Consider the following 52946-nt stretch of genomic DNA (forward strand, 5'->3'; position numbering starts at 1 on the left):
TTCAATTGAAAGGAGTAACAACGGATGGAATTCTTCGAACGATTTGCCATACCACATCCAAGTCCTGCCATCTATGCAGCGATGGTCGCAATTGGACTTACCGTAATCGGAATCATTGCCGGTTTAACCTATTTTAAAAAATGGGGTTACCTCTGGCGTGAATGGTTAACAACGGTTGACCATAAACGAATCGGAATTATGTATTTAATCTCCGCCCTAATCATGTTATTCCGTGGTGGAGTAGATGCGATTATGATGCGTGCACAACTTGCTGCACCAGAAAATCAATTATTAGACGCACAGCACTACAATGAAATTTTTACAACGCATGGTGTCATAATGATCATGTTCATGGCGATGCCGTTCATCATTGGTTTTATGAACTACGTTGTTCCTCTGCAAATTGGAGCACGTGACGTAGCATTTCCACGCCTAAATGCGATTAGTTTCTGGCTCTTCTTTATGGGGGCAATGTTATTTAATATATCCTTTGTAATAGGTGGTTCACCTGATGCGGGTTGGACATCATATTTCCCACTGGCGGGTAATGAGTTCAGTAAATCAGTTGGAACGAACTATTATATGATTGCATTACAGATCTCAGGTCTTGGTACGTTGATGACCGGGGTTAATATGATTACGACCATTATGAAAATGAGAGCACCTGGCATGACGCTCATGAAAATGCCGATGTTCACATGGTCTACATTAATCGCAAACCTTATTATCGTAACAGTATTCCCAGTACTAACAGTTGCACTAGCAATGGGAACAATGGACCGATTATTCGGTACACACTTCTTTGCAAGTACCAATGGTGGAATGGATATGCTTTGGGCAAACTTATTCTGGGTTTGGGGACATCCGGAAGTTTATATCTTAATCCTTCCAGCTTTCGGTATTTATAGTGAAATTATTTCAACCTTTGCAGGAAGAAACTTATATGGGTACAAATCAATGGTTGGATCCATGGTTATTATTTCAGTTCTTTCATGTCTCGTTTGGGCTCACCACTTCTTTACGATGGGGCAGGGCGCTGCAGCAAACAGCTTCTTCTCAATCACAACAATGGCTATTGCTGTGCCAACGGGTGTGAAAATCTTTAACTGGTTACTCACACTATGGAAAGGGAAAATCCGAATGACAGTTCCAATGCTGTATTCAATTGGATTTATTCCATTATTCACAATCGGTGGGGTAACTGGGGTCATGCTTGCAATGTCTGCAGCGGATTATCAGTATCACAATACGATGTTCCTTGTAGCTCACTTCCATAATACAATTATTCCTGGTGTTGTATATGCGATGCTTGCTGCACTCACTTATTACTGGCCAAAAATGTTTGGCTTTATGTTAAATGAACGAATCGGAAAATGGACATTCTGGGCACTATCTATTGGATTCGTCTTAGCATTCTTCCCAATGTATATTACGGGATTAGACGGTCAAGCACGCCGTATGTACACATACTCAGAAAGCACAGGCTTTGGTTTGCTAAATATGGTTTCATTTATTGGTGCAGGCATTATGGCAATTGGTTTTGCGCTAATTGTGTACAATGTATACTACAGCATCCGCTACGCTTCCAGAGATATCAGCAGCGATCCATGGGATGCACGTACATTAGAATGGGCAACACATACACCAGTTCCAGAGTATAACTTCGCGCTTACACCAAGTGTGAATTCAAGTGAGCCTTTCTGGGATGATAAAAAGAATAAGCATAAGTTATTCCCAGGTAAAATTGAAAAGATTCACATGCCAAATAAGAGTGGTCTTCCATTTGTTATGAGTAGTATTTTCTTTGTTTGGGGCTTTGCCTTTGTATTTGCAATTTGGCCACTATTGATTGTTTCTACAATTGGTATCTTTGTTTGTATGGCATACCGCTCATTTGAAAAAGACCCTGGACATTACATTCCAGTTGAAAAGATAAAAGAAACAGAAGAAAAACTAGGAGGTGCTAAGCTATGAAGTTAGATCACTCGCAACCTCTAGAATATAGTTCGCACCAAAACCAGTTAAATATTTTCGGTTTCTGGATTTTCCTTGGTGCTGAAATTATGCTTTTCGCAACCTTATTTACTTCGTACTTCACGTTAGAGAATCGTGTTGGAAGCGGTCCGTCAGGTGCAGAAATTTTTGAAATTACACCTGTCTTAATAGAAACACTGTTACTCCTAACGAGTAGTTTTACAATTGGTCTTGGAATTCACGCTATGCGTCTTGGTAGACAAAAGGCTATGGTAGGATTTTTTGCAGTGACACTCCTCCTTGGTTTAGCATTCTTAGGAGTAGAAATTTATGAGTTTGTTCATTATGTCCATGTTGGAGCAGGTTTACAAACAAGTGCTTTCACAGCTATCTTGTTAACAACCTTAGGAACACACGGAATTCACGTAACATTTGGATTGATATGGGGATTAATGATCATTCTTCAAATTAGAAAAAGAGGGTTAACTGCAGAAACTGCTGGAAAGTCATTCATCTTTTCATTGTATTGGCACTTCTTAGATGTAGTCTGGATCTTCATCTTCAGCTTCATCTATTTGAAAGGAATGATGTAATATGAGAGAACTATTTCCAGCCAAACAGGTGATGGGGTTTATCTTTTCACTCGCATTAACGGCTATTGCCCTTGGGGTTTATTTCTTTGATGTATCATTCGCAACAGGTTTAACAATCTTGATTATAACTGCATTTGTTCAAGCTCTGCTCCAGTTGGTTGTATTTATGCATGCTGGTGAGACAAAGGACAAATGGGCTATATACGGAAATGTCTACTTTATGATTTTTATCGGGTTAATTACGATTTTTGGTACTCTGTTCCTGATGATTTGGGATATGTAATATGAATGGGTAAAGGGTGTCCTGCGGGGCACTCTTTTTTATATGGAGAATAGTCGAATATGGAAGTCCTGTCTTTTTGACAATAAAAAAGCTTAGCCGGTAATCTGGCTAAGCCTATAAAATAGAACGTTTCCTTCATTCTTGTTTTAAGCCTTGTGCTTTTAGTAACATTTCTTCGGATGCAATTAAAAATAGCCCCATCAAAAAGATAAAAATAGCCCCCATTACTGTTCCGATACCGATTGGTGTTAACACACTGGAACCGCTCGCAAAAAATCCAAGACAAAAAATAATGATACCGGCAATAAGCACTGTTCCCCCAAAATACTTAACAGCCTCAAGCATAGTAGATTTCATTTTTCCTCATCCTCCTACTATATATTATTCACCATTGTCACAAAATCGTCAAATATTTTTCACTAAATGTTCATTTTTAAAAATTTAGGCGACTATCTTGTTGTGAAAGTAAGCTCTAGGTGGTGAAGCATGACAAACTTGAATTGAAAAAAGTGGAGCATGTCCCGTAAGGAACGTCTTGCGGTACACGCTAAAGTCAAAAACCCAAGAGCATGTCCCGCAACAAGAACAGACTCAAATTTTTACCACAAAAAGGAAGGATTATGTTACATTTTGAATATATAAAGGAAGAAAAAAGGGGTGGTACGTATTACGCTTCAGTTTGATTTTGACATAAACCTCGTTTCTGTACTCACGTTGCTAGTCGGATGGGGATTGATTGTGCTTTTTGCTTACCGGATATATCGAAAACAGGTTGTGAAGCCTAAGCTTTGGAAAATCATACTTGTTTTAGTAATTGGACTTTTTGCATTTATGTTTAATATGAAATTATTTGATTCGCTTTTTAAATTTCCCGTTTTACCGTTAGGTGTGTGGATTCTCTATTTTCTTCTTAAATCAAAGGAAGGGCGTTGGGAGCAGTTTCGGAGGTATGCGTGGCTTGGATTTTGCGCAAATTTTCTTTTCTTGGGATTATCTTTTGCATCAATTGGTGCGCAGCAAGTTGTTTATCCTCCTAAAAATCTATCCACCTATTTTTCTGATGTGGATAAGGCAACAATTATCAACGTCCATCCATCGTCAAAAGAAGTTACCTTTTTAAAAGAGACATTCATGAAGGAATTGCCAGAAATGAAAGAAACAGAGTTTTTTAGTGATGTATGGTATGAGGAAACCTATTTGAGTGGAGATCCAAATACAAGAAAAGAACGATTCCCTTATCATTTACTTGGCGTACAAGGTAAATGGGGATCTGGCCTTGTCAGTAGTATCTTCTTAGAAGAGGATGGAAAGGGAGTATTAATTGCCACTCCTACGAAACAATACTATTTTCGCTCGAGTGATGCTTTTTTAGAAGGAGTGGGTGGTAGATGAAACGCAAACTGATAGTGGGCATCGTCCTACTCGTTGCTAGTTCAGCCTTGATCTATTACTTTAATTTGGCTAAACCAAGCCATTTTTTATCTAAAGAGGAACTCCTTGCGAAATTCCCAGATGATCTACAAGTATCTGAAATACTAGATATCATAGAACTTGATGAACGGCATGTATATGTACCAATTAAAACTAATGAGTACAAATACGGGATGAGTCTATGGATATGGAGTAACCATAAGTGGCAGTTGGGATTTGAAAGCACAACTGGCGGTCCGAAGGTAGTGAAGCTAGACAATCATGATCCAAGCAGTTATAGAGTATTGTGGAATATTCATCCTGACGATGAAATTAGTTATGGTGAATTGTTTTTAATAAGAAATAGAAACTTCCGTGTTACAGAAGGCATTCATCATTATTACCCTCGCTTACAGATGAGTACGATACTTGAATTAGCTGAAGCTCCATACGGCATGACAGAGCTTCCGAAAGAATGGCAGGCTGTGATGGAATCACTCATTCAGGTGGAGGAAGCACGACAGCCTGATCCTTTTTGGGGAAGCATGTTTCCTGTGATGCAAGATGTGCAATTCAGTTGGATTCCATATAATAATGAACAGGTAAGGGTACAAGCGCACGCAACCATGGAAGGTGGAGGTTCTTGGGGTGGTGGCATTGAGTTACTTCATGTGGGGGAAGTAATTGAAGAAGAGCTTGAGTACATAGATAGGTAGGAGGTTTGAGATGTTAAAACGACATAAAGTCCTTTTTAATCAATTACAAGAGTATCGAAATTATTTATTAGGCGTTGTAGAAGATGTTACTGAGGAGATGGCTGATGTAGTTCCGGAAGGGTTTAACAATAACATTAGGTGGAATTTAGGCCATATATATTTGGACCAATTTTTATGGATCCAACATCTTACAAAAGAACCCATTTCTGTACAAGAAGGATTTGCAGAATGGTTTGGATATGAAACAAGCCCTAAGGACTGGATGACTAGTCCGCCCACGTTACCGGAATTAAAAGAATTGCTTGCTGAACAAATAACATTTATACAGGAAACCTATGGGGATCGTCTAGAAGAGGAATTTCCTGAAACGGAATCAGGTATGCATACTATTGCACAAGTATTAGTGCGTACGATTTTTCATGAAGGCCTTCATCTCACGTCAATTCAGTTAATCAAACGGTTTTTATAAAGTTGTTACAGAGTAGATGACAAACTCGTTTCTTATAGTATTCCTAGGTGTAAAAACCTCATTCAGGCTCAGATTAAAGTTATATCGAAATAATATCAATAATAGATTAATTTTATATAAAAACGGTATTAGCGAGATTGGTTGGAAAGTTATAGAATAAATTCTAGGGGATATTGTAATGGACTGATTACTAAGTACCCTAGAATTTTTTATATGGAGAAGGTGAACGTTATTTTAACTATTAATCCTGAAAAATTGATCTTGAAACCTTCGTTTGCCACAATTAACTGCGAGCCCAATTGGCAATGGAAACGTAAAGAGCCTATTCCAAACTATGATTTATTGTATGTGTGGAGTGGTGAAGGTAATTTAAACTTAAACGGAAAGGATTACTTGATGAAGCGAGGTAGTTGCTTTCTCTTTCAACCAGGCGATTGGACAACTGCTACCCATAACCCTCAGAACCCTCTTATCTTAACTTACATCCATTTTGACATCGAAAGTGAACCTGAATTACTGCCAAAATCTTATCGGATCATGAAGGATATAATCCCTTTTGAGTCCCTTTTAACAAGATATGTACGGTTATTTCTAATAAAAACATTTGGTGCAGAAACAGAAGCCCAGTTAATCCTAAAACAATTAATGATTCAACTATTACGAGATGAATATGAAGATGACGAACAAGTCGATCAAAATCAAAGTAATTTATTGGCAGCTATTCGAGAAGTGGCAAATTATGTGAAGCAACATCCTGGTAAAGGTCATACGGTTGAAAACTTAGCTGCTCGGGCAAACTTTTCTCCTCGTTATTTTTCGCTAAAGTTTAAAGAAATTATTGGCCAGCCAGTCCGCTCCTATATTGTTGAGGCTCGAATAGAGAGGGCTGAGCATTTACTTCATTATACTGGAATGACGGTAACGGAAGTGGCTCAAGCACTGGGCTATGACAATTTACACTTCTTTAGTCGACAATTTAAAAAATATACAGGGAAAAGCCCTTCTGAAGTTCGCTAACTTAGGTATCCACGAAATTTCCTCATTCTATCTTTGTATCGAAAACACCTAACAATATGTATAGGTGTTTTTTCTTATCAAAAATATGTAAAAAAATGCAAACTTTACATCAAATAATCTAAATATTTAAATAAATAAAGGTGGTACGATTAGTGTAACTTCAACCCAAAGGTGGAGTTAGGTGAAGATGATAATACGTTAGGAACGTTATGTTCTTACTAAATATTCGAAGAGTACAAAATTCATATAAGAAAGAGTGATCAACATGTGTGGAATTACAGGATGGATTGATTGGCAACAGGATTTAAAATCCCAAACATTGATCATCGAAAAGATGGCCCAAACATTATCGAAGCGAGGTCCAGATGCCACTAATGTTTATAATGACCATCATGTTGCATTAGGTCATACCAGGCTAATTGTTGTTGACCCTTCTGGAGGCATCCAGCCAATGACAAGGAAATCAATGAAAGGCCATGCTTATACGATTGTATATAATGGAGAGCTTTATAACACGGAAGAATTACGTAAAGAACTAATTAGTCATGGATATTCCTTTCAATCACATTCCGATACAGAAGTACTATTGACCTCTTATATCCATTGGAAGGAAGAGTGTGTGGAACGATTAAATGGAATTTTCGCCTTTGCAATCTGGGAGCATGACAGGGAAAGGCTCTTTATTGCTAGGGATCGACTTGGGGTAAAACCGTTGTTTTATAAGCATACAAATAGCACGCTTTTATTTGGGTCGGAACTTAAAGCGATATTGGCACATCCCGAGGTAAAGGCAGAAGTAGATCGTGAGGGTTTACAAGAGATTTTCGGTTTAGGGCCATCTCGTACACCTGGCCACGGTATTTATAAAGGAATACGTGAGTTAAGACCAGCTCATATTTTATCGTTTGATCGCAATGGTTTAAAAATGAATCGTTATTGGAATGTGGAGAGCGCAAAGCATTCTGATTCCCTCGATGATACGGTTGAAAAAGTGAGATTCCTTGTCAAAGATGCAGTTGAAAGGCAACTAGTTGCAGATGTTCCTGTCTGTACATTTTTGTCTGGAGGGCTTGATTCTAGTGCGATAAGTGCGATTGCCGCCAACTATTTTCAGGAGCAAGGAAGAGGTGCGCTCCATACGTATTCGATTGACTATGAACGCAATAGCGAGTTTTTTAAATCAAGCTTATTTCAAGTTGATGAAGACAAACCATGGATTGATAAAATGGTTCACTATTTAGGTGTTAATCATCATTCGAAAATTATTACTCAGGAGCAACTTGCCGAGAGACTGACGGATGCCGTTAAGGGTAGAGACTTACCTGGGATGGCTGATATTGACTCATCCCTACTATGGTTTTCTGAGGAAATCAAACAAGATTTTACAGTTGCATTATCAGGGGAATGTGCCGATGAAATCTTCGGTGGCTATCCTTGGTTTTATAAGCAAGAATTACTGCAAGATAATCATTTTCCATGGATGAAATCGGAAGGAGAAAGACACAAGCTTCTATTACCACATTGGCAGAAAAAACTGAACCTAAAAGATTACGTTCAAGAGCGATATGAGGAAACCTTAAGAGAAGTGCCACGGTTAGATGGAGAAAGTCCAATTGAGGGACGACGTAGGGAATTATTCTATCTAAATATGATTTGGTTCATGTCTACTTTGTTAGAACGAAAAGATCGTATGAGTATGGGGGCAAGTCTAGAGGTCCGTGTACCATTTGCCGATCATCGCTTAATAGAATATGTATGGAATATTCCATGGGAGATGAAAATGCTAGAGGGCAGGGAAAAGGGAATTCTACGTAAGGCATTAGAAGGAACACTACCCGATTCCGTTTTGTATAGAAAGAAAAATCCTTATCCGAAAACCCATAACCCAGAGTATATGAGATTAGTAAAAAATATGCTTACTCGCACCATTGAAAACAAAAGTGCCCCTATATTAGAAATTGTTTCGGAGCAGAAGGTACGAGAGATTATCGATTCGGAAGGAGCCTCCTTTAAAATTCCATGGTTTGGTCAACTAATGACAGGGCCACAGCTCATTGCCCATCTGGTGCAAATTAATGTCTGGCTTGACTCCTATAATGTGAACATTGTCGATTAGTAGCGAACTACTCAACTCTATTAATTCCGATAAGTTAAAAAGTAGTGTCATTCAGTGCAAATTTTATAACGATTAGTTTAAATATTTTAGCGAATTTCGCTGTTACTATTAAATTAACAAGAGACAAGAAAAGGAAGAAGGGAGATACAAATGCACCAATTAAAAAGACAAGGTTTATATGATCCCCAGTTTGAACATGACGCTTGTGGTATCGCCTTGCTTGCCAATATTTCAGGAGATAAAACACATACCATCGTTAGTCAAGCACTAACGGCTCTTGAACGGTTAAATCATCGTGGAGGTCAGACTGGTGCCGAGAGGTTAGGAGATGGTTCCGGGATATTGACCGAGCTCCCACATCTATTATTTTTAAATGACTGGAAGGAGAAAGAGAAACAACTTCCAAGTAGCGGAACATATGGAGTAGCGATGATATTTTTACCACAAGAGGTAGAAAAAGTGACAGCTTACAAAACGAGAATAAATGAGATCGTGCAAAATGAAAATTTGGAGTTGTTTGGATGGCGAAATGTACCGACAAACGATGATGAGTTGGGAAAAACAGCTAAACAATCACAACCCTCCGTTCAACAATTGTTTGTTACTCCGACTAATAAGGAACTTGATAACGATCAATTTGAACGACTACTCTATGTTACACGCCGAAAAATAGAAAAAGCATTTGATGATGCTGGAGTGAACAAGGAAGATTGCTATATTGTTAGTTTTTCATCTAGGACTATCGTTTATAAAGGACTTCTCATACCAAGTCAGTTAAGAAGCTATTATGAAGATTTACAACGTAATGATTACCAATCAGCAATGGCTATGGTTCATAACCGTTTCAGTACGAACACGTTTCCAAGCTGGAGAAGAGCGCAGCCAAATCGGACATTAATGCATAATGGTGAAATTAACACTATAACAGGGAATGTAAACTGGATGATTGCACGGGAGCCAGTTCTTCAATCAGACATACTGGAAGATAGTGAAGCACTCCATCCTGTAATTGACTTAGACGGTAGTGACACTGCAATGTTTGATAACGCTCTAGAATATTTGACAATGTCAGGATGGTCGCTTCCAAAAGCAATGATGCTCATGATTCCTGAACCTTGGCAAAATAATAAGCTTTTATCTGAGAAAAAACGAGCATTTTACCAATTTCATAGTAGTTTGATGGAGGCTTGGGATGGACCTGCTGCAATGGGATTTACAAATGGAAAGCAGCTTGGAGCATGCCTCGATCGAAACGGGTTAAGGCCAGCACGTTTGCTTGTTACTGATGCTGATTTCGTTTGTTTATCTTCGGAAGTAGGAGTCGTTGATATTCCTGAAGAAAAAATCATCCGAAAAGACCGTCTAAAACCAGGACAGATGCTACTTATTGATTTTGAGAAGAAAAAGCTTTTACTTGATGAAGAGCTGAAACAACAGTTTATTAACGAGCATCCTTATGAGGACTGGGTTGCTGAGACAATTACTCCGATTGAGAAATTGCCCATACTCGCAAAGATTGAAAGTGAACAAGAAGGAGAAGAGAATCTACTACGTACTCAGAAAGCTTTTGGCTACACCTATGAAGAGTGGGATAAAATGATTAAGCCGATGGCGAAAGAGGGAAATGAACCAATTGGTTCGATGGGATACGATGCTCCGCTTGCTGTTCTTTCTACAAAACCTCAACTCCTATTCAATTATTTCAAACAGCGATTTGCTCAAGTTACAAACCCTCCAATTGATGCGATCCGCGAGAAGTATGTAACATCTATGGAAGTCCTATTAGGAGCAGAGGGTAATCTATTGCAACCGAAGACTGAAGATTACAAAAAAATAAGAGTGGAGTCTCCTATTCTATCTGAAGTAGAAATGAGAAAAATACGCAGTTTGAATAATGAGGATTGGCGAGTATCGACGATTTCAATTCTCTTTCCAACGCAAGGGGTGTCATTGCAGGATCGCCTTCAAGAAATACTAGCCAGTGCTGAAAGAGCGGTGAGGAATGGTAGTAATCTAATCGTTTTAAGTGATCGGGGAATCAACCAGGCATACAGTGCAGTTCCTTCTCTACTTGCGGTATCGGCGCTTCACCATCATTTAATCCGACAGGGACTGAGAAGCAAAGTCAGCATTATCGTAGATTCTGGGGAACCAAGAGAAGTACATCATTTTGCAGTGCTCCTTGGGTATGGTGCGAACGCAATTTATCCGTATCTGGTATACAAATCGCTATTACAACTCTCGGAGAAGAAGGGTACAGAACTAGCGAGTAATTATAGAAAGTCAGTTACAAAAGGAATATTGAAAATCATGTCCAAAATGGGTATTTCGACAGTTCAGAGTTATATAGGTGCTCAGATATTTGAGGCAGTCGGCATTAGTTCCGAAGTCATTGAAACGTATTTTCCGAGGACAGCATCTCGAATCGGTGGTCTGCAGATAGACGATATTGCGAAGGAAACTATATTACGTCATAACCAGGCTTGGATAAATGAGGAGCTAACGTTGGATGAAGGTTCTGACCACCAGTGGCGTGCAAACGGAGAGTCACATTTATTCCGTCCAGAGACTATCCACACCTTACAGCATGCCTGCCGAACTGGCAATTATGAGCTATATAAAAAATACAGTCACATGTTAGATGAAGATAATGAAAAGAGCAATACCCTACGAGGAATGTTCCGATTAAAAAGTAACAGAAAGCCTATTCCAATTGAGGAAGTTGAATCAATAGAGTCGATTTTTAAACGGTTCAAAACAGGGGCAATGTCCTATGGTTCCATTAGTAAAGAGGCTCATGAGGCAATCGCAATTGCGATGAATCGAATTGGAGGAAAAAGTAATTCTGGAGAAGGTGGAGAGGACCCAAAGCGATTCACACCGCTTGCAAATGGAGATTCAAAATTAAGCAGAATAAAACAAGTCGCTTCTGGGCGTTTTGGCGTAACAAGCCACTACCTTGTTAATAGTGATGAAATCCAAATAAAAATGGCTCAAGGAGCAAAGCCAGGTGAGGGAGGTCAGCTTGCTGGTCATAAAGTGACCGTATCAGTAGCGAAAACGAGGGGTTCGACACCAGGTATTGAGCTAATTTCACCTCCTCCACATCATGATATTTACTCAATTGAGGACTTAGAGCAGCTCATTTATGATCTGAAAAATGCGAATCCAAGTGCAGATATCAATGTAAAGCTTGTTTCAGGAACAGGCGTAGGTACAATCGCTGCGGGTGTTGCAAAAGCAAAGGCAGATGTCATTTTAATCAGTGGTTATGATGGGGGAACGGGTGCCGCGGCGAAAACAAGTATTAAACATGCTGGTTTGCCATGGGAGCTGGGTTTGGCAGAAGCGCATCAAACCTTAATGTTAAATGGGTTAAGAAACAGTGTGAGACTTGAGGCAGATGGAAAGCTGATGAATGGCCGAGACGTAGTGATTGCAGCATTATTAGGTGCAGAAGAATATGGGTTTGCAACGCTGCCGCTCGTTTCATTAGGTTGTGTCATGATGAGGGTTTGTCATTTGGATACTTGTCCAGTCGGCATTGCGACTCAGAACCCTGAACTACGTAAAAAAATGACGGGGACAGCAGATCATATTGTTCACCTAATGACATTTATTGCGACCGAAGTTCGTGAATATATGGCTGAATTTGGCTTTAGAACGCTGGACGAAATGGTAGGCCATACAGATGTAATCCAGTTAGCCGATGTGTTGGGTTGGAAAATGAAAAAGCTTGATCTGTCTCCGCTTTTAGTAAGGCATGAAGGAGAACGAGTTTCAACTACAAAACAGGATCATCAACTTCAGCAAACGCTCGATTATCAAGAACTTCTACCGGTAAGTCGTGAAGCATGGGAGAACCAACAAACAATAAGATATCTTTCACAAATAAAAAATACAGATCGATCCGTTGGAACAATAACTGGTAGTGAAATATCGAAACAATTTGGCTCGGTTGGTTTACCAGAGGATACACTCCACTTTCTTTTCAAGGGCTCAGCAGGTCAAAGCTTTGGTGCATTTATTCCAAATGGCCTTACCTTAGAGGTAGAAGGTGAGGGTAATGACTACGTAGGTAAAGGGCTCTCAGGAGGAAAAATCATTGTCCGTCCATCAGGTTTATCACCTCTCGCTGCCGAAGACAATGTAATTATTGGTAATGCCGCATTTTATGGAGCTACAAGCGGGAAGGCGTTTATCCGAGGGAAGGCAGGAGAAAGATTTTGTGTTCGGAACAGCGGAGCTACCGTTGTTGTTGAAGGAGTAGGTGAACACGGCTGTGAATACATGACAGGAGGTAGTGCTGTCATTCTTGGAGAAGTGGGTAAAAACTTTGCAGCAGGTATGTCCGGAGGAATCGCTTATATCTACGAACCAGCTAATAAACAGTTCGAGCATGAATATAATTCAGAGCTAGTTCTACTAGAAGCAATTGATGACCTAGAAGAAAAAAACAATGTATACAAGCTACTAAAAGAACATTATGAGTACACGAATAGTCCAATAGCATACCGCATCATTCAAAATTGGAAAAAAGAAGCGGGTCGGTTTATTAAAGTAATCCCACAAAACTATAAGCGAATTCTAGAATCTGAGAATTTAGTTGTCTAGTAGAGTGTTAAGAGGTAAAAGAAATGAGGTGCATGATTTGGGAAAGGAAACAGGATTTATAGATTACAAGCGACAGCCCGCAACTTACCGTGAGCCGTTGCAACGCCTGAAGGACTGGAAGGAAATATCCACTCTTCCTCCTTCAAGGGATCTAGTAAACCAAGCAGCACGTTGTATGGATTGTGGAGTACCGTTTTGCCAAAACGGAAGCGTGCTGAGTGGGATGACTACCGGTTGTCCTTTATATAATCTAATCCCGGAATGGAATGAACTTGTCTATCGAGGAAATTGGAAAGAGGCCTATTTACGACTAAGTAAGACGAATCCATTTCCGGAATTTACAGGAAGAGCATGTCCGGCACCTTGTGAGGCAGGCTGTGTTGCTTCATTATATGAAAGTTCTGTCACGATAAAAAATATTGAATGGGCAATTATTGATAAAGCCTTCGAGGAAGGATGGGTAACTCCAAAAATACCTAACAATCGAACAGGAAAAAAGGTTGCCATTATTGGATCAGGACCAGCAGGTTTAGCAAGTGCTTCCGAACTGAATCAATATGGACATTCGGTAACCGTGTTTGAACGCTCTGATCGTATCGGAGGACTACTCACGTACGGAATACCAAAAATGAAAATTGAGCAGCATGTAGTCGATCGTCGAATCAATCTCTTAAAAGAATCTGGTATTGAATTTGTGACAAATACAGAGATTGGCAAAGATTATCCTCTCGAAACATTACATTCAGAGTACGACAGTGTCATTATTTGCACAGGCGCAACGAAACCACGAGATTTGGTAGTAGATGGTAGAGAACTAGAAGGTATTCATTATGCAATGGATTATCTGCATAGCAATACGAAAAGCATGCTGGATTCTAACTTCGAAGATGGAAATTTTATCTCTGCAGAAGGAAAAGACGTCATTGTAATTGGAGGAGGGGACACTGCGACTGACTGTGTGTCAACTGCACTCCGCCATAACTGTAAAAGTTTAGTACAGTTTGACATCTATCCTGAACGTTCTGGGTCTCGTCCAGAAGGAAATCCATGGCCCGAATATCCACTTATTCATAAGCTTGATCATGGACATGAAGAGGCAGTGGCAAAGTTTGGAAAAGAGCCTCGTTCATTTGCCACCTCAGCCGTTGAATTTGTTGGAGACGAGTATGGCCAATTAGCGGGCGTGAAGAGTGCAGAGATTAAAACAATTGTTAATGAAAATGGGGAGAAAATAAGAGAAAAAGTCCCAGGAACCGAAAAATTCTGGCCAGCTCAGCTTGTTTTATTAGCTGTAGGTTTTGAAGGAATGGAACGCGAACTGTTGGAACATTCGAATCTTGAAATACCAAAACGAACTGATCAGGTAGAGAACCGATACGGAACAAACAAGGCAGGAACATTCATAGCAGGAGATGCCCGCCGTGGTTCAAGTTTAATCGTATGGGCGATTCAAGAAGGAAAAGAAGTTGCAGCAGCATGTAATGAATATGTGATGAACCATTAATAAGGATGTTCAAGAAGTTCGGAGAGAAGAAATTCATAGGTAGGGAGTGACTAGTACCCACCGTGGACGTTTTCATCCTTCACTCTTGAACTCGCAACTATAGATGTGGAGGAGTAAGAATGACTTTAACGGATTATACCCAACAACTCTTCGCTGAACGAATCGGCGGCCAGACATTTGGACTAAAAGAGGAAATCTTTAAGTTTGAAAAAATAAAAAGGGCAAAAAAGGCCGCTTTAACAGAGAATCCTCATATCGAGTTAATAGATTTGGGTGTAGGTGAACCGGATGAGATGGCTGATCTAAGTGTGGTTGAGAAGTTGTCACAAGAGGCTGCTAGACCTGAAAATCGTTTCTATTCAGATAATGGTATTCCTGAATTTAAGGAAGCAGCAGCACGCTACATGGAGGAAGTGTTTGGTGTACGTGATTTGAATCCAGAGACAGAAATTAATCATGTGATAGGATCCAAATCGGCACTTACAATGTTACCTGCTGCATTTATAAATCCAGGTGACATTACACTAATGCCAACTCCTAGCTACCCCGTACTAGCTACTTACACAAAATACTATGGGGGTGAAGTTGTCCAACTACCTCTACTAGAAGAGAATGGATTTTTACCACAGCTTAATCAGATAGATAGTGAAACATTAAAAAGAGCGAAATTACTTTACTTAAATTATCCGAATAACCCAACTGGTGCTGCCGCAACACGAGAGTTTTTTGAGGAAGTTGTTTCATTCGCGAAACAGAATAATTTAATTGTCGTTCACGACGCAGCCTATGCGGCATTAGTATTTGATGGTGAAAAACCACTGAGTTTTCTATCAATACCGGGAGCCAAGGAGGTCGGTGTTGAGCTACACTCCTTATCAAAGTCCTTTAATATGACAGGGTGGAGAATTGGCTTTATCGCCGGTCATCCGAATCTAGTTAAAGCATTTGCTACTGTGAAGGATAATAGTGACTCAGGGCAATTTATCCCGATTCAAAAAGCAGCAGCATATGCATTAGCACATCCGGAGATTACAGTTAGAACAGCTGAGAAATACTCGCGCCGCCATGAATCACTTGTGAATGTGCTCCGCGACTGTGGTTTTAAAGCAGAAAAACCAAAAGGTTCATTTTTCCTCTATGTGGAAATCCCGGTTGGAGTGGTAGGAGGTCCGACTTTCGCTAGTGCAGAAGAGTTTGGACAGTATTTAATACGAGAACACTTGATTTCAAGTGTACCTTGGGATGACGTTGGTAATTATGTGCGGTTCTCTGTGACATTCCAGGCAGATGATAGAGAAGATGAAAAGAAAGTCATAGAAGAGATAAGAACACGGTTAAGTAGAGTTCAATTTATCTTTTATTAAAGTACAAATTATCCTATAGAGATGGGAAGGTGGGTTTCAATGCTCTTTACCAAAATGCATGGCTTGGGTAACAACTATATCATTTTCAATCTCTTAGAATCCTCCTTGAGGGAACAAGATCTTACGAATCTCGCAATCGCAGTGTCAGACGTAAACTTTGGAATAGGTTCTGATGGTATGATTCTCATCTGCCCTTCAAGTGTTGCAGATTTTCGAATGAGAATATTTAATGAGGATGGTTCAGAAGGAAAAAATTGCGGAAATGGACTACGCTGTGTAGCAAAATATTTAGTAGATCATTTGTATGCTGAATCTAACACATTTTCGATAGAAACACTTGGAGGAATTGTTCATGTGACGGTCTCAACAGGGCATAAAAACGTTGTAGAGTTCATCACTGTTGATATGGGCGAACCCAAATTACTTAAAGGGATGATTCCGATGAAGGGGGAACCTTTTTCATCCACAATCAACGAAACGTTTACAATTGCTGGAACTCCTTATGATTTGACCTGTGTTTCAATGGGGAACCCACACGCAATCTATTTTGTAGAAAATGTACATGAGGTACCCCTTGAAATAATAGGGCCTAGCATTGAGCACTCAGAATTGTTTCCTGAAAGAGTAAATGTAGGGATTGTCACTGTGAAAAATAATGAAGAAATTGATTATCGAGTCTGGGAAAGAGGTTCTGGTATTACAATGGCTTGTGGTACAGGTGCCTGTGCAGCTGTAGTAGCAGCTACTCTAAATGGAAAACTAGCAAAAAACCGCCCTATTACTGTACATCTTCCAGGTGGAGACTTGGAAATCAGATGGGATGAAAACAATCATATCTGGAAAAAAGGGACGGCTGAGTATATCTGCCACGGTGAAATTGATGTAAAAGCATCATTGGCAAGGAACATCATCTAAAACTATTTTGGGAAAAAAAGATTAGACCTCGCACGTCTACAAGCTAATACATCAGATGACCTGATGAATTGAGTCTTAATTAATGGTGCGGTGCTAATTACAAATATAAGGAGGAATTAGTTATGGGAAGAACGATTACAAAGGAAGAAATCTTACGCATCGCAAGTGAGGAGAATGTACGCTTTATTCGCTTACAGTTCACAGATTTATTCGGTATTATCAAGAATGTAGAAATCCCGTTAAGTCAATTGAAAAAAGCCCTAGATAATCAAATGATGTTTGATGGTTCTTCGATTGAAGGATTTGTAAGAATAGAAGAATCTGATATGTACCTATATCCTGACTTAAATACATGGTTAATCTTTCCTTGGAGTGCAGAGGAAAGTAAGATTGCCCGCCTAATCTGTGATGTGTATCTACCAGACGGGACACCGTTCCCTGGTGACCCAAGAGGCGTTTTGAAAAGAGTATTAAGTGAAGCAAACTCACTAGGTTTTACAGCAATGAATGTTGGACCTGAACCAGAGTTTTTCTTATTCAAGACCGATCAAAATGGAGATCCAACTATGGAGCTTAACGATAATGGGGGTTATTTTGACCTTGCCCCTACAGACCTTGGTGAAAACTGTCGACGAGATATAGTCCTTACATTAGAGGATATGGGCTTTGAAATCGAGGCATCTCACCACGAAGTAGCTCCTGGACAACATGAGATTGATTTCAAGTACTCTGATGCCGTTCATGCAGCCGACCAAATTCAAACCTTCAAATTAGTTGTGAAAAATATCGCGAGAAAGCACGGTCTACATGCAACCTTTATGCCTAAACCACTATATGGCGTGAATGGTTCAGGGATGCACTGTCACCAATCACTGTTCCGTGGGAATGAAAATGCCTTCTATGACGAGAGTGATGAATTAGGTTTAAGTGTAACAGCAAAGCAATACTTAGCTGGAATTCTAAAGCATGCACATAGTTTTGCTGCTATCACAAACCCAACCGTGAACTCGTATAAGCGTTTAGTTCCTGGATATGAAGCACCAAGCTATATCGCATGGTCAGCTAAGAATCGTAGTCCACTAGTTCGTGTACCAGCAAGTAGAGGCTTAAGCACACGTATTGAACTAAGAAATCCAGATCCGTCTGCTAACCCTTATCTAGCATTAGCTGTTATGCTTGCTGCAGGGCTAGATGGAATTAGAAATGAACTTACACTAAGTGATCCAGTTAATCTAAATATCTATCATATGGCAGATGAAGAAATGGCAGAGTTAGGAATCCAAAGCCTTCCAGAAAACTTAAAAGAGGCAATTACAGCTTTCGCTAAAAATGAATTACTGGTAAGTTCACTAGGCGAGCACATCAGTACCCACTTTATCGAAGCAAAACGAATCGAATGGGACCAATTCCGTACACAAGTCGATGTATGGGAAAGAGACCAATACTTGACACTATACTAAACCGCATGGATCATAACCTAAATAATGATTGGGTACCCCCGACACAGAATCGTGACGGGGGTTTCAAATGTTTGATTAAGAAAATAAATCCAATATAGCCTATCAAACACATATTTTGTTAATTAGGAAATTGAGGTATAATGTAAAATGATTCAATAGTTGAAAGTGAGTGTTCAAGATGGGACGTAAATGGAACAATATTAAAGAAAAGAAAGCGTCAAAGGATGCAAACACTAGTAGAATCTACGCAAAATTTGGACGTGAAATCTATGTTGCAGCAAGACAGGGCGAACCAGATCCTGAGCTAAATCAACATCTAAAAGTCGTTCTTGAGCGTGCAAAAACATATAATGTACCAAGAGCAATCATTGACCGTGCGATTGAAAAAGCAAAAGGCGGCTCTGAAGAAAACTTTGATGAGCTTCGCTATGAAGGCTTTGGGCCAAACGGATCAATGGTTATTGTTGATGCATTAACGAATAACGTGAACCGTACAGCCTCCGAGGTGCGTGCAGCATTCGGAAAAAATGGAGGAAACATGGGTGTCAGCGGTTCAGTAGCCTATATGTTTGATGCAACTGCGGTATTCGGTGTTGAAGGAAAGTCGGAAGAAGAAGTACTTGAATTGCTGATGGAAGCAGATTTAGACGTTCGAGATATTATTGAAGAAGAAGAATCTGTCATCGTCTACGCTGAGCCAGATCAATTCCATGCTATTCAAGAAGCATTTAAGAACGCAGGAATTACTGAATTTACAGTAGCAGAATTAACAATGCTTGCGCAGAACGATGTAACACTTCCAGAAGATGCACAAGCAAAATTCGAAAAGATGATTGACGCACTAGAAGACCTAGAAGACGTACGCCAAGTCTACCACAACGTTGACTTAGGGGAATAACGAACAAATCGACAGACCTTATCCGATAAGGTCTGCTTTTTTTATGAGTAAGTCCTTATCTATGATAGTTTATCGCGAAAATTCCTCAGGTTCCGAAACTTTCAACTTATTAATGCGTATGAATACTACGAAGTACAAAAGTATAATACATAAAAGGATTCTGTCGTTTTTTCTAGAATTATAGGGTTATAGATAAAAGGGGAGGGATTGGGAATGACAATTGAACAATTTTTAGAGGAACAAAATAAAGCCATTCGCGAATTACATATCAACAGTGCTGAAGCTTCATGGATGGCGGCTACCACTGGAGACGACGTGTGGAATACAAAATCTGCAGAGGCGGATACAGCGTATAATGTTTATTTTTCCAATGGAGAGCGTTTCGAAGAAGTAAAAAAATATCTTAAGCAAACAACGGATCCCGTACAAAAACGTCAGCTTGAACTTTTATATTCGAATATGTTGGAAAATCAACTTCCAGAAGATAAATTGAAGGAAATGGTTCAACTTTCAACAGAATTAGTTGGTGTGTTTAACACATTCCGCGCAACATTAGATGGGAAACAGGTATCGGAAAACGATGTGCGTCAAATCTTAATTAAGAGCAATGACCTTGAACTAAGGGAACAAGCTTGGCATGCAAGTAAGCAAATCGCAGTAGAAATCGAAGAAAAATTACTAACACTTGTGAAAAAACGGAACGAAGCGGCTTCTTCATTAGGGTTTGATAACTTTCACCAAATGAGTTTCGCAACTCAGGAACTAGACCGGGAGGAAATCTTTTCGATTTTTACAAAGTTAAAAGAACTTTCGGATGAGCCTTTCCGTCAGGTAAAACAGGAATTGGATGAGGAGCTTGCGGAACGCTTTGGGATTAAAATAGAGGAACTACGTCCATGGCATTATGCAGATCCATTTTTCCAAGAAGCGCCCCCGTCAAAGGAATTGGACTTAGACCCATTTTATGATGGGAAGAATCTTGAGGAATTGACAACTCAGACATTTACGAAAATGGGTATGGATATTACGGATATGCTTGAAAAGAGCGATTTGTACCCAAGAGAAAAGAAGAACCAGCATGCTTTCTGTACGGATATTGATCGCGACGGTGATGTCCGTGTATTAAGCAATAATGTACCATCTGATTACTGGTCTAACACGATGCTACATGAATATGGGCATGCAGTGTATTTCAAATATATTGACCGAAGCTTACCGTTCCTACTACGCAGTCCAGCGCATATCTTGACTACTGAAGCAATAGCGATGTTATATGGTCGTTTCGGTAAGAATCCAGAATGGCTTCAGCAGTTCTTAGGATTGGACCAAGAGCAGGTGAATGAATTAAGGCCGGTTATTGATAAGTCTTTACGTCGTCAAATGTTGATAGCGGGTCGTTGGATTATGACGTTTGTTTTCTTCGAGCGTGAGCTTTACGAAAATCCAGACCAAGATTTAAACACTTTATGGTGGAAGATTGTTAATGAAGTTCAGTTCTTAACGCCACCTGAGAATCAAGATTATCCACATTGGGCTGCGAAAATCCATTTTACATTAGCGCCTGTGTACTACCAAAATTATTTATTAGGGGAATTAACGACGTCTCAACTGCAGCGCTACATTGAAGAGAATATTTCGAAGGACCTCTTTACTGAAAAGGTGGGAGAATTCTTACTGAATGATTTCTTTAAGCCTGGTGCGTTGTATAATTGGAATGAAAAAATCGAAAGAGCGACTGGTGAAAAACTTAATCCACAGCATTTTGTAGATCAGTTTGTTACAGTAAAATAAGAATGAGAGAGACTTTCTCTCATTTTTTTGTCTTTATTAAGAAAAGATTCCAACTTCTGTGAACCCTAAAGTTTAGGTTCAAGTACGTCGTGGCGCAATTTTACAAAAAGGAGGAGAGGGTAGATGTTCTCTTTTTTTGGTACGAAATGTGCAATCTGTAATAGGAAAATAAAGCCTTTGCGAAAGTATGTCAATGACAAAGGGGATACAATAAAGGTGTGCATTCCTTGTTCTGAATATGCGGAGCGAAGGGCATACAAAATTCGAAGGTAAAGAAGGATGAGGTAGGTTGTATTTAACAGTAGCAGAAACAGCAGATTATTTATCAATCCCGGAAGAGTTGGTGAAAAAGCTCATTCAGGAAAAAAAAGTGCGTGCACTTTTTGATGGAGAGCAGTACCTTTTGAACAAAGACCAATTTAACACAACAGTAGAACAAATAGAAAAGTACAAAAAACTCTACGAGGAATGGCTAAACGAACCCATCCCCGAAGACATCGACATCAAAGACGAAGACTAATGGGACACAGGGACAGGTCCCTCGTCCCACCATATTGGTACAGGGACAGGGGAACTTTCCCTCTGTCCAATTAATATCCCTTTTTGTAATCGACTACATTCTTTGGCAGGATTCCACCTTGGATATAGCTCTTGAGATTTGGGATAAAGATGTCCTCAATGACACGTTTTGTGTAATATTCAGTTGAACCCGACGTATGAGGCGTTACGATTACATTCTCAAACTCCCATAATGGGCTATTCTCGGGTAGCGGTTCCTTTGCGAATACATCCAAACCAGCACCCGCAATCTCTTCAGTACGGAGAGCCTCAATTAGATTGTCTTCAACAACAATTTCTCCTCGTCCAATATTAATGAAGAACGCAGATGATTTCATTAACTTAAACTCCTCAGCACCAAATAAATGATGGGTCTCATCTGTCAAAGGCAGTGAAACAACGACATAGTCACAACGGGGCAATACCTTTGAGAGCTGGTCTGTTGTATACATTTCATCAACGAATTCTTCTTCTCGGTCAGAGTGCCGAACACCAAGCACTGTCATTCCAAATGCTTTTGCAATCTTGGCAGTCTCCTTGCCGATATGCCCTACACCAATGATCCCAACAGTTTTTCCGTGTATTTCGAGCTTCATATCAGCATGATGCCACTTTTTCTCCTGTTGATTTCGAACATATGTATGAATTTTCCTAGTTAAACCGAGCATTAATGCGAAAATGGTTTCTGAAATTGGAAACGCATGAACCCCATTTGCACTTGTAAGTTGAATCTTTTTCTTTTCCATTTCCTCAAGAGGCATGCTATTTACACCCGCGCTCCAGCTTTGAAGCCACCGTAGCTTTGAATCAGTTGATATGCAGCGCTCTGCAATTTCTTTTTTCCAGCCTACAATCACCTCTGCATCATTTAAATGCTCTAACCAAATGGATGAATCACGACCGGCAACAATCTCCCAGTTTGGAACAATGGTTTTGAGTTGCTCCAAATGCTCATTGTCGATATCTTGTGTAATAACCAATTTTGACATGTTAAGCCCCCATTCTGAGTTTTTGTTTATTTTTATCATAGTATAGACTGGTTCAGTTTACCAGTGGGCATAAGGAAGGCTAACATAACAAATTTACTGGAACTCTACGTATTTGTGAGTTCCTTGGGATTATTGAAAAATGTTGATGTCCAACTAAGTAAGAGTCTTTCAGGCTGACCCTTGCAGCCCCAATTTTGACAAACTAGTGAAGGAAATATGGCTTAAATGTTAACTTTATCAACTTGTGAAATAATTCACATGACAAACACTTAGACTCATAGTATGATAGATTTGTAAGGAAGTTTGTTCAGTAGTGAGCAAACAAAGCACTTAACTAAACATATAACTGAAAACCTTTTAATGGAGGTCATTGAAAATGAAAGCATGGACTGGATTTAAAGAGGGAAACTGGCAAAAAGAAATAGATGTACGCAACTTTATTCTTGAGAATTTTACTCCTTATAGTGGAGATGATTCATTTTTAGAAGGACCAACGAAGGAAACAAATCTTCTATGGGATCAAGTAATGGAACTAACAAAGCAGGAGCGCGACAATGGCGGAGTCCTTGATATGGATACAAAGGTTGTATCTACGATTACTTCTCATGGTCCTGGTTACCTAGACCCAGAAAAGGAGAAAGTGGTAGGTTTCCAAACGGATAAACCATTTAAACGTTCCCTTCAGCCTTTTGGTGGAATTAGAATGGCTATAGATTCAGCTAGATCATATGGATTTGAAATTGATGAAGAAATTGTGAAGATTTTTACGGAATACCGTAAAACACATAACCAAGGTGTGTTTGATGCGTATACGCCGGAAATGAAACTGGCGAGAAAAGCCGGTATCATCACTGGATTACCTGATGCGTATGGTCGCGGAAGAATCATTGGGGATTATCGTAGAGTGGCCCTCTATGGTGTTGACCGTTTAATCGAGGATAAGAAGAAAGACCTGCTAGAAACAGGAAACGGCACTATGACAGATGACGTCATACGTGACAGAGAAGAGCTTTCTGAACAAATTCGCTCTTTACAGGAATTGAAGGAGCTTGCTGTTTCATATGGTTATGATATCTCTGGTCCAGCAACAAATGCGAAGGAAGCGTTTCAATGGTTATATTTCGCATATTTAGCTGCAATTAAAGAACAGAACGGAGCTGCAATGAGCTTAGGCCGTGTGTCTACATTCCTAGATATCTATATTGAAAGAGATCTAGCTGCTGGTGTTTTAACAGAACAAGAAGCGCAGGAAATCGTAGACCACTTTGTTATGAAGCTACGACTTGTTAAGTTTGCAAGAACACCAGACTACAATGAGCTATTTAGTGGTGACCCTACTTGGGTAACTGAATCACTTGCAGGTGTTACCGTTGATGGTCGACCATTGGTTACAAAGAACTCTTTCCGTTTCTTGCATACATTAGATAATTTAGGACCAGCACCAGAACCAAACCTAACTGTACTTTGGTCTGTAAAATTACCTGAAAACTATAAGAAGTATTGTGCAAAGATGTCTATAAAAACAAGCTCCATTCAATATGAAAATGATGACATAATGCGTGAAACATATGGAGACGACTATGGTATTGCATGTTGTGTATCTGCGATGGCAATAGGGAAACAAATGCAATTCTTCGGAGCGAGAGCAAATCTAGCAAAAGCCCTACTTTACGCAGTTAACGGCGGAATTGATGAAAAGCTCAAAATCCAAGTGGGTCCAACATACGCTCCAATCACTTCTGAGTATTTAGAGTATGAGGAAGTCATTCAAAAATATGATTTGATGCTTGAATGGCTTGCAGGGCTATATGTAAACACATTAAACATCATTCACTATATGCACGATAAATACAGCTATGAACGCTTAGAAATGGCGCTTCATGACCGAGAAATTCTACGTACCATGGCTTGTGGGATAGCGGGGTTATCAGTTGTTGCTGACTCCCTAAGTGCAATTAAATATGCTAAAGTAAAAACAATTCGTGATGAAAATGGAATTGTTGTAGATTATGAGATTGAAGGGGATTTCCCGAAATACGGTAACAATGATGATCGTGTAGATGACATTGCGGTAGACCTTGTGAAAATCTTTATGAACAAAATTAAAAAGCATAAGACATATCGTAACTCTGTACACACTCAATCGATTTTAACGATTACTTCTAATGTTGTGTACGGGAAAAAGACAGGTAACACACCTGATGGACGTAAAGCGGGAGAGCCGTTTGCACCAGGAGCAAACCCACTTCACGGCCGTGACACAAAAGGTACACTTGCATCTTTAAGCTCTGTGGCAAAGCTACCATATGAGTACGCATTAGATGGTATCTCAAACACATTCTCAATCGTTCCGAAGGCTTTAGGAAGAGAGGAAGAAACCAGAATTAGTAATCTAGCAGGATTACTAGATGGATATGCAATTAAAAAAGGACATCATCTGAATGTGAACGTCTTTGACAGAGAAACATTAATGGATGCAATGGAACATCCAGAGCTTTATCCACAATTAACGATTCGTGTATCAGGATATGCTGTTAATTTTATAAAACTAACTAGAGAACAACAAATTGATGTGATTAACCGAACTTTCCACGAAAGTATGTAAGTTAAAGCCTCCGGCGGATGTCACAGATTGTAAAAGGAAATTTTGCGCGCATAAGATCAAAGACTAAAAGCACCACATCCTGTGGCAACGTCTTTGTGACCCACATCGTGTGGGCCTAAAATCTGGACGCAAATACGCCAAGGCGCATTTGATATAAGAAAAGAGGAGGACGAAAAGCATGAACGGACGCATTCATTCCATCGAAACCTGTGGTACGCTAGACGGACCGGGGCTACGTTATGTCATATTTACTCAGGGGTGTTTGCTCCGTTGTCAGTTTTGTCATAACCCAGATACTTGGAAATTAAATATGGGGAAGGAAATGAGTGTTTCAAAGATCATCAATGATATCAAAACCTATCTTCCCTTTTTCCAAGCATCAGGAGGCGGTGTAACCGTTAGTGGTGGTGAGCCCCTGCTTCAATTAGACTTTTTAATTGAACTTTTTACAGAATGTAAGAAGTTGGGTATTCACACTACAATTGATAGCTCTGGCGGTTGCTTTACACGTGCTCCTCATTTTATGGAAAAATTAGAGGAGTTGCTCCCACTTACTGATTTGATTTTACTAGATATTAAGGAAATTGACCCAGTGAAGCATAAGGAATTAACGGGCTTAAGCAACGAACATATTCTTGATTTTGCACAGTATTTATCAGAGAAAAAGATTCCTGTTTGGATCCGCCATGTGTTGGTCCCAACAATAAGTGATAATGATGAAGATTTAATGGAGTTATCTGCGTTTATCAAAACCTTAAACAATGTGAAAAAAATTGAGATTCTCCCATACCACAAACTAGGAATCTACAAATGGGAAAGCCTAGGTCTCGAATACAAACTCAAAAACGTAGAACCACCAAACGAAGAACGAGTAAAAAACGCAGAAAAAATCCTCCAAGTTTAATCTGGGACAAGGGGACAGGTTCCGCGTCCCACCATATATATTTACAGGGACAATGAACCTGTCCCTCTGTCCACTAGCATGAAATTCTATCCAGAATTTCATGCTTTTTTTTTGGAAAAGGAGGTTTTTCCCCTTCAAGTAAGAATTCTAGATAGATAATAATTTTATTAAATAGTTTGAAACAAAAGTGATTATGAAACGACTTATTCTTGGATAGGGGGCGAGGCTTTGGACAACGAATCGTTTAATATTGAGGAAATTTATGACATGTATCACCGAGACGTTTATCATTTTGCACTATTTTATACAAATAATCGACAGGAAGCAGAAGATATTACACAGGAAACCTTTATTAAAATTATGAAAAACATAGGAAGTCTGCAAAATTCGGATAAAATGAGGACTTGGATTTTCTCGATAGTAAAGCATACGGCAATTGATCTTAAACGAAAACAAAGGTTTATTCAATTTCTACCAGACTGGATTTATGAAAAGGAAACAGGAGAAGCTACACCTGAAAAAAGGGCAATTCAAAAGGATGAATGGGAAGAACTTCAGGAAGCGCTAATTAAATTAAAGCCTTCCTATCGATCCGTGATTATATTACGAGGGCTAAAAGAATTAACTATTAAGGAAACAGCTGAAATCATGGGATGCAGTGAAAGGAAAGTAAGAGTGGATTTTCACAGAGCAATTCAACAAATGAAAAAGCATGTTCAGGTAGATGAAGAAGGGTGGGATCTCAATGAACAATCAAAATGATGAAACATGGTTAGAGCCCTTAAAAAATCGTCCTAACCTTGAACCAAACCAGTCTTTTGCAAAAGAGCTCAAACAAACAATAAAAGAAAGACATTCGGTACAACGAAGAAATTATTTGTGGCTAAAATTATGGATTCCACTAACCGTAGCAGTTATGTTGTTCACCGTTACAACTGTGTCTTATCTGACGGATAATCAGGAACAAGGACAAAAGCAAGTTGAAATTGTTGAAACAACTCATGTAGTTAATCCGGATATTGATGCTTTACTAGCTGAGAATCCTGCATATCAACAATTGTTTACTTCAGTCGTTAAAGCAACTGGAATAGAAGATGTGGGTGAGTTAGTGATTCAATTTTTTGAGGCACTTCATGTAAAAGATAAGGAATTCCTTAAAAACAATGTGTTCTTTGTAGCTAATCCGGAAAAAGAAGTGGATGTGTTGCTTAATTTTTACGAGGGAATTGACGTGAGATCATTAGAAGTTAACACGTTTAAGGAGAGTCGGGCTGAACCAAGTGTTGAAATTGTCTTTTCATATAAACAAAATAACGAGGAAATGTTGCATCATATTCACGTGAATTACTGGGAGGAAGGTCAAGTCGAAATTTACGCGCCACTTGATGACTATGTCCCAGAAATTCAAGATGACCTTGAACTTAATGAACAGGAAAGGGCAGCATACGATGCATTCATAGTAGACCACAATCCTCAGTCTTTATTAGAAATGGGCCCAATAAGTATTGCCAAAATGTACTATCAAGCGAATGTAGATGGTGACCAGGATACCTCATATGCTCTGTATACAACAAGAGAGGACCGAATAATGTGGTCAAAGGAAGAGGATAAGGAGTATTTTGGAAGTGGAACTCCTGAGGGCTTAGAAGAGGCGTACAGAGGCCTAGGAGCAGGAACATTTCACCAATTGAGTGAGATTGAAGGCTATATTTCATTCCGAAATCATAACGGTGATTATGGCTTCCAAATGATAAAAGATGAAAATGGAGTATGGAAGGTAGCTTTTACGCCATTTCAATAGTGATGATGGTTTTGCAACATGGAAATGGAAACAGGGACAGTTACCTCACTGTCCCTGTTTACCATTTATTTGAGTTTGAACCCTTCGTCGAAAAGGTAATCCTCGGCCTCATCGTAAGAGCCAAACGATTCTTCTAGGTTTAATCCGGAGTAAATATTCCACCATTCGTCCTCAAGGACAAGTAGAAGTGTTTGTCCATTATCGTCAACCCAATGTTCTTCTTGTCCATCTCCAATAATGGCATCTTCCCTCGCTAAAGGAGAATTTGCGGATAGAGAGTGGATAGATTCTTTTATTATTCTCCGTAAATTCGCTTCTGAGAAGTCCCGTATATTGATAAATCCCTTTGCATCCACTTCATATTTTTCCAGGTTTCCAGCATAGACAAACCCATTTCCGTTTGGATGAAGGTGTTGTACAACGATCTTTTTTTCAAAAACGCTGTCGTTATAGTGGAAATTGACTCTCCCTAAAGATACATCTTTGCGTTGTAGCTCTGGGAATGATTCGATAATCGTAAGTTTATCTTCAAACGTTAGCATGTTAATCCTCATTTCTCATTTTCAAAGTTTCTATTGTAGTATTTCCTTTACGCGACCTACCTGTCCATCCTCTAATCGAACTTTGATTCCATGAGGATGGAAGCTAGACTTTGTTAAAATATCCTTGACAATTCCCTTTGTCAGTATACCAGTTCGTTGGTCTTTCTTTAACACGATTTGCACCTGAATCCCAGGTGCGATGTCTTTTCGATTCTGCCCATTCATTTAAAAAAGTCCTTCCATATCTTATTTATCTATTTAGTTTACCTCACATCGCAAAGTTTATCTTCAAAAAAAAAAGATGACCAGTTAGTCATCGTCTGGGACAAGGGGACAGGTTCCGCGTCCCACCATAATGCTACAGGGACAGTGTACCTGTCCCTGTGTCCCTAGTTTAGAATAGTTGTATTGGGTGCATGGAGGATTCCAGTGCTTTTAGTTCGTAGCCTTGTTCTTTTAGGTAGTTTAGTAGTTTTGGGAGGTGTTCGAGTGTTTCTGGTCGTTCGTGTAATAAGATGACAATTGGTTCGTTTACACGATTTAACTTATTTAATTGATCAATTACACTGTCGACATAACGGCTATCTCTGAACTGCCAATCTCGGCTATCGATATTCCAATCCCACATTTTATACCCTGATGCTTCAACAGCATCCTTATATGCATCTGTCATATGCGGCGCACTTCCAAACGGAGTTCGAATGAGGTCGGTTTCTATACCTGTCAGTTCTTGAACTGTTTGTTGCGTTTGCTCCATTTCACCTATAACGGATTTCGAAGATTGATAGAATTTGTGTTTATCATGCGTCACACCGTGGAGACCAACGCTATGTCCTTTACTGACCATTTCTTTAACCGCATCAGGATAATTCTTGATATTGTTGTCTAACATAAAGAACGTCGCCTTTGCATCATACTCATCAAGTAAAGCTAGGATATCCTTTGAAACCTTATGAGGACCATCGTCAAAAGTCAAATATACTGCCCTTGAAGGTGGAGCAAGCGTTTCTTTTGGCTCTTCCTGTTCCTGATCAATTTCCTTTTCCACATCTATTTCTGGGATTGTTGGATTCTTGGTATCTGGAGTTGGTTCAACTGTAGGTTCTTTTATAGTTGTAGGTTTCTCATCTGTGGACCTATCCTCTTCAATCGTATCTATTGGTTTGTCATCGATTTCAAGTTCTGCATCAATAGGTTCATTGTTAACGGGCGCTTCTACAACTTTGTCATCTGATTCCGATGCATCCGCTTTTAGAAAAAACTTTGATTGTAGTAGAAAGAAAGAATAGAAGAGTAACAATAAAATAAAGCCAAGAAACGCAATGATTTTCAAGATATTTCCCTTTCGCATTTTTTTCTCAATCGCCATCATGCATACCTTCTTTGCTGTTATATTCTTCACTATATAAGACGTTTATATTTCGGAAACGTTTCAATTTTATTACGATAACTTTACAAATTTAAAAAGAACAAGCCTTATCTTATCACAGCAATAAGCGATGGGAAAGAAAAATACATGGAAAAAATAGCAAATTGTAAATCGAATATGGGTTATGAGAGAATTTACTTGTTTCAATGAGAAAAATAGGACATAATCCACTTATGAGTAACATAGAAAAAAAGGGGGATTTCGATTTGAAAATGAGAGTTTCAGCCGTGCAATATCATCTTCACACCATTCGTTCCTTTGATGAATTTGCAGCTCAATGTGAGCATTATATAAAAACGGCGATGGAATTTGACGCGGAATTTATACTGTTTCCTGAATTTTTCACTACACAGCTTTTATCCATTGGTAGCGAAGATGGATCCGGCCTAGCAATAGATGACCTACCTAACTTTACAGATCAATACAGAGCACTTTTTTCCAATCTTGCAAAACAATATAATGTCCATATCATTGGCGGAACACATGTAGTACGAAAAGGTAAGCACCTCAATAATGTGGCACATTTATTTTACCCAGATGGTAAGGTGGGAGAGCAGGCAAAGTTGCATATTACGCCAACAGAAGTGAACGAATGGAATATGTCTCCCGGTGAGGACTTCCAGGTCTTTGATACGGAAAAAGGACGTATTGCGATGTTGACTTGCTATGATATTGAGTTCCCTGAAATCGTTCGAATGGCAAAAGCAAAGGGTGCTGATGTGATCTTCTGTCCGTCTTGTACAGATGATCGCCATGGATTCCACCGAGTCCGTTACACGAGCCATGCGAGAGCCGTGGAAAATCAAGTATATGTAGTAGGAACAGGTACTGTTGGTTCTTTACCAACTGTTGATTTCATGCGTGCGAATTTTGGTCAAGCAGTAGTCATTACTCCAAACGATATCCCATTCCCACCAAAAGGGATTTTGGTAGAGGGTGAAGTAAACAACGACATGATCGTAACAGCCGACCTTGACTTGGAACTTCTATACGAAGTGCGTGAACGTGGCTCAGTTACAACATGGCGCGACCGAAGAACTGACCTTTATCCTGATTGGAAATAAGAATGTTGTTCAAAGGAGATGAATTAAATGGATTATAAACGAATAACAAGCATCAATGACCCGTTGTTTTTTAAGATGCATGAATTAATGAAGGCTGTGTTTCCAAAAGAGGAAGTTCTAGATTTTGAGCTTTGGAAAGAGCCATTAGAGGACCCTAGTATCCGAGTGTTCGTCGCAGTACATGAAGAAGAGGTAGTTGGAGCAACAGAATACCGTTATTACCCAGATTGGAATATAGCGATGACTGATTTTACAATCATCGGTCAACCGGGTTTAAGCATTGGTCGCTTCTTAGCACAAAACCGAAGCGAAGATTTGCAGGAACTGGCTAATGCAAATGGAAAAGAGCTATTTGGAATGTTCGCTGAAATCTACGATCCATATAAAGTGACACATTATGAGTTCGGAACAGTGAAACCGATGGATCCATTTGTTCGTCGCGAAGTTTTATCCCATCTAGGTTATAAACGTTTAGACCTCGACTATGTTCACCCATCATGGAATAATGATGGTGAAGCGGTGAAGGGGCTAGATTTATGTTTTATGCCAAGTGATTACAGTGTAAATGAATTACCAAGTCAATTGGTCATTGATTTCTTAACAACTTATTACACGGTCCTGCCAAACAAACCTACAGAGTGGCTTGATATGGTGAGAGGATTAAAAGAAAAAGAAGCTGTAGACCTAAAACCGCTATAAAAGAAGAGTATCCATATTTACATGTAAATATGGATTTTTTTTGTCTGAAAATTGTCCGAAAAACGACATGTGATATAAATCATATTCCATGAAGCCTTAGAGGATTTACAATTAGTGTAGAAGTGGTGTTTAGAGGGTTAAAAGAGGAAGTTATGTATTTGACGACTTAATGTGACCATTCTGAACAAACCAATATCCATAAAGCTGGTGATATCGTGATTAGTCAAATTTTGGACGGTTTTAGCTTTCACTCCCAATGGAACGGTGGAGTCATCTTTTTCACACTAATATTAATTGTGTTATATATGTTCCTACTACCAACACCGCAAGACCATAAAAGGTATAAGTCATTTGCGTTTGCGGGAAGTATGGTGCTAATTCTTTTAGCAGTAGGAAGTCCCTTAAACTTATTAGGGCGCATGCTATTTCGGGCTCACATTATTCAAATAGTTGTAGTCCTTCTAATTGCAGCACCATTAATCGTGATTGGGTTGAAGACAAATCTAATTGGAAAAATGCTAAAAAACAATGGTGTGAAAAAAGGGTACCGGGTTCTCACTCATCCCGTGTTTGCGATTATTTTATTTCATGGAATGTTTATTGGATATCATATACCTGTCGTGTTTGATTGGATTCGAACAGGATACTTTACAAACTATATCTTTTTAGTTGCTTTGATTTTGTCGGCAATGCTAGTTTGGTGGCCAATCATTGGACCAATTAAAGAGCAAGACCGTATGAAATTTAAGCAAAAGCTTATTTATATTGTGATCAATATTTTGTTGTTTTTACCAGTAACTCTCTTTTTGTGGTTTGCAGACGGAGAGTTGTATACGGTCTATAGTGACACAAGTCAAATGCTTGCTGCATTGGCATTATGTATGCCGTTAGGGGAAGAGGTACCTCCAGATTTATTGGAAACCTTACTTCCATATCCCCCAATAAGTGAACAAAAAAATGGAGCAATCATCTTATTTGCCTCACAAGCAATTATTTTAAGCTTGAGTGCCATCTGGTTGTTTACGAAAAAAGGCAGGAAGTGATTCCTGCCTTTTTAGCAATTTAATTTAATTTAATTTCCCAATATAGGCAAGGTCTTTCACTTCAACTGCATCGGTAGAGCCATCAAGGATTTTCCGGATATCTTGCAACGCATCCTGCAAACTAATGGTTTCTCCTTTTTTGCCAGTGAAAGATTCCGCTACGTAAAAAGGCTGTGTCAAATAGGCTTCAAGTCGTTCCCCGCGCTTATAGGTTTGAACCTCTGCCTCAGGCAATCGATCCAATCCATGAACAGTAACGAGAGAACGGAGCTCTCTGTATCGGCGTAATAATTTCTTTGCACGCTGTTGGATGGTGAAATGAGTTTGATCAAGGTGCGCCCCTTCTAAAACAGAAGAGGTAGAGTATATTGGATTGACGGCAGGATATTGATGTCTAGCAGTGAGGTCAGCGTCAAATTGCCATAATGTTTCAAGTGGTCCAAATGGAACGTCTTCATCAACAACGTCACCCTTTAAGTCAACGAGAATGGTGGTGACAGAATCAACTCCGATTGCATGTAGTTTTTCTTGAAGAGTTGGGATTTCACCAGTAATTACGTGAGAGCGATCAGCAGCGAATGCAACTTCCTTGCTCTCACCTAATTTCGCGATTTCCTCATACGCTTCTTCAATTGTTTTTACCTGGATTTGAACTTCGTCCAAAGTATCTTTAATTTCAGGGTGCTCGCCTTCAGGTAAAAGCAATACGGTTACAAAATCATTATTTCGTAAGCGATGAAATAACTCCGAAAGAACTACAAGCTGACCCATCCCAGGTCGAGCAACAAGACCAACAGTACCACCTTTTGCTAATGGTGCAAAGACATCAAGAGTTTTAATCCCTGTTTCAATCATTTCAATTTTCTCCCCTCGAATTAATAATTCATCCAAACTACATTCAGCTAAATCAGCAAGTGCTACTAATGTACGCACTTCCGCACGCCCAACCGGAATTTTTCCTGTACAAAGGTTTGAAACAGTTGCTGGACGTAATCCCACAGAACGAGCAGCTGTTGTTAAATTTGGTACTCGTCTGCGCAGTAAAGAGACATTAAGTCGAATATCTTCCAAAATTTACACCTCCTGTTACTTTTTAGAGTAAACTATTTTACGTCATGATGCAATAGTGTATTTTCGTTCCAGAGTAATTTTTTTTACTCTACTTACTTTTTAGTGTTCCATCCATATATAATAAATGCACGACAGGAAAAACTAACTTGAAAATTATATTTCATAAAGGAGTTACCATGAACGACATCTTACCTGAATCCTTTTTTCACAAGCCAACATTAGATTTAGCTAAAGCTCTCCTCGGATGTATACTCGTAAAACATACCGACCAGGGGGTTGCTTCTGGCTACATCGTTGAAACAGAAGCGTACAAAGGACCTGAAGATCGTGCGGCACATTCATATAACAATAAAAGAACGAAGCGGACTGAGGTGATGTTCGGTAAACCGGGGCATGTGTATACCTATCAGATGCACACTCATTGTCTTGTGAATGTGGTGAGTAGTGAAATGGAAAAGCCAGAAGCAATCCTAATCCGAGCCGTTGAGCCTGTTCAAGGAATCGACCTAATGTACGAACGCCGGGGGGAGATGCCTTCCAAAAACTTAACAAATGGTCCGGGCAAACTAACGAAAGCATTAGGAATTACAATGGAAGACTATGGCCGCCCCTTCTTCGAACCACCTCTTTACATAACGAAGGGCATCATTCCTGAACATATTTCAACTGGTCCGCGAATTGGTATTGAAAATTCTGGGGAGGCGAAGGATTATCCATGGCGATTTTGGATTACAGATAATCCGTACGTTTCCCGCAGAAGGTAAGGGTTTGCTCGAATCGAGCAGGCCCTTTTTTCATTATAAGGACCTCCAACTTATTTTTTATGTCTAGCTTCAGGCGCCATCGGCTCGAGGTCTTAAGCCAATCGCTTCGGAAGGTAAAGAGCACCTTCTGTCAGCGCTCGTCTTAAGCTTGACTTGCACAGGATGTGCTGACATCGACGTTCGCCACAGGACGTGGCGGTCGTTAGTCGATGTTCCTTATTAACTAGGCGCCTTGCGCTTTTCTTAATAAGCCTCAGGTCCTAGTGAAAAATATAACTGAGGCTCATTAAGACAGAACAGGAATCAGGATAAGATTGAATCATGAAAGGAGGAAGTAAACATGAAAAAATTTGGATTGTTTATTCTTGGAGGTATTGCAGCGATTGTGCTTCTATCACAGGTTGGTCCACTGATTGGCCTTGCGATAAGTTTAGCGATTCTGTACTTCGCATTTAAAATGTTCATCAAAACTGATTCAACAGCAGGGAAAGTACTTTGGGCTATCATTGGTGTGATTGCATTGACTGCATCTGCATCAAACATTCCTGCAATTTTAGGAATCGCGGCAGCATATATCCTCTATGTAGTTATTAAGAATTGGAAAAAAGAAAAGCAAGAAGTCGTCACTGATTCATCAGACCCTTTTACTAATTTTGAAAAGCAGTGGGCTGAATTAAACAAACAATAATTCGTTGTAGTACAAAAATATCAAAAGGAGAATGATACACATGGCAAATTTATTAACTCGAATTAAGGACACAGTTTTAGCAGACTTTCATGGAATTCTAGATGAGAAGGAGAAGAAAAATCCCATCTCTTTGCTTAACCAGTACTTACGTCAATGTGAGACTGAGGTAGAAAAGGTACGTAAACTTGTAGAACGTCAGCATTCATTAAAGGATCAATTTGCCCGAGAACATCGTGAGGCAACTGCACTTGCTGAAAAACGTAAATACCAAGCGGGTGTGGCACAACAAGCAGGTGAAACAGAGCTATATGAATTTGCGGTTCAAGAACAGGTTGCATATGAAGAACGTGCTGCTAAATTACAGGAAGCTTTAACAAATGCAAGCACAGAGCTTATTGGTCTTGAGAAAAAATATGAGGAAATGAAGCACAAATTAAAGGATATGCATATTAAGCGTATGGAATTAATGGGACGCGAGAATATTGCTCGTGCGAATCATCGTATGAACCAAGTGTTAGACACAGATGCATATACGAATAAAGCTTCAAGAACATTTGAAGAGATGGAATCGTATCTTGATCGTTTGGAGCACCAAGTAAATTCCTCCTACCACCGCAACACAATTGATGCAAGAATTGCACAGCTTGAAAAAGAAGTAAAAAATGAAGAAACACATTCAAATTAATAGGGAAAACATGGTATTCTAAGAAGGCGTAGTGATTCTACGTCTTCTTGGTCCCGGTTTACGGGTAATAATCAATACATTCAACTTTGTTCATTAGGAAGGGAGGCAGGTACCTTGTTAAATCAATTAAAATCAGACAATCTTAATGCTTTTATACTTCTAGGGATTATTTTACTTATTATTGAAATCACCTTTTTTAATAGCGGGGTCCTTTTTTCTTTTATCATATCGATTGGATGTATTTATATTGGCCGTAAAAAAATGGTAGGCAGCTTTGGCAAAATCCTGTTTTGGTTTGGATGGATTAGTTTAGCATTGACGATTTTAGGGATGATGACCATCAAGTTTTTAATTCTTGCTGCACTTATCTATTTACTTATCCAGTTTTTTCAATCAAAGAAAAAACCTAATTATATAAAACCAGAAATAACAGTTTCGGAAAAAACGTCTACACTGGAACCGATTCTAAAAAAACAACCCTTATTTCAAAACATCATTTTTGGGCAGCAAAAAACGCCGGAGTATGCGTATGAATGGAATGATGTGAACATTCAGTCTGGTATTGGCGATACCATTATAGATTTGAGCTATACGGTTCTTCCAAAAGGTGAATCAGTCATCTTCATTCGAAATGTAATCGGTAATGTTCAAGTATTTGTTCCGTATGAGGTAGAAGTGAAAGTACAACATTCCTTTATTTATGGAGCAACAACTATTTTTGAAAATCAAGATGCAAAAACGGTGAACCAAACCTTACATTATCAAACTGAACAGTATGATTACGCAGAACATAAACTCAAAATCGTAACTACAGTTGGTGTCGGTGACCTTGAGGTGAAACGAGCATGAGTACCATAAAAAAACAAATTATTGTTGGTATTTGTGTTTCGGTGTTTTTATTTGTACTAGCTCATGTCATCGTATTTATAGCTTTTCCATTAGCTAATTGGGCTGCGCTTTGGCAAACAGACCTAATGGATTTACCCTATATTATTCTTGCTGCTAGTTTAAGCTTAATCATTGGAGCAATCTTCGGGATTACGTCCGGAGTCCTTTGGAGAAAACAGTTGCTAACTGTGTCTGAAGCTATTTATCAGATGGAACAAGGAAGGTCGATACCTGATAACCCTGAAAATGAATCGGCTGAGATCACGATGATCTGGGAGCGACTTAAAAAAGTCCAAACCCATATTGCAGAACAAATAAAGCTTTCGCAAAAACTGGCAAACGAAAAGGCAGAAGACCAGGAAAAGCGAATACAACAGATTGTTTCAGAAGAGCGTAACCGTTTAGCGAGAGAACTCCATGATTCTGTGAGTCAACAGCTCTTTGCGGCTTCTATGATGATGTCAGCAATCAACGAATCGAGACCTCGAACAGATGAACGTGAGGCGAAACAGTTTCAGCTCGTTGAAGAAATGATAAATCAGTCTCAACTTGAAATGCGTGCTCTATTGCTCCACTTACGTCCTGTTGCACTGAAAGGGAAGACACTTCAGGAAGGGATTCAGGAGCTATTAGTCGAACTGGTACAAAAGGTACCAGTCACAATCGAAACAAAAATTGAGGACTTTCGAATTGATAAAGGAGTCGAGGACCACTTGTTCCGAATCCTACAAGAGTCTGTTTCAAACACGTTACGTCACTCAAAAGCAAATGAATTAGAAGTCCTGTTAATCAAAAGAGATGATTTCATCATTTTGCGAATCGTGGATGATGGAATTGGATTTGATGTAGAACAAGCGAAGGCCGGTTCTTATGGACTTCAAAATATGTATGAACGTGCGGTTGAAATAGGTGGAACGATGCGAATTGTAAGTATTAAAGAAAAGGGAACACGAATTGAAGTGAAAGTACCAATGCTAGAGGGTGAAGAGAATGATTAAGGTGTTATTTGTTGATGATCATGAAATGGTAAGGATAGGCGTCTCCTCTTATTTATCTGCCCAACCGGATATCGATGTAATTGGAGAAGCGGATGATGGTAAAAAAGCAGTTGAACTTGCGCTTGAGCTGAAACCTGACATTATTTTAATGGATCTTGTGATGAAAGAAATGGATGGAATTGAAGCAACTAGGAGAATCATCGAAAGTTGGCCAGAAGCAAAAATAATAATTGTCACTAGTTTTATTGACGATGAGAAAGTGTATCCAGCTTTGGAAGCTGGTGCAACTAGTTATATGCTGAAAACCTCAAAGGCTAGTGAAATTGCTGAAGCCGTTCGTAAAACATATACAGGGCAATCGGTGTTAGAACCAGAAGTTACAGGGAAGATGATGGTTCGGATGAGGCAAAAAGAAACGCATCTGCCGCATGAGGAACTAACAAATCGCGAAATGGAAATTTTGCTTCTTATTGCAGACGGTAAAACAAATCAAGAAATCGCTGACGAATTATTTATCGCCTTAAAAACTGTAAAAGTACATGTTAGTAACATACTTAGTAAACTTGAGGTTCAGGATCGAACACAAGCAGTCATATACGCATTCAAACATTCTCTTGTAAAATAACTTGATAAAATTCGACAAAAAACACAGAAACTATATCTGTGTTTTTGTTTTTTTGTTATAGTATTAAATGACTAACTGGTCAATTTCTAGTATTGTAGGTCATAGGACCCACCTGGCAATTACCAATATTTATATAGTTTAGGAAGATTTTTATACCTATTTCACTATTTAGTTTGTAGTACAAATGGTTTATAATTGAAAAGTCGATATTTGACGAATTGCGTCTGTGACTTTAGTACCTTTTTTGAAATATATAAAGGTTTTTTGCATATTTATCTAGAAATATAAGAGAAAATGGAGAAAAAGTGATGCAGAAAATGAATAAAAGATCAGTATTTTTATATGAGGAGAAAAGGACTGTAGTCTGGTTTAGTATTTTGTTTTTTATAATCTTCATTGGTTATGATATCTTTTTTTACTTTATTTATCCTAGATATGATTCGATTTTATCTATCGGATTTCCAAACACTTTTGTATATGTGATGTACTTTTTTATTTTACTGCTAATTCCTTTAATTTTCTATAATGATAAAAGGAGTAAGCAGCATTGTACTAAGTATTATTTTTTCTTTACTTACGCAATACTTAGTTTTATAAATGAACTCATCACTTATTGGGATAAACCAGAAGTATTTTCTAGTGGAAATGCTGTAGAAGTGTTCTTGGTATTATTTTCTCCAATTTTTATTAATAAAAGATATTTTTGGGTAGTCTCGTTAGGGATAACAATTAAATATATATTATTAGGGTTATTTCTTGGAACAACTACCGTCGCAATCCCAATTGTTTTAACGATTGTATTAGCTATAATAGCTTTTATCTTCTTAAATAGATTTCATAGTTATGTTGCTGCTTTAAGCAACGCATATGATCAACAAATGGAAGGTATTGTAAAAGGCGTTATTGCAGCCCTGGAGTTAAAAGACCCATATACAAGAGGGCACAGTGAGCGTGTTGCTAAATACGCTATGGTATTAGCTAAAGAGTTGGGAACCTTCTCGCAAGATGAGTTAAAGTCTTTTAACTATGCCTGTCTTCTACATGATATTGGTAAAGTGAATATCCCAGATTCTATCTTAATGAAGCCAACAAAATTAACAAATGAAGAATATGAAATCATTAAAACACATCCAGTTGTTGGAGAGGAAGCTGTGAAAAATGTGGAGGGTCTTGGTTCAAGTTTAAGCATTATCAGATCTCACCATGAGAGATGGGATGGAAAAGGTTATCCCGACAAACTTAAGGGGAATGCTATTCCATTAAATGCTCGAATCACTGCAATTGCAGATGCTTTTGATGCAATGACATCTTCACGTTCATATAGAGGAGCTCTACCCTTGGAAGAGGCATATAATCGTATTCTCCAAGGTGAAGGTACTCAATTCGATCCCAACCTTGTAGGGACATTTAAAAAAGTATACTCACAATGGATTAATATACACCAAGAATCGTATAAATAAACAAAAAACTCATAAAAGGTGGTGAAATCATGAAAATTAAAAAACTAAAAAAAATCAAAGCTACTTGCTGGTGGTGTGGTTTTTTACCAGGCGGCCCAAGAGGTTAATTTTTGAAAGAGGATGCTTATCATTGATAAATGCATCCTTTTATTATGACAAAAAAGGGTAGGTGTTAAAGCATGCAATTAACTAATGAATCAATATTATGTTTACACAAGTTGGAGATTCGAAAGGATAATAAACATTATATTATTGAAGATTTGGTCACTCATGAATTTTATGAAATGCCTGTAGTATGCATTGATGCGATTGAGTTGATAAACGAGGGATTATCGCTTGGTGAAATCGAACACCTACTTATCGAAAAATACCCTAATGAAGAAGTCGATTTACTAGATTTTGGTCAACAATTGCTTGATTTAGATTTAGTAGAAATGGTGGATGGTACGAAAGTAAGTGTAGAAAAGACAAGTAATAGTGAAAAGTTAGGACTTCAATGGATATCACCGAACCTCGGGAAGTTTTTCTTCAATAAATTTACTCGTTTTTTCTATCCTATACTTTTAGTAGTGAATCTTGTTCTATTGATTAGTAACTTCAATCTCTTCCCTAGATATAAGGATTTATTTGTCTTTGATACGATGATGTTTAATATCTTTTTATATGCAGGGATCTCAATCATTTTAATTCTTCTACATGAAAGTGGACATATATTGGCAATACGTTCATTTGACCTGCCTACAAAGCTACAAATTGGAAATCGATTGTTTTTTGTAGTATTTGAAACAGACCTTACTCAAGGATGGAAACTGTCTCATAAGGATCGGAATCTGCTGTTTTTAGCAGGAATTTATTTTGATAGTTTCATATTGTTGGTAGCTCTACTACTAAAATTGACTCAACCATTTTCATCAGAAATTATTAATGGAGTAATCGGCCTAATTACCTTTGATATTGTAATTAGAATTATTTATCAGTGCTGTATTTATATGAAGACAGATTTATATTATGTTTTTGAAAATAGTACTGGTCATTACAATCTAATGGAAAGTGGAATCGAATTTATAAAAGGAAAGTTTGGTAAAAGTAAGGATAATACAAAAAGTAAAATAATTATCTCCTATACAATCTTCTATATAATTGGGATTATATTGACTTTTTCTATGTTTGGTTTTTATTACTTGCCTCAATTAGTTTATATGCTTATGAAGGTTCTCCCTGGTTTTACGGGATCAGTAACATCCTTGCAATTTTGGGATGCTGTTGTATTTTGTATGCAGTTGTTAATATTGATTTTACTTCTTTCGTATTCATTGTCAAAAAGTTACGGAAAAAGGAAAGGATATAGGACTATATACTCAGGTGAGGAAAATAATATATAATATACACATAATGCATGCTAAGAGAGGAAAGATATGAAATTTCTAAAACACAGTCCTCTCCTTTTACATGAGGAGAGGAAAGCTTTACGTCTCTATTTACTACTATTTTATACAATACTAGTCCTGTATGATCTTGTTTATTATTACCTATACCCTGTGTTAAATAATGCAAGAAAAGGATTGCCTACTGATTTAGGATATGGGGTATATATCATCATGTTTGCCCTTCTTCCGCTATCATTTTACTTAAAAAAAACTGATAAGATCTATTTGATAAAATACATTTATGTTTTGACGTATCTATTACTTACAGGTATTGATGATGTCATAACTTATATTGATAGTAATGCTATCTATAAAAGCGGAAATATAGCGGAAATAGCGCTTCTGTTATTTTCTCCTATCTTTATAAATAAGAGGTTCTTTTTGACGGTTTCAGTCGGAATTACCATAAAATACATTTTGGTTGGTCTATTATTAGGAAATGGTATTGTTTTGAGTATTCTATTACTCACGAGTATATTCTCGATTATTGCTTTCGTCATATTAACTCGTTTTTATTCTTATATCTCCACCCTAACAGAAACGCATGAAGAGCTTCGCAATAAGGAAAAGCTTGCGTTTGTGGGGCAGATGGCAACAACAATTGGACATGAGATTCGAAATCCCTTGGCGTCCTTGAAAGGTTTTACTCAACTGCAACGAGAAAAGCATAAAGAGGATGACTTTCAGTATTCAATTATGGAACAAGAAATTGACCGAATTGATTCTATCCTAAATGACCTACTAGTCATTGGAAGACCAAAACAAATCAATATCACACAATGCGATTTGAAAGACCTTATTGAATATGTGATATCGATAACAGGTCAATCCGAGCAGGGAAAGAATACTGAAATTGATATGAACTTGGACGAGTCGTTTCCACTTATTGAGTGTGATGAGAAACAAATGAAGCAGGTGTTCTTAAATCTGATTAAAAACGGATTAGAGTCTATGCCAGAGGGTGGGAAAATAACCATTGAAGGTGGACTCAACACGAATAATACTGTGGCGATTCGAATTTGTGATCAAGGTTGTGGAATTCCTACGGATGTGAAAGAAAGGTTATTTGAGCCGTTCTTTACAACAAAAGAGTACGGTACTGGGCTTGGTCTGATGGTATCTAGAAAAATTATTGAAGAACATCATGGGAGCATTCACCTAGAAAGTGAAGAAGGAAAAGGATCCCAAGTCGAAATAACATTACCGATTTTACAATAAACAAAAAAAGAAGTAATCCATCAAAAAATAGAAGGATTACTTCTTTTTTAATTATTATTTCATCCCAACTTCGGTTTCCTCAATACCCTTGTTTTCGTGCCAAATTTTAATATGCGTTAATATGGTAAATACAAAAAAGAAGTTCATTGCGAGTACACTTACTAACAATTGAAGATTCCCGAAATGAATTCCGGAATACCCCTTTAATTTCATGACAATAAAGCCTTCAAAGAGTAATAAAAAAACACTTATAAATGCAGCTACCCCTGTACGAATCATGGAAAGCTCCTCCTTATGTAAGTTCCGATTTGATTTTATATATAAACGATTTGTGTATAATTTGTGAACTAGCTTTATTATACAACATTTCTCTTTTAGAAGACAGAAGAAAGCGCTTAAAAGTGAGTGGTTTGTCATTTTTTCTTGTTTATCATGTAAAAGGAAGAAAGAGGTTGCTATTCTCCAGTTTGCTATACTATAATCAACAATACGTCTTTTGTCGGAATACTTTGTTCTTTTGGTTTTATAGAGCTTTGAAGAACTGTTTTGGCTGTGAAAAGTTGGAGGTGATGGGATGACGAACGAGAAGCATGAAGATTTCGAGGTGGAAGTAGAACGTTTAAATTTTACAAAAAAGTATATGGATATTGTGATTCAGGCTTCAGAGTCAACGGAGGAAAACTTTCGTGAAAATCTCAAAGGGGCGCTTGATGGGGTTGATTTTAAAGATAGTAGTTTGAGCTACTTAAATATGTTAACCAATTCGACCCTACTTAGAAGAACACATGAAGAGGTCCGTAACCTGAAGAGAAATCGTCACAAGCCATACTTTGCCCGTATAAATTTTAGTCGGAAAGAAACGGGTACTGAAGAAACTCTATACTTCGGAAAAGTGTCACTTTTCGATAAGGAAACGCAAGCCCCGATTATTGTAGATTGGCGCTCGCCTGTCGCAAACCTCTACTATGACGGCCGCTTAGGGGATGTATCATATAAGGCTGAAGATGAGGAGTTTGAGGGATATTTGTCCTTGAAACGCCAGTTTATTATCGAAGAAGGAGAACTTGAAGAAATTCGGGACGTTGATTTAACAACAACCGACGAGTTGCTACAGAAGTCTTTATCTGAAAGTGCGAGTAATCGCCTAACAGACATTGTTTCAACGATTCAAGAAGAGCAAAATAGCATCATACGTGCAGATTTAAATAAGCCAATCATCGTCCAAGGGGCAGCAGGAAGTGGGAAAACGACCATTGCCCTTCATCGAATCTCATACTTCATCTACACCTATGCAGATTATTTTTCGCCTGACCAACTGATGATTCTCGCACCAAATCGGTTATTTATTGATTATATCTCAGAGGTACTCCCAGAATTAGGTGTTGATAACATCCTGCAAACAACCTTTGTTGAATTTGTGAAGAAATGCCTTGGAAAACCGCTAAAGCTCACGAAACCGGAAGGGAAACTGCTTGGCTTCATTCATGATGATTTTAACAACCCTGATATGATTAAGTGGATTTCTGCATTCAAGGGTTCACTAGAATACCGGGATATGCTCGACCATTATGTGGAGGATATACTAAGCTCCCTTTTACCAAAAGAGGATTTCTTTGTATCAAAATTCCGCTTGTATAAAGCAAGAGACATTCATCATTTAATGACCTATGAATATCGGTATCTTCCATACTACAAGCGAATTGAAAAGGTAAAGAAGGTGCTTCAGAATACAGTTCGCCTTGAAAAAAAGAAAATGCTTCACAAGGTCACGAAATTCTATGATGACAAACTTGATCAAGTGCTTTTTAAAACAAAAATTGATCCTGAAAAACGCCGTAGCTATGTGACAAAAGCCCTCGATAAAAAGGCAGAACTAATTGAGGAAATCACGAAGCAATCTCGTACTGCCGTTAATGCCTATATTAAAAAGCTCCCACACCATGATGTGTTTTACTATTTTAAAAGGTTTATGACTGAGCTTTTTCCACGCTACGCATCAGGGATACTTACTGATGAACAAATACAATTCTTTGTTGATTATCAAAAACAGCTTCAGCAATCAAAACAATATGAAGTCGAGGATTTGGCTGGGCTCCTTTATTTGAGGGCAAAATTGTACGGAGTAAAAAAGGAGCTTAAGGCCCGCAATGTTGTCATTGATGAGGCACAGGATTATAGTTATTTTCAGTTAGTAGCCTTAAAAACTGCTTTAGAGACGGATATGTTTACGATTGTAGGAGATTTAGCACAGGGCATCCATTCCTATCGGGGCATTAACAATTGGGCACCGGTCATCGATGAAATATTTCCACGAGCGACCTATAAAACGCTGCAAAAGAGTTACCGGACAACCATTGAAATTATGAATGTGGCCAATCAACTATTAAAATTACTTGAGCTTGACTTGCCAATGGTAGAGCCTGTTGTACGCCATGGCGAAAAGCCGATATTTCATCAGATAGGCCACTTGGATAAAGATGCTGTCGAGCAACTAACAAATGTTATTCAGTCCTTATACGATGATAGTATGAAAACTATCGCTATTATCGGTAAAACCCATACAGAGTGTCAAAAGCTAGCGAAAGCCTTAAAGAAGCATTGTGAATTGCCAGTACAGCTACTTAAGGAAAATGAAGAAATCAATAAAGAAGAGGTTGTAATTGTAAGCTCTCACTTATCAAAGGGTTTGGAATTTGATGCCGTACTGATCTATTCCAATGAAGAAAGCTTCCATAAAAATGAGATTGATATCAAGCTTCTCTATGTATCAATGACACGTCCGTTACATCGATTACATTTCTTCGGTACAGACCATACGAATTTCCTTTTAGATGAAGTGGAAACGGAATTATACCAAAGATAATCTTAAAAAGGAAACGCAGAACACGATAATGTGTTTTGCGTTTCCTTTTTATTAAAATACTTTAGTTGTCCATGATTCAACATTCCACACATCTGTTACGACATCGTTATAGAACTCAGGTTCGTGGCAGATAATAAGGATGCTACCTTTGTATTCTTTTAGGGCGCGTTTGAGTTCTTCTTTTGCATCGACATCAAGGTGGTTGGTTGGTTCATCAAGCAGAAGGATGTTTGTTTCTCGATTGATCAACTTACAAAGACGTACCTTTGCTTTTTCCCCACCACTTAGTACTTCAACCTTGCTTTCGATATGCTTCGTTGTTAGTCCACACTTTGCAAGTGCTGCACGTACCTCATATTGATTAAAAGAAGGGAACTCACTCCAAATTTCTTCAATACATGTATTATAATTTGCTTCTTTGATTTCTTGTTCAAAATAACCAATTTCTTGGTTTTCTCCAAGATCCACTGTTCCAGAAAGCGGGTTGTTCATGCCGAGAATACTTCGTAATAATGTTGTTTTTCCGATCCCGTTTGCTCCAACTAAAGCGATTTTTTGACCTCTTTCCATTCGAAGGTTTAGTGGCTTTGAAAGAGGTTCATCATACCCAATCACAAGATCCTTTGTTTCGAAAATGAGTTTACTAGACGTTTTTCCAATTCTAAAGTTAAACTCCGGTTTCGGCTTTTCCTTCGCAAGCTCAATGACTTCCATTTTATCAAGCTTCTTTTGACGAGACATTGCCATATTACGTGTAGAAACACGCGCCTTGTTTCGTGCAACGAAATCTTTAAGCTCGGAGATTTCTTGTTGTTGTTTTTTATAAGCAGCTTCTAGCTGTTGCTTTTTCACTTCATACACCTTTTGGAAATTATCATAATCTCCAACATAGCGATTAAGCTCCTGATTTTCCATATGATAAATAAGGTTGATAACACTATTTAAAAATGGAATGTCATGCGAAATTAGGATAAACGCATTCTCGTATTCTTGAAGATAACGTTTTAACCAGATGATGTGTTGCTCATCTAAATAGTTCGTCGGCTCGTCAAGTAAAAGAATGTCAGGCTTCTCAAGTAAAAGCTTTGCAAGTAAGACTTTTGTACGCTGACCACCACTCAAATCCTGAACATCGCGCTCAAGACCAATGTCCTCCAGCCCTAATCCACGAGCAATTTCGTCTACCTTCGCATCTATGACATAGAAGTCATTATTTGTAAGCGTATCTTGGATGACTCCAACATCCTCAAGCATTTGTTCCAATTCTTCAGGAGTGGCATCTCCCATTTTTCCGTAAAGTTCATTCATTTCCGTTTCCATATCAAACAGATATTTAAAGGCAGTGTTCAACACATCACGAATCGTCATCCCTTTTTCAAGCACGGTGTGCTGATCAAGGTATCCAACACGAACATTTTTTGACCACTCGATTTTACCTGCATCCGGCTCAAGCTTACCAGTGATGATATTCATAAACGTTGATTTACCTTCACCATTTGCTCCAATTAACCCGATATGTTCACCTTTTAAAAGACGAAACGAAACATCATTGAAAATCGCACGATCACCGAAACCGTGACTCACATTTGAAACTGTTAATATACTCATCTATTTACACCTTTTTCATTAGTTTAGTATCTAAGGGACCAGCGGATGGTTCCATGGTTCGAATCACACATATACCGATTATATACGAGAATTCAAGCCATTGGAAAGGGGACATTGTTAGTAGAAGAGTAAAAATTTTCTTTTCGTCAAATAATCTACGGACTTGTCTCATATTTATATAGTATTGAAAAAATCTAGGATAAGGGGCTTCAACATGAAAACATTTTTTAAAGGAACATTGGTACTCATTATCGCTGCTTTTATTGGGGAATGTGTTGAATTCTTAATCAATCTCGTTCTGGCAAAAGAGCTTGGCGGACACGGAATGGGATTGTATATGACCATATTGCCTTCCATTTTTTTAGTTGTCATCTTGGCTAGCTTGGAGTTGCCGATTTCCATATCAAAATTCATTGCCGAAAAAGAGGACAGGTACCATAGGAGTATGTTAAAGCATGCTACCGTATTAACGACTGTATTTACAGCGATAATTATTTCGTTGGCGCTTGTTATTTTGCCAGTCATACCTGTTTTTGATGATTATCATCCTTTTGTTAGGTGGTTAGTCATTTTATTTATTCCGATTGTGTCTTTTTTGTCGATTGCCAGGGGTTATTTTATGGGAATACAATCGATGGGGAGGATTGCCTTTGCGAATTTCCTTCGTAAGGCTATCCAATTAATTTTGTTAGTGTTTATTTATCAATTGCTTGAATTTGAAATTCATACATCCATTCTCATTGCTTTATGTACGCTTGTTGCAAGTGATTTGATTGTATTTGGATATCTTGGCTACGAATATCTCATTCATTACCGGAGATTAGGGCAAAAACCTGTTTCAAATTTAAGTGGAAGAGTTGTTAGACAGAACCTGCTTGCTGTCTCATTGCCAACAACAGGTATGCGAATCTTTCATGCGATTTCGCATGCAGTCCAGCCATTCTTAATCAAAGCTGCTCTTTTAAAAGCCGGAATGTCTGTAACAGTGGCTACCGAACATTTTGGTTTGATGACTGGGGTTGCATTAACGATCGGTTTTTTTCCAGCATTTATTGCTCATTCTTTACTGATAGTATTGATACCAACGGTTTCTGAAACCTATGCAAAACGAGATATGCCAATGCTCCAAACCTTACTACAGCAAGTGATGAAAATAACATTTATGTACGGTATCCCTGCCTGTGTTATTTTTTATTATTTCGCAGAACCACTCACTCATATTTTCTTTGAATCAGCATCGGCAACCGTTTATTTGCAAATGCTATGGCCATATTTCTTATTCCACTTCTTCATGATTCCGATGCAGGCCTATTTAATTGGTCTAGGCTTGGTTAAGGATGCATTTATTCATAATGTATGGTCAACTATCGTTTCCTTTGGAATTATGTTCGCCTTAGGATCGCTGCAAACATTGCAAATGGAGGGAATCATTATTGGGATGAACATGGGAGCGGTCTTACTGGCCCTCATGCACTACGTAACAATCTGCAGAAAAATAGGTGTGTCCGTGTATTCAACGAAGTTTATACAAACGGCGGCATAAGCTAATATATTTGTTCAAAAACGAGGTTCGTGATATAATGAGCAAGATTAATGTCTAGCTGTCATTAATCACATCAATTACTCTTTAAAACAGTAAAATTGAATACAAACAAATTATTTTTAGTATGATGGTAAATGGTAGAATACTATAAAGTCTAACCATGGCCTTACTTCTATTTGTGTAGAGGTAAGGCCATTTTTAATGGAGTTTTTTAGGAGGTTTATGGATTGCATGTCGAGGAGAATCATAACAAAACAGGAAGAATTAACACAAATCAGTAGTTATGTAAGCAAACTGATTAAGTCAAAGTTTGGAAAAGGGCCAGAGACTTGTTATACATCGCTATCTGAGCGATTTATTGTCATTCACATTAGAAGATTTATGACAAAAGTTGAAGAGGAACTTGTAAAAAAAGATGATCTTGCTACTGCAAGAAAAATTCGGACAAAAATTACGGAAGATCTCTTTGAGCCAATACGGGAAACGTTGGAAGAGCAATGGGGGAAAGAAGTCACCCAACTTTACCAAGACTGGAATTTCCAAAAGAATACCGGAGTGCTTCTAGCGGTAGTGAAGGCTGAAGAGTTACCTGCCAGGGAAAGCTCTCTTGAATTTATGCTACTACGAAACGAAATCAACAAACAAAGTGAATTTTACAAATATCAACCTCAAGAGCTTGAGTTAACGAAAGTTACCTCATCAATTTACATCTTCAAATGCGGAGGTTACTTACTACCAATTGAGCGGTTATTAATGGAAAAAGGAATGCATATCCTCGAAGAAAGAGAAAATAATGTTCGAAAAAATTACGAGGCAAATGTACACCGTTTTAACAAAATTATTAACAATGAAATTGATACGATTTTCATGATTTGGAATTACGAGGAAGATTTGAGCTATAAGATTTTCTATTGTAAATGAGATTTTTCTCATATTTACCACTAAAATAGCCAAGACTATTTGATAAACGTGGAAATAGATGGGAAAGGATGCTACAATGAGACTGGCTGATGAATAATAAGTCATTAGTTATTGTGGTGTGTTCCCTTAAAGGTGGGAAATTCTTGAATTTACATGAAAAACTAAAATACATAAGTAGTTATACAAGTAAACTTCTTCGTAATAAATTTGGGCGTGGGCCAGAATCATGTTTTGCGGCTACCGCTGCTCACTTTTTAGTCCTGCAAATTCGTGGGTTTATCTCCCCAATGGAAGAGGTTCTTTTACAAGAAAAACATTCTATCCAAGTGGATTTTGCGAGAACTGTAGTTATGAAGAATGTTATGGCTGAATTAAAAGGTGTTATTCAGGTTTCCTTTGATGTGGAAGTTAAAAGCTTTTATCATGACTGGAATTTTCCAAATAATACAGGTGTTATTATAGCGTCACTAAATAGTCCACTGAATCAAATGGAAAAGAGTGAAACATTTGATTTTGCACTTCTCGAGGCTGAAGTCTCGAGGATTAGTTGTTTAGTTGAAAAAACACCTGAGGAAATCTTTAGTTTTCAAATTTCATCAAAGTTGTTCATTGTGAAAAGAGAAGGAATTTTAGTTCCTATCGAAAAGGCTCTAATCGAAGCGGGCTTCCGAAGAGAGCTTCACTTTACAAAGGATGAACTTGAAAAAAAGTATCTACACCGCCATGGGAGATTTGACCAGGTTTTTAAACAAGAGGTCTCTGACATTTTTGTTGATTGGGATTTTGATGAAGATAATAGTTTAATTTGTTTTATTTTAAAATAGATATGGTAAATGCGAGGATGTCTTTATAGGCAAGCCTTCGACATGGCCTAACTTCAATTATGGAGTTAGGTCTTTTTGTTTAATTTTAGAGAGTAAAATAAACGTAAAGGGCTGGGGGAGAAATGGGTAGGAACAGGTGGAAATCATTAAATTTTGCTGTATTTTTATGTGCAATCATTTTAATCTTAATTGTGGGTCAGTTTTTATATGTTGGAGTCATGAATCATTGGGAAATCTATTTATTGCTATTTGCTTTAGTTGCTTCGTTATTAGCAATCCGTGAATCACAAAAAAATCAGGAATTTCGCTTCTTGGTGGAAAATGCACCTCATGCTATTTTGCTATTGAAAGATGGGGAAATCATCTATTGCAATGATACAGGGAAATTTCTAATCGGTGCCTCCGATGAGAAGTCTATAATCGGGCATTCGCTACATGAGTATATTACATATGATTCTGGAAAGACAACTAGACAAACTGAAAAAGGACATAAGTTTAAAAAAATAACTGAAGGAAAAATTGCGCATCCGACATTGGGAGACATTTTTGTAGAGCTTAAGCTTATGCCGATAATGTACCAAGGGGAAAGTTGCCAATATATCGTCGTACGAGATATTACTGAAGTTAAGAAGAGTCAAGAGCTCATTCAACAGACAGATAAGCTTTCGATGATTGGTGAAATGGCAGCGGGAATCGCCCACGAAATCCGAAATCCACTTACAAGCTTAAAGGGATTTGCACAACTAATGCAGGATGAAAAAGCACCAAAAATGGTTAGCGGTTATTCGGGTATTATGGTTTCTGAGATTGATAGGATTAACACGATTGTGGATGAGATGCTGTTACTTGCAAAGCCAAAGAAGCTAGAGCTTACCAAACAAAATATCACTGCTATTCTGAACGAAGTTGTGTTTTTATTAGATACACAGGCGATTCTTCATAACATTCGAATCAAAACAGCTTATGATGATGATGTTAAAGAAGTGTTTATTAATTGTGAAGAAAATAAATTGAAGCAAGTCTTCATTAATATTTTGAAAAATAGTATTGAAGCGATTGGTGATGGAGGAATCATCGATATTTCACTGTATCCTAAAGGAAGGAATGTGATCATTCGCATTGCTGATAATGGTTGCGGAATTCCAAAGGACAAACTTGAGAAAATTGGCAAAGCGTTTTTCACAACGAAAGAAAAAGGAACAGGCCTCGGTCTGATGATATGCCAAACCATCATCCAAGATCACGGTGGCCAAATGACAATTGATAGCGAAGAAAATATAGGCACAACCTTAGAAATCTCATTGCCTACTATTTAAAAAGAAGGTCTTCAGCCTGAATGAAGACCTTTTTGTGTGGAGATTAAGTGAGTTAAGGTCATGAACGTGGGATGAAGACATGAATAGAAGTGTAGGAGCAAAGAACCTGTCATCATCGAGCGGATGAAGTCACGAATAGAGGTGTAGGAGCAAAGAACATGTCATCATCGAAAGGATGAAGACATGAATAGAAGTGCAGGAGCAAAGAACATGTCGTCATCGTCCGGATGAAGACACGAATAGAGGTGTCTGAGCAAAGAACATGTCATCATCGAAAGGATGTAGACATGAATAGAAGAGTAGGAGCAAAGAACATGTCGTCATCGTCCGGATGAAGACACGAATAGAGGTGTCTGAGCAAAGAACATGTCATCATCGAAAGGATGAAGACACGAAATAGAGGTGTAGGAGCAAAGAACCTGTTATCATCGAGCGGATGAAGACACGAATAGAGGTGTAGGAGCAAAGAACATGTCGTCATCGAAAGGATGAAGACACGAATAGAGGTGTAGGAGCAAAGAACCTGTCATCATCGAGCGGATGAAGACATGAATAGAGGTGTCTGAGCAAAGAACCTGTCATCATCGAGCGGATGAAGACACGAATAGAGGTGTAGGAGCAAAGAACATGTCATCATCGAAAGGATGAAGACACGAATAGAGGTGTCTGAGCAAAGAACATGTCATCATCGTCCGGATGAAGACATGAATAGAGGAGTAGGAGCAAAGAACATGTCATCATCGAAAGGATGAAGACATGAATAGAGGTGTAGGAGCAAAGAACATGTCATCATCGAGCGGATGAAGACATGAATAGAAGTGTAGGAGCAAAGAACATGTCATCATCGAGCGGATGAAGACATGAATAGAGGTGTAGGAGCAAAGAACATGTCATCATCGAAACGATGAAGACACGAATAGAGGTGTAGGAGCAAAGAACACATGTCATCATCGAAAGGATGAAGACATGAATAGAAGTGTAGGAGCAAAGAACATGTCATCATCGAGCGGATGAAGACACGAATAGAGGTGTCTGAGCAAAGAACATGTCATCATCGAAAGGATGAAGGCATGAATAGAAGTGTAGGAGTAAAGAACATGTCATCATCGAGCGGATGAAGACACGAATAGAGGTGTAGGAGCAAAGAACATGTCATCATCGATAGGATGAAGACATGAATAGAAGTGTAGGAGCAAAGAACCTGTCATCATCGAGCGGATGAAGACACGAATAGAGGTGTCTGAGCAAAGAACATGTCATCATCGAAACGATGAAGACACGAATAGAGG

The 52946-nt window shown here is 38.5% G+C and carries 45 protein-coding genes; 37 read left to right on the forward strand and 8 right to left on the reverse strand.

Annotated features, from left to right (window positions below):
- Positions 1-24 precede the first annotated feature (24 nt).
- From qoxB to qoxD, 3 genes are read left to right on the forward strand one after another with little or no spacing between them, the layout of a single operon-like run.
- Positions 25-1974, forward strand: a complete 1950-nt coding sequence (qoxB, locus tag CZ490_RS20350; protein WP_077620566.1) for a cytochrome aa3 quinol oxidase subunit I — start codon at positions 25-27, stop codon at positions 1972-1974.
- Entirely contained in the window at positions 1971-2567 is a 597-nt protein-coding gene (gene qoxC, locus CZ490_RS20355; protein WP_077620567.1) for a cytochrome aa3 quinol oxidase subunit III, read from the forward strand. Before qoxB ends, qoxC begins: the two co-directional genes overlap by 4 nt.
- Before the next feature lies 1 nt (position 2568).
- On the forward strand, positions 2569-2850 hold the full coding sequence (gene qoxD, locus CZ490_RS20360; protein ID WP_077620568.1) for a cytochrome aa3 quinol oxidase subunit IV: 282 nt from the start codon (positions 2569-2571) through the stop codon (positions 2848-2850).
- Positions 2851-2985: 135 nt separating this feature from the next.
- On the opposite strand, the gene CZ490_RS20365 is transcribed toward qoxD, so the two are convergent.
- Positions 2986-3207 (reverse strand): hypothetical protein, encoded by a 222-nt coding sequence (locus CZ490_RS20365; RefSeq protein WP_077620569.1) that lies wholly within the window; start codon positions 3205-3207, stop codon positions 2986-2988.
- Between the two features lie 300 nt (positions 3208-3507).
- Between CZ490_RS20365 and CZ490_RS20370 the strand changes: the two genes are divergently transcribed.
- The 13 genes from CZ490_RS20370 (at position 3508) to CZ490_RS20430 (ending at position 21644) form a co-directional block, all read left to right on the forward strand.
- Positions 3508-4242, forward strand: a complete 735-nt coding sequence (locus CZ490_RS20370; RefSeq protein WP_077620570.1) for a hypothetical protein — start codon at positions 3508-3510, stop codon at positions 4240-4242.
- On the forward strand, positions 4239-4976 hold the full coding sequence (locus CZ490_RS20375) for a hypothetical protein (RefSeq protein WP_077620571.1): 738 nt from the start codon (positions 4239-4241) through the stop codon (positions 4974-4976). The genes CZ490_RS20370 and CZ490_RS20375 overlap by 4 nt, the downstream gene beginning before the upstream one ends.
- 10 nt (positions 4977-4986) lie before the next feature.
- Complete coding sequence (locus CZ490_RS20380) at positions 4987-5445, forward strand: DinB family protein (protein ID WP_077620572.1); 459 nt, start codon at positions 4987-4989, stop codon at positions 5443-5445.
- A gap of 231 nt (positions 5446-5676) precedes the next feature.
- On the forward strand, positions 5677-6462 hold the full coding sequence (locus tag CZ490_RS20385) for a helix-turn-helix domain-containing protein (RefSeq protein ID WP_077621125.1): 786 nt from the start codon (positions 5677-5679) through the stop codon (positions 6460-6462).
- Between the two features lie 265 nt (positions 6463-6727).
- Positions 6728-8578, forward strand: coding sequence for an asparagine synthase (glutamine-hydrolyzing) (gene asnB / locus CZ490_RS20390; protein WP_077620573.1), 1851 nt, complete (start codon positions 6728-6730; stop codon positions 8576-8578).
- Positions 8579-8728: 150 nt separating this feature from the next.
- Positions 8729-13192 carry a glutamate synthase large subunit gene (gltB, locus tag CZ490_RS20395; RefSeq protein WP_077620574.1) on the forward strand — a complete coding sequence of 1488 codons (4464 nt, stop codon included), beginning with the start codon at positions 8729-8731 and terminating at the stop codon, positions 13190-13192.
- 37 nt (positions 13193-13229) lie between these two features.
- The gene (locus CZ490_RS20400) at positions 13230-14696 is read left to right on the forward strand and encodes a glutamate synthase subunit beta (protein ID WP_077620575.1); all 1467 of its coding nucleotides are present in this window, start codon (positions 13230-13232) and stop codon (positions 14694-14696) included.
- 119 nt (positions 14697-14815) lie between these two features.
- Positions 14816-16060, forward strand: coding sequence for an LL-diaminopimelate aminotransferase (locus CZ490_RS20405; protein WP_077620576.1), 1245 nt, complete (start codon positions 14816-14818; stop codon positions 16058-16060).
- Between the two features lie 39 nt (positions 16061-16099).
- The gene (dapF, locus tag CZ490_RS20410) at positions 16100-16975 is read left to right on the forward strand and encodes a diaminopimelate epimerase (RefSeq protein WP_077620577.1); all 876 of its coding nucleotides are present in this window, start codon (positions 16100-16102) and stop codon (positions 16973-16975) included.
- A gap of 122 nt (positions 16976-17097) precedes the next feature.
- Complete coding sequence (glnA, locus tag CZ490_RS20415; RefSeq protein ID WP_077620578.1) at positions 17098-18435, forward strand: type I glutamate--ammonia ligase; 1338 nt, start codon at positions 17098-17100, stop codon at positions 18433-18435.
- Positions 18436-18613: 178 nt separating this feature from the next.
- The gene (locus CZ490_RS20420; protein WP_077620579.1) at positions 18614-19333 is read left to right on the forward strand and encodes a YebC/PmpR family DNA-binding transcriptional regulator; all 720 of its coding nucleotides are present in this window, start codon (positions 18614-18616) and stop codon (positions 19331-19333) included.
- A gap of 213 nt (positions 19334-19546) precedes the next feature.
- The gene (locus CZ490_RS20425; protein WP_077620580.1) at positions 19547-21124 is read left to right on the forward strand and encodes a M2 family metallopeptidase; all 1578 of its coding nucleotides are present in this window, start codon (positions 19547-19549) and stop codon (positions 21122-21124) included.
- A 289-nt stretch (positions 21125-21413) separates the two neighbouring features.
- Positions 21414-21644 (forward strand): excisionase family DNA-binding protein, encoded by a 231-nt coding sequence (locus CZ490_RS20430; RefSeq protein WP_077620581.1) that lies wholly within the window; start codon positions 21414-21416, stop codon positions 21642-21644.
- A gap of 70 nt (positions 21645-21714) precedes the next feature.
- On the opposite strand, the gene CZ490_RS20435 is transcribed toward CZ490_RS20430, so the two are convergent.
- Complete coding sequence (locus CZ490_RS20435; protein ID WP_077620582.1) at positions 21715-22671, reverse strand: D-2-hydroxyacid dehydrogenase; 957 nt, start codon at positions 22669-22671, stop codon at positions 21715-21717.
- A 376-nt stretch (positions 22672-23047) separates the two neighbouring features.
- Here CZ490_RS20435 and pflB point away from each other — a divergent pair, with 376 nt between their 5' ends.
- From pflB to CZ490_RS20455, 4 genes are all read left to right on the forward strand, one after another.
- Positions 23048-25276: a formate C-acetyltransferase gene (pflB, locus tag CZ490_RS20440; protein ID WP_077620583.1), complete on the forward strand. Its 2229-nt coding sequence runs from the start codon at positions 23048-23050 to the stop codon at positions 25274-25276.
- Between the two features lie 178 nt (positions 25277-25454).
- Entirely contained in the window at positions 25455-26180 is a 726-nt protein-coding gene (pflA, locus tag CZ490_RS20445) for a pyruvate formate-lyase-activating protein (protein WP_077620584.1), read from the forward strand.
- 228 nt (positions 26181-26408) lie between these two features.
- On the forward strand, positions 26409-26942 hold the full coding sequence (locus tag CZ490_RS20450) for an RNA polymerase sigma factor (RefSeq protein WP_077620585.1): 534 nt from the start codon (positions 26409-26411) through the stop codon (positions 26940-26942).
- The gene (locus CZ490_RS20455) at positions 26926-27981 is read left to right on the forward strand and encodes a hypothetical protein (RefSeq protein WP_077620586.1); all 1056 of its coding nucleotides are present in this window, start codon (positions 26926-26928) and stop codon (positions 27979-27981) included. The genes CZ490_RS20450 and CZ490_RS20455 overlap by 17 nt, the downstream gene beginning before the upstream one ends.
- A gap of 65 nt (positions 27982-28046) precedes the next feature.
- On the opposite strand, the gene CZ490_RS20460 is transcribed toward CZ490_RS20455, so the two are convergent.
- The 3 genes from CZ490_RS20460 to CZ490_RS20470 all read right to left on the reverse strand — a co-directional run bounded on the left by CZ490_RS20460 (position 28047) and on the right by CZ490_RS20470 (position 29925).
- Positions 28047-28523 carry a hypothetical protein gene (locus CZ490_RS20460; RefSeq protein WP_077620587.1) on the reverse strand — a complete coding sequence of 159 codons (477 nt, stop codon included), beginning with the start codon at positions 28521-28523 and terminating at the stop codon, positions 28047-28049.
- A gap of 30 nt (positions 28524-28553) precedes the next feature.
- Positions 28554-28748 carry a YwbE family protein gene (locus tag CZ490_RS20465; protein ID WP_077620588.1) on the reverse strand — a complete coding sequence of 65 codons (195 nt, stop codon included), beginning with the start codon at positions 28746-28748 and terminating at the stop codon, positions 28554-28556.
- Positions 28749-28917: 169 nt separating this feature from the next.
- Positions 28918-29925: a polysaccharide deacetylase family protein gene (locus CZ490_RS20470; protein ID WP_142255407.1), complete on the reverse strand. Its 1008-nt coding sequence runs from the start codon at positions 29923-29925 to the stop codon at positions 28918-28920.
- Between the two features lie 233 nt (positions 29926-30158).
- Here CZ490_RS20470 and CZ490_RS20475 point away from each other — a divergent pair, with 233 nt between their 5' ends.
- The 3 genes from CZ490_RS20475 to CZ490_RS20485 all read left to right on the forward strand — a co-directional run bounded on the left by CZ490_RS20475 (position 30159) and on the right by CZ490_RS20485 (position 32758).
- Positions 30159-31016 (forward strand): carbon-nitrogen hydrolase family protein, encoded by an 858-nt coding sequence (locus tag CZ490_RS20475; RefSeq protein WP_077620590.1) that lies wholly within the window; start codon positions 30159-30161, stop codon positions 31014-31016.
- A 27-nt stretch (positions 31017-31043) separates the two neighbouring features.
- The gene (locus tag CZ490_RS20480) at positions 31044-31715 is read left to right on the forward strand and encodes a GNAT family acetyltransferase (RefSeq protein WP_077620591.1); all 672 of its coding nucleotides are present in this window, start codon (positions 31044-31046) and stop codon (positions 31713-31715) included.
- Positions 31716-31930: 215 nt separating this feature from the next.
- Positions 31931-32758: a cytochrome c oxidase assembly protein gene (locus CZ490_RS20485; RefSeq protein WP_077620592.1), complete on the forward strand. Its 828-nt coding sequence runs from the start codon at positions 31931-31933 to the stop codon at positions 32756-32758.
- Between the two features lie 24 nt (positions 32759-32782).
- Here CZ490_RS20485 and CZ490_RS20490 read toward each other — a convergent pair whose 3' ends face one another.
- On the reverse strand, positions 32783-33829 hold the full coding sequence (locus CZ490_RS20490; RefSeq protein WP_077620593.1) for an ATP synthase beta subunit C-terminal domain-containing protein: 1047 nt from the start codon (positions 33827-33829) through the stop codon (positions 32783-32785).
- Positions 33830-34005: 176 nt separating this feature from the next.
- Here CZ490_RS20490 and CZ490_RS20495 point away from each other — a divergent pair, with 176 nt between their 5' ends.
- The 9 genes from CZ490_RS20495 to CZ490_RS20535 all read left to right on the forward strand — a co-directional run bounded on the left by CZ490_RS20495 (position 34006) and on the right by CZ490_RS20535 (position 42582).
- On the forward strand, positions 34006-34593 hold the full coding sequence (locus CZ490_RS20495; protein ID WP_077620594.1) for a DNA-3-methyladenine glycosylase: 588 nt from the start codon (positions 34006-34008) through the stop codon (positions 34591-34593).
- A 340-nt stretch (positions 34594-34933) separates the two neighbouring features.
- Complete coding sequence (locus CZ490_RS20500; RefSeq protein WP_077620595.1) at positions 34934-35281, forward strand: lmo0954 family membrane protein; 348 nt, start codon at positions 34934-34936, stop codon at positions 35279-35281.
- 40 nt (positions 35282-35321) lie between these two features.
- Entirely contained in the window at positions 35322-35966 is a 645-nt protein-coding gene (locus tag CZ490_RS20505) for a PspA/IM30 family protein (RefSeq protein WP_077620596.1), read from the forward strand.
- Positions 35967-36080: 114 nt separating this feature from the next.
- Entirely contained in the window at positions 36081-36815 is a 735-nt protein-coding gene (liaF, locus tag CZ490_RS20510; RefSeq protein ID WP_077620597.1) for a cell wall-active antibiotics response protein LiaF, read from the forward strand.
- Complete coding sequence (locus CZ490_RS20515; protein ID WP_077620598.1) at positions 36812-37852, forward strand: sensor histidine kinase; 1041 nt, start codon at positions 36812-36814, stop codon at positions 37850-37852. The genes liaF and CZ490_RS20515 overlap by 4 nt, the downstream gene beginning before the upstream one ends.
- Complete coding sequence (locus CZ490_RS20520) at positions 37845-38477, forward strand: response regulator (protein ID WP_077620599.1); 633 nt, start codon at positions 37845-37847, stop codon at positions 38475-38477. Before CZ490_RS20515 ends, CZ490_RS20520 begins: the two co-directional genes overlap by 8 nt.
- 317 nt (positions 38478-38794) lie before the next feature.
- Positions 38795-39937: an HD-GYP domain-containing protein gene (locus tag CZ490_RS20525; protein ID WP_327078415.1), complete on the forward strand. Its 1143-nt coding sequence runs from the start codon at positions 38795-38797 to the stop codon at positions 39935-39937.
- Between the two features lie 179 nt (positions 39938-40116).
- Positions 40117-41319, forward strand: a complete 1203-nt coding sequence (locus tag CZ490_RS20530; protein WP_077620601.1) for a hypothetical protein — start codon at positions 40117-40119, stop codon at positions 41317-41319.
- Positions 41320-41352: 33 nt separating this feature from the next.
- Positions 41353-42582 carry an ATP-binding protein gene (locus tag CZ490_RS20535; RefSeq protein WP_077620602.1) on the forward strand — a complete coding sequence of 410 codons (1230 nt, stop codon included), beginning with the start codon at positions 41353-41355 and terminating at the stop codon, positions 42580-42582.
- 54 nt (positions 42583-42636) lie between these two features.
- Here CZ490_RS20535 and CZ490_RS20540 read toward each other — a convergent pair whose 3' ends face one another.
- Positions 42637-42861 carry a hypothetical protein gene (locus CZ490_RS20540; RefSeq protein ID WP_077620603.1) on the reverse strand — a complete coding sequence of 75 codons (225 nt, stop codon included), beginning with the start codon at positions 42859-42861 and terminating at the stop codon, positions 42637-42639.
- Positions 42862-43156: 295 nt separating this feature from the next.
- Here CZ490_RS20540 and helD point away from each other — a divergent pair, with 295 nt between their 5' ends.
- A complete protein-coding gene (helD, locus tag CZ490_RS20545) occupies positions 43157-45445 on the forward strand; it encodes an RNA polymerase recycling motor HelD (protein ID WP_077620604.1) in 2289 nt (762 codons plus the stop codon).
- 51 nt (positions 45446-45496) lie between these two features.
- On the opposite strand, the gene CZ490_RS20550 is transcribed toward helD, so the two are convergent.
- Positions 45497-47053 carry an ABC-F family ATP-binding cassette domain-containing protein gene (locus CZ490_RS20550; protein ID WP_077620605.1) on the reverse strand — a complete coding sequence of 519 codons (1557 nt, stop codon included), beginning with the start codon at positions 47051-47053 and terminating at the stop codon, positions 45497-45499.
- Between the two features lie 214 nt (positions 47054-47267).
- Here CZ490_RS20550 and CZ490_RS20555 point away from each other — a divergent pair, with 214 nt between their 5' ends.
- The 4 genes from CZ490_RS20555 (at position 47268) to CZ490_RS20570 (ending at position 51657) form a co-directional block, all read left to right on the forward strand.
- A complete protein-coding gene (locus CZ490_RS20555; protein WP_077620606.1) occupies positions 47268-48596 on the forward strand; it encodes a polysaccharide biosynthesis protein in 1329 nt (442 codons plus the stop codon).
- 231 nt (positions 48597-48827) lie between these two features.
- Positions 48828-49517, forward strand: coding sequence for a Na-translocating system protein MpsC family protein (locus CZ490_RS20560; RefSeq protein ID WP_159439995.1), 690 nt, complete (start codon positions 48828-48830; stop codon positions 49515-49517).
- A 143-nt stretch (positions 49518-49660) separates the two neighbouring features.
- The gene (locus CZ490_RS20565; RefSeq protein WP_077620608.1) at positions 49661-50341 is read left to right on the forward strand and encodes a Na-translocating system protein MpsC family protein; all 681 of its coding nucleotides are present in this window, start codon (positions 49661-49663) and stop codon (positions 50339-50341) included.
- A gap of 122 nt (positions 50342-50463) precedes the next feature.
- The gene (locus CZ490_RS20570; protein WP_077620609.1) at positions 50464-51657 is read left to right on the forward strand and encodes an ATP-binding protein; all 1194 of its coding nucleotides are present in this window, start codon (positions 50464-50466) and stop codon (positions 51655-51657) included.
- Positions 51658-52946 lie beyond the last annotated feature (1289 nt).

It is taken from the genome of Litchfieldia sinesaloumensis (genome assembly GCF_900156865.1).
Lineage (GTDB): Bacteria > Bacillota > Bacilli > Bacillales > Bacillaceae_L > Ferdinandcohnia > Ferdinandcohnia sinesaloumensis.

Coding starts and splice junctions, on each gene's coding strand:
- qoxB (WP_077620566.1), top strand. CDS start 25: ATGGAATTCTTCGAACGATTTGCCATACCACATCCAAGTCCTGCCATC.
- qoxC (WP_077620567.1), top strand. CDS start 1,971: ATGAAGTTAGATCACTCGCAACCTCTAGAATATAGTTCGCACCAAAAC.
- qoxD (WP_077620568.1), top strand. CDS start 2,569: ATGAGAGAACTATTTCCAGCCAAACAGGTGATGGGGTTTATCTTTTCA.
- CZ490_RS20365 (WP_077620569.1), bottom strand. CDS start 3,207: ATGAAATCTACTATGCTTGAGGCTGTTAAGTATTTTGGGGGAACAGTG.
- CZ490_RS20375 (WP_077620571.1), top strand. CDS start 4,239: ATGAAACGCAAACTGATAGTGGGCATCGTCCTACTCGTTGCTAGTTCA.
- CZ490_RS20380 (WP_077620572.1), top strand. CDS start 4,987: ATGTTAAAACGACATAAAGTCCTTTTTAATCAATTACAAGAGTATCGA.
- asnB (WP_077620573.1), top strand. CDS start 6,728: ATGTGTGGAATTACAGGATGGATTGATTGGCAACAGGATTTAAAATCC.
- gltB (WP_077620574.1), top strand. CDS start 8,729: ATGCACCAATTAAAAAGACAAGGTTTATATGATCCCCAGTTTGAACAT.
- CZ490_RS20405 (WP_077620576.1), top strand. CDS start 14,816: ATGACTTTAACGGATTATACCCAACAACTCTTCGCTGAACGAATCGGC.
- dapF (WP_077620577.1), top strand. CDS start 16,100: ATGCTCTTTACCAAAATGCATGGCTTGGGTAACAACTATATCATTTTC.
- glnA (WP_077620578.1), top strand. CDS start 17,098: ATGGGAAGAACGATTACAAAGGAAGAAATCTTACGCATCGCAAGTGAG.
- CZ490_RS20420 (WP_077620579.1), top strand. CDS start 18,614: ATGGGACGTAAATGGAACAATATTAAAGAAAAGAAAGCGTCAAAGGAT.
- CZ490_RS20425 (WP_077620580.1), top strand. CDS start 19,547: ATGACAATTGAACAATTTTTAGAGGAACAAAATAAAGCCATTCGCGAA.
- CZ490_RS20435 (WP_077620582.1), bottom strand. CDS start 22,671: ATGTCAAAATTGGTTATTACACAAGATATCGACAATGAGCATTTGGAG.
- pflB (WP_077620583.1), top strand. CDS start 23,048: ATGAAAGCATGGACTGGATTTAAAGAGGGAAACTGGCAAAAAGAAATA.
- pflA (WP_077620584.1), top strand. CDS start 25,455: ATGAACGGACGCATTCATTCCATCGAAACCTGTGGTACGCTAGACGGA.
- CZ490_RS20455 (WP_077620586.1), top strand. CDS start 26,926: ATGAACAATCAAAATGATGAAACATGGTTAGAGCCCTTAAAAAATCGT.
- CZ490_RS20460 (WP_077620587.1), bottom strand. CDS start 28,523: ATGCTAACGTTTGAAGATAAACTTACGATTATCGAATCATTCCCAGAG.
- CZ490_RS20465 (WP_077620588.1), bottom strand. CDS start 28,748: ATGAATGGGCAGAATCGAAAAGACATCGCACCTGGGATTCAGGTGCAA.
- CZ490_RS20480 (WP_077620591.1), top strand. CDS start 31,044: ATGGATTATAAACGAATAACAAGCATCAATGACCCGTTGTTTTTTAAG.
- CZ490_RS20495 (WP_077620594.1), top strand. CDS start 34,006: ATGAACGACATCTTACCTGAATCCTTTTTTCACAAGCCAACATTAGAT.
- CZ490_RS20500 (WP_077620595.1), top strand. CDS start 34,934: ATGAAAAAATTTGGATTGTTTATTCTTGGAGGTATTGCAGCGATTGTG.
- CZ490_RS20505 (WP_077620596.1), top strand. CDS start 35,322: ATGGCAAATTTATTAACTCGAATTAAGGACACAGTTTTAGCAGACTTT.
- CZ490_RS20515 (WP_077620598.1), top strand. CDS start 36,812: ATGAGTACCATAAAAAAACAAATTATTGTTGGTATTTGTGTTTCGGTG.
- CZ490_RS20520 (WP_077620599.1), top strand. CDS start 37,845: ATGATTAAGGTGTTATTTGTTGATGATCATGAAATGGTAAGGATAGGC.
- CZ490_RS20525 (WP_327078415.1), top strand. CDS start 38,795: ATGAATAAAAGATCAGTATTTTTATATGAGGAGAAAAGGACTGTAGTC.
- CZ490_RS20530 (WP_077620601.1), top strand. CDS start 40,117: ATGCAATTAACTAATGAATCAATATTATGTTTACACAAGTTGGAGATT.
- CZ490_RS20535 (WP_077620602.1), top strand. CDS start 41,353: ATGAAATTTCTAAAACACAGTCCTCTCCTTTTACATGAGGAGAGGAAA.
- CZ490_RS20540 (WP_077620603.1), bottom strand. CDS start 42,861: ATGATTCGTACAGGGGTAGCTGCATTTATAAGTGTTTTTTTATTACTC.
- helD (WP_077620604.1), top strand. CDS start 43,157: ATGACGAACGAGAAGCATGAAGATTTCGAGGTGGAAGTAGAACGTTTA.
- CZ490_RS20550 (WP_077620605.1), bottom strand. CDS start 47,053: ATGAGTATATTAACAGTTTCAAATGTGAGTCACGGTTTCGGTGATCGT.
- CZ490_RS20555 (WP_077620606.1), top strand. CDS start 47,268: ATGAAAACATTTTTTAAAGGAACATTGGTACTCATTATCGCTGCTTTT.
- CZ490_RS20560 (WP_159439995.1), top strand. CDS start 48,828: ATGTCGAGGAGAATCATAACAAAACAGGAAGAATTAACACAAATCAGT.
- CZ490_RS20570 (WP_077620609.1), top strand. CDS start 50,464: ATGGGTAGGAACAGGTGGAAATCATTAAATTTTGCTGTATTTTTATGT.